Annotated in this window: 50 protein-coding genes and 1 tRNA gene (1 of these 51 only partly in view); 21 read left to right on the forward strand and 30 right to left on the reverse strand. The window is 57.8% G+C overall.

Annotated elements, in window-relative coordinates:
* The 19 genes from VMN77_10840 to VMN77_10930 form a co-directional block, all read right to left on the reverse strand.
* On the reverse strand, window positions 1-17 hold the 5' end (the start) of the coding sequence (locus VMN77_10840; GenBank protein HTN44279.1) for a diguanylate cyclase. 1,309 nt of this gene lie to the left of the window's left edge; 17 of the gene's 1,326 nt are visible here — the first part of the coding sequence; it begins with the start codon at window positions 15-17; the stop codon falls past the left edge of the window.
* Between the two features lie 232 nt (window positions 18-249).
* Window positions 250-498, reverse strand: a complete 249-nt coding sequence (locus VMN77_10845; protein HTN44280.1) for a sulfurtransferase TusA family protein — start codon at window positions 496-498, stop codon at window positions 250-252.
* A 101-nt stretch (window positions 499-599) separates the two neighbouring features.
* A complete protein-coding gene (pyrF, locus tag VMN77_10850) occupies window positions 600-1,361 on the reverse strand; it encodes an orotidine-5'-phosphate decarboxylase (protein HTN44281.1) in 762 nt (253 codons plus the stop codon).
* Window positions 1,362-1,444: 83 nt separating this feature from the next.
* Window positions 1,445-1,530 (reverse strand) — tRNA-Leu (locus VMN77_10855).
* A gap of 10 nt (window positions 1,531-1,540) precedes the next feature.
* On the reverse strand, window positions 1,541-2,065 hold the full coding sequence (locus VMN77_10860; protein HTN44282.1) for a HEAT repeat domain-containing protein: 525 nt from the start codon (window positions 2,063-2,065) through the stop codon (window positions 1,541-1,543).
* A 2-nt stretch (window positions 2,066-2,067) separates the two neighbouring features.
* Window positions 2,068-3,009, reverse strand: a complete 942-nt coding sequence (locus VMN77_10865; GenBank protein ID HTN44283.1) for a M20/M25/M40 family metallo-hydrolase — start codon at window positions 3,007-3,009, stop codon at window positions 2,068-2,070.
* On the reverse strand, window positions 2,969-3,244 hold the full coding sequence (locus tag VMN77_10870) for a DUF5683 domain-containing protein (GenBank protein HTN44284.1): 276 nt from the start codon (window positions 3,242-3,244) through the stop codon (window positions 2,969-2,971). The genes VMN77_10865 and VMN77_10870 overlap by 41 nt, the downstream gene beginning before the upstream one ends.
* Window positions 3,241-3,621, reverse strand: coding sequence for a TIGR02266 family protein (locus VMN77_10875; GenBank protein HTN44285.1), 381 nt, complete (start codon window positions 3,619-3,621; stop codon window positions 3,241-3,243). The genes VMN77_10870 and VMN77_10875 overlap by 4 nt, the downstream gene beginning before the upstream one ends.
* 6 nt (window positions 3,622-3,627) lie before the next feature.
* Entirely contained in the window at window positions 3,628-4,080 is a 453-nt protein-coding gene (locus tag VMN77_10880; GenBank protein HTN44286.1) for a hypothetical protein, read from the reverse strand.
* Between the two features lie 30 nt (window positions 4,081-4,110).
* Entirely contained in the window at window positions 4,111-4,992 is an 882-nt protein-coding gene (gene argB / locus VMN77_10885) for an acetylglutamate kinase (protein ID HTN44287.1), read from the reverse strand.
* A complete protein-coding gene (locus VMN77_10890) occupies window positions 4,989-5,831 on the reverse strand; it encodes an alpha/beta hydrolase (GenBank protein ID HTN44288.1) in 843 nt (280 codons plus the stop codon). The genes argB and VMN77_10890 overlap by 4 nt, the downstream gene beginning before the upstream one ends.
* A gap of 20 nt (window positions 5,832-5,851) precedes the next feature.
* Window positions 5,852-7,219 (reverse strand): ATP-dependent protease ATPase subunit HslU, encoded by a 1,368-nt coding sequence (gene hslU / locus VMN77_10895; GenBank protein ID HTN44289.1) that lies wholly within the window; start codon window positions 7,217-7,219, stop codon window positions 5,852-5,854.
* A gap of 22 nt (window positions 7,220-7,241) precedes the next feature.
* Entirely contained in the window at window positions 7,242-7,784 is a 543-nt protein-coding gene (hslV, locus tag VMN77_10900) for an ATP-dependent protease subunit HslV (protein HTN44290.1), read from the reverse strand.
* A 15-nt stretch (window positions 7,785-7,799) separates the two neighbouring features.
* Complete coding sequence (xerC, locus tag VMN77_10905) at window positions 7,800-8,768, reverse strand: tyrosine recombinase XerC (protein HTN44291.1); 969 nt, start codon at window positions 8,766-8,768, stop codon at window positions 7,800-7,802.
* Window positions 8,741-10,105: a methylenetetrahydrofolate--tRNA-(uracil(54)-C(5))-methyltransferase (FADH(2)-oxidizing) TrmFO gene (gene trmFO / locus VMN77_10910; protein ID HTN44292.1), complete on the reverse strand. Its 1,365-nt coding sequence runs from the start codon at window positions 10,103-10,105 to the stop codon at window positions 8,741-8,743. Before trmFO ends, xerC begins: the two co-directional genes overlap by 28 nt.
* Window positions 10,106-10,161: 56 nt before the next feature.
* On the reverse strand, window positions 10,162-12,660 hold the full coding sequence (gene topA, locus VMN77_10915; protein ID HTN44293.1) for a type I DNA topoisomerase: 2,499 nt from the start codon (window positions 12,658-12,660) through the stop codon (window positions 10,162-10,164).
* A gap of 3 nt (window positions 12,661-12,663) precedes the next feature.
* Window positions 12,664-13,785 carry a DNA-processing protein DprA gene (dprA, locus tag VMN77_10920; protein HTN44294.1) on the reverse strand — a complete coding sequence of 374 codons (1,122 nt, stop codon included), beginning with the start codon at window positions 13,783-13,785 and terminating at the stop codon, window positions 12,664-12,666.
* Window positions 13,786-14,020: 235 nt separating this feature from the next.
* Window positions 14,021-14,296 (reverse strand): DUF507 family protein, encoded by a 276-nt coding sequence (locus VMN77_10925; protein HTN44295.1) that lies wholly within the window; start codon window positions 14,294-14,296, stop codon window positions 14,021-14,023.
* A gap of 17 nt (window positions 14,297-14,313) precedes the next feature.
* Window positions 14,314-14,595, reverse strand: a complete 282-nt coding sequence (locus VMN77_10930; protein ID HTN44296.1) for a DUF507 family protein — start codon at window positions 14,593-14,595, stop codon at window positions 14,314-14,316.
* 166 nt (window positions 14,596-14,761) lie between these two features.
* Between VMN77_10930 and VMN77_10935 the strand changes: the two genes are divergently transcribed.
* From VMN77_10935 to VMN77_11020, 18 genes are all read left to right on the forward strand, one after another.
* Window positions 14,762-15,085 (forward strand): cytochrome c, encoded by a 324-nt coding sequence (locus VMN77_10935; GenBank protein ID HTN44297.1) that lies wholly within the window; start codon window positions 14,762-14,764, stop codon window positions 15,083-15,085.
* Between the two features lie 33 nt (window positions 15,086-15,118).
* On the forward strand, window positions 15,119-16,861 hold the full coding sequence (locus tag VMN77_10940) for an adenosylcobalamin-dependent ribonucleoside-diphosphate reductase (GenBank protein ID HTN44298.1): 1,743 nt from the start codon (window positions 15,119-15,121) through the stop codon (window positions 16,859-16,861).
* A gap of 76 nt (window positions 16,862-16,937) precedes the next feature.
* Entirely contained in the window at window positions 16,938-17,741 is an 804-nt protein-coding gene (gene amrB, locus VMN77_10945; protein ID HTN44299.1) for an AmmeMemoRadiSam system protein B, read from the forward strand.
* Window positions 17,734-18,966, forward strand: a complete 1,233-nt coding sequence (locus VMN77_10950; GenBank protein ID HTN44300.1) for a sensor domain-containing diguanylate cyclase — start codon at window positions 17,734-17,736, stop codon at window positions 18,964-18,966. The genes amrB and VMN77_10950 overlap by 8 nt, the downstream gene beginning before the upstream one ends.
* A 64-nt stretch (window positions 18,967-19,030) precedes the next feature.
* Complete coding sequence (locus tag VMN77_10955) at window positions 19,031-20,128, forward strand: response regulator (protein HTN44301.1); 1,098 nt, start codon at window positions 19,031-19,033, stop codon at window positions 20,126-20,128.
* A 252-nt stretch (window positions 20,129-20,380) separates the two neighbouring features.
* Window positions 20,381-23,179 carry a valine--tRNA ligase gene (locus tag VMN77_10960; GenBank protein ID HTN44302.1) on the forward strand — a complete coding sequence of 933 codons (2,799 nt, stop codon included), beginning with the start codon at window positions 20,381-20,383 and terminating at the stop codon, window positions 23,177-23,179.
* Window positions 23,176-24,042 (forward strand): carboxylating nicotinate-nucleotide diphosphorylase, encoded by an 867-nt coding sequence (gene nadC / locus VMN77_10965; GenBank protein HTN44303.1) that lies wholly within the window; start codon window positions 23,176-23,178, stop codon window positions 24,040-24,042. The genes VMN77_10960 and nadC overlap by 4 nt, the downstream gene beginning before the upstream one ends.
* Complete coding sequence (locus VMN77_10970) at window positions 24,039-24,884, forward strand: biotin--[acetyl-CoA-carboxylase] ligase (GenBank protein ID HTN44304.1); 846 nt, start codon at window positions 24,039-24,041, stop codon at window positions 24,882-24,884. Before nadC ends, VMN77_10970 begins: the two co-directional genes overlap by 4 nt.
* Window positions 24,868-25,671 carry a type III pantothenate kinase gene (locus tag VMN77_10975; protein HTN44305.1) on the forward strand — a complete coding sequence of 268 codons (804 nt, stop codon included), beginning with the start codon at window positions 24,868-24,870 and terminating at the stop codon, window positions 25,669-25,671. The genes VMN77_10970 and VMN77_10975 overlap by 17 nt, the downstream gene beginning before the upstream one ends.
* A 47-nt stretch (window positions 25,672-25,718) precedes the next feature.
* Window positions 25,719-26,753, forward strand: a complete 1,035-nt coding sequence (gene hrcA / locus VMN77_10980) for a heat-inducible transcriptional repressor HrcA (GenBank protein HTN44306.1) — start codon at window positions 25,719-25,721, stop codon at window positions 26,751-26,753.
* A gap of 19 nt (window positions 26,754-26,772) precedes the next feature.
* The gene (gene grpE, locus VMN77_10985; GenBank protein HTN44307.1) at window positions 26,773-27,408 is read left to right on the forward strand and encodes a nucleotide exchange factor GrpE; all 636 of its coding nucleotides are present in this window, start codon (window positions 26,773-26,775) and stop codon (window positions 27,406-27,408) included.
* Window positions 27,409-27,473: 65 nt separating this feature from the next.
* Complete coding sequence (gene dnaK / locus VMN77_10990; protein ID HTN44308.1) at window positions 27,474-29,429, forward strand: molecular chaperone DnaK; 1,956 nt, start codon at window positions 27,474-27,476, stop codon at window positions 29,427-29,429.
* Between the two features lie 64 nt (window positions 29,430-29,493).
* Complete coding sequence (gene dnaJ, locus VMN77_10995) at window positions 29,494-30,600, forward strand: molecular chaperone DnaJ (GenBank protein ID HTN44309.1); 1,107 nt, start codon at window positions 29,494-29,496, stop codon at window positions 30,598-30,600.
* Between the two features lie 65 nt (window positions 30,601-30,665).
* Window positions 30,666-31,406, forward strand: a complete 741-nt coding sequence (locus VMN77_11000) for a 16S rRNA (uracil(1498)-N(3))-methyltransferase (protein HTN44310.1) — start codon at window positions 30,666-30,668, stop codon at window positions 31,404-31,406.
* A gap of 3 nt (window positions 31,407-31,409) precedes the next feature.
* The gene (locus tag VMN77_11005) at window positions 31,410-31,988 is read left to right on the forward strand and encodes an RDD family protein (protein HTN44311.1); all 579 of its coding nucleotides are present in this window, start codon (window positions 31,410-31,412) and stop codon (window positions 31,986-31,988) included.
* A 77-nt stretch (window positions 31,989-32,065) separates the two neighbouring features.
* Window positions 32,066-32,836: an enoyl-ACP reductase gene (locus VMN77_11010; protein ID HTN44312.1), complete on the forward strand. Its 771-nt coding sequence runs from the start codon at window positions 32,066-32,068 to the stop codon at window positions 32,834-32,836.
* A 32-nt stretch (window positions 32,837-32,868) separates the two neighbouring features.
* Window positions 32,869-33,531, forward strand: a complete 663-nt coding sequence (locus tag VMN77_11015) for a DNA-binding protein (GenBank protein HTN44313.1) — start codon at window positions 32,869-32,871, stop codon at window positions 33,529-33,531.
* Window positions 33,532-34,038, forward strand: a complete 507-nt coding sequence (locus VMN77_11020) for an EVE domain-containing protein (GenBank protein HTN44314.1) — start codon at window positions 33,532-33,534, stop codon at window positions 34,036-34,038.
* On the opposite strand, the gene VMN77_11025 is transcribed toward VMN77_11020, so the two are convergent.
* Both VMN77_11025 and VMN77_11030 read right to left on the reverse strand, forming a co-directional pair.
* Window positions 33,974-34,870: a DMT family transporter gene (locus tag VMN77_11025; GenBank protein ID HTN44315.1), complete on the reverse strand. Its 897-nt coding sequence runs from the start codon at window positions 34,868-34,870 to the stop codon at window positions 33,974-33,976. The two genes, VMN77_11020 and VMN77_11025, sit on opposite strands and share 65 nt — an antisense overlap.
* A 2-nt stretch (window positions 34,871-34,872) precedes the next feature.
* A complete protein-coding gene (locus tag VMN77_11030) occupies window positions 34,873-35,109 on the reverse strand; it encodes a hypothetical protein (GenBank protein ID HTN44316.1) in 237 nt (78 codons plus the stop codon).
* 226 nt (window positions 35,110-35,335) lie between these two features.
* On the opposite strand from VMN77_11030, the gene VMN77_11035 reads away from it, so the two are divergent.
* Complete coding sequence (locus tag VMN77_11035) at window positions 35,336-35,866, forward strand: SurA N-terminal domain-containing protein (GenBank protein ID HTN44317.1); 531 nt, start codon at window positions 35,336-35,338, stop codon at window positions 35,864-35,866.
* Between the two features lie 20 nt (window positions 35,867-35,886).
* Here VMN77_11035 and VMN77_11040 read toward each other — a convergent pair whose 3' ends face one another.
* From VMN77_11040 to amrS, 9 genes are read right to left on the reverse strand one after another with little or no spacing between them, the layout of a single operon-like run.
* On the reverse strand, window positions 35,887-36,369 hold the full coding sequence (locus VMN77_11040) for a RidA family protein (protein HTN44318.1): 483 nt from the start codon (window positions 36,367-36,369) through the stop codon (window positions 35,887-35,889).
* On the reverse strand, window positions 36,366-36,713 hold the full coding sequence (locus VMN77_11045) for a hypothetical protein (GenBank protein HTN44319.1): 348 nt from the start codon (window positions 36,711-36,713) through the stop codon (window positions 36,366-36,368). The genes VMN77_11040 and VMN77_11045 overlap by 4 nt, the downstream gene beginning before the upstream one ends.
* Entirely contained in the window at window positions 36,710-37,390 is a 681-nt protein-coding gene (gene deoC, locus VMN77_11050; protein HTN44320.1) for a deoxyribose-phosphate aldolase, read from the reverse strand. The genes VMN77_11045 and deoC overlap by 4 nt, the downstream gene beginning before the upstream one ends.
* 8 nt (window positions 37,391-37,398) lie before the next feature.
* Entirely contained in the window at window positions 37,399-38,430 is a 1,032-nt protein-coding gene (mltG, locus tag VMN77_11055; protein HTN44321.1) for an endolytic transglycosylase MltG, read from the reverse strand.
* Window positions 38,430-38,888, reverse strand: a complete 459-nt coding sequence (ruvX, locus tag VMN77_11060) for a Holliday junction resolvase RuvX (protein ID HTN44322.1) — start codon at window positions 38,886-38,888, stop codon at window positions 38,430-38,432. Before ruvX ends, mltG begins: the two co-directional genes overlap by 1 nt.
* 1 nt (window position 38,889) lies before the next feature.
* Complete coding sequence (locus tag VMN77_11065; GenBank protein ID HTN44323.1) at window positions 38,890-39,177, reverse strand: phasin family protein; 288 nt, start codon at window positions 39,175-39,177, stop codon at window positions 38,890-38,892.
* Window positions 39,178-39,216: 39 nt separating this feature from the next.
* Complete coding sequence (gene alaS / locus VMN77_11070; protein ID HTN44324.1) at window positions 39,217-41,859, reverse strand: alanine--tRNA ligase; 2,643 nt, start codon at window positions 41,857-41,859, stop codon at window positions 39,217-39,219.
* A 47-nt stretch (window positions 41,860-41,906) separates the two neighbouring features.
* A complete protein-coding gene (locus VMN77_11075) occupies window positions 41,907-43,118 on the reverse strand; it encodes a methionine adenosyltransferase (protein HTN44325.1) in 1,212 nt (403 codons plus the stop codon).
* A 38-nt stretch (window positions 43,119-43,156) separates the two neighbouring features.
* Window positions 43,157-44,257, reverse strand: coding sequence for an AmmeMemoRadiSam system radical SAM enzyme (gene amrS, locus VMN77_11080; protein ID HTN44326.1), 1,101 nt, complete (start codon window positions 44,255-44,257; stop codon window positions 43,157-43,159).
* A 169-nt stretch (window positions 44,258-44,426) separates the two neighbouring features.
* Between amrS and VMN77_11085 the strand changes: the two genes are divergently transcribed.
* Window positions 44,427-45,038 (forward strand): DUF502 domain-containing protein, encoded by a 612-nt coding sequence (locus VMN77_11085; protein ID HTN44327.1) that lies wholly within the window; start codon window positions 44,427-44,429, stop codon window positions 45,036-45,038.
* Window positions 45,039-45,085: 47 nt separating this feature from the next.
* Window positions 45,086-46,067 (forward strand): HAD-IC family P-type ATPase (locus VMN77_11090; GenBank protein ID HTN44328.1); only part of this gene is annotated, 982 nt, incomplete at its 3' end.

The following is a 46,067-nucleotide window of genomic DNA, read 5'->3' on the forward strand; positions in this document are numbered from 1 at the left end:
ATGAGCGTCAATCGCATAGGGAGGATTTCTCTACCCAAGCCCGCAGGCCGCCTCGGATGGCGGTGTTCGGAATCTTCGAAAGAACTCGTCGATCAAAAACCGCCTGATGAGAACAGGGTGACATCACCTTAATTATAGATGATAAATAAAAGACGGGAGGACGACATAAGAATTCTTTGAGGGGTGGGACAGGCCAGTCGTTAGACCCTGTATAACGTATAATACTTTGATATTAACGGCGGTTTGTGATCAGCCTTGTTTTCGAATCAACACTCGAAAGGAGTTACCAACCTTTTCTTTTTTGAGAATCGTGTGCCCGTCTTCAGCGATGCTACGGGGGACGTTACGAATCGGCTCGCCATCATCCACAATCACCGACAGAATCTGCCCAACCTCCATCGATTCCAATTTTAATTTTGTTTTCACATAGTTATATGGACACATTACCCCCCGAAGATCTAACTCTGCAGGGGTTGTGGTCTCGGTGATTTCAGTCATCGCGTCGCTCACTTTATTTTATATTATCATATTGTTTCCCACGAGAAGTCAAGTCATCGCGTGTGGGATCCCACACAATAAGAAGGTTCCCAAACGGGCAATCAGGACTGGATGGAAAGATGACCGAGAGCCGTTTTGATCTCATCAACGATCCGGTCTGCCGCTTGTACGGGGTCCTTTGCCTTTCGGATCGGACGGCCCACGACAACGTAGTCCGCGCCGTCCAGTATGGCCTGGCGCGGGATCGTGACCCGAACTTGATCATCGTTAGGCACCGCGGTCCATTCCGGACGAACCCCCGGGACAACAACGATCAAGTCCTGACCGATTCTCTCTTTGACCTGCCGGACCTCCGATCCGGAGCAGACCACGCCGGCGCAACCCGCCTCATGCGCCCATTGGGCCCTCCGGAGAACCAGTTCGGGGATGTCGAGGCGGGTATTCAATCCTGAATCCCGCATATCTTCCGGCCCAAAACTGGTCAAGACCGTAACGGCAAGCACCTTGGTGTCGCTGTGTATTTGATCGACAACCGTTTTGAGCAGCCTCTTCCCTTCCGAGGCATGTACCGTTACAAATCGGACCTTATAGGCCGCGGCGGCCCTCGCGGCGGCCTGAACCGTTTCCGGGATATCGTGAAATTTCAGGTCAAGGAAAACGCCGCAATCACTGTGTTCCGAAATAACCTTGAAGATGGCGGGCCCCGAACCTACGAAAAGCTCCAGCCCCACCTTGAACAAACCGACGTGCCCATTTAAAGAGACCACGGCCTTTTTTGCTTCGTCCAGGTTCGAATAATCGAGGGCAAAAATCAGTCGGTCTCTTGCGGTGAGGGAAGGATCGCTTTGGAGAATCGTGCTCAATGAAGATTTACCGACTTAACCCGTTTCTATGGCTCCAGGGATCCAAGGCTCGAAGGTAAAGAATTTATGTTCCGCAAAGAATCTGGTGCCGGAGGAGAGGGTTGAACTCTCATGAGGTTGCCCTCGGCGGATTTTGAGTCCGCTGCGTCTGCCATTCCGCCACTCCGGCGAACCGTGGGTCAAGGCTTTTGGGCGCGCTGAAGCTTTTCCAATCCATACTTCGCGATCTGTTGGATCGATGGATCCGGATGCTTCTGCTCAATCTCTTTGAGCGGTTCGATCGCCTTGGGATCTCCCACTTCTTCCAAGACCCGGATGGCATTCCATAAAAAAATGGGGTCGTTGTCGTGTTTCACGGCCTCGATGAGAGGATCGACCACCGGCTTGCCGATCTCGATCAAGGCGCCGGAGACATCCAGCCGGACCATGGGCTCCTCATCTTTGAGCGCTGCAATCAACGGCGAAACGGCACGCGGATCTTTGAGCCTGCCCAACTCGTGTGCGGCTTCCCGGCGGTCCATTGGGGTTTTGGACTGGAGCATTTTCAAAAGATCCTCGACCTGATCCGCCAGAGCCACTCCGGTCGCGCAGAAAAAGAGGATGCCGGCGACCCAAATCAGAAATCCCGTTTGCGCTCTCGAACCGCTTCCTCTCCCAACCCGAAGATAATGTGAAAAGCCAGGGGCGTTAAACCGTATCCGCATGATCACTCCTCCGTCAATGCCGCTTCGACCAGAAAAGCCACGATGGCTCTTGTCACCTTGGCCATGTAGGGAAGATCCAAGGTCTCCAACCGATCCCCGGGTTGATGATACCAAGGGTTTCGAAAGTTCGCGGTGTCGGTCAGCATCAGGGCCGGATAGCCGACATCCCAGAACGGAGCATGGTCGCTCCGGCGGGTGTCCGGAAAATCTCGCCCCGCGTTCGGGACGACAAGACCCACGACGGGCAGATCCGGCACAAAACGACCGGCCGCACTCTCAAATCGCTGCTTCAACGCCGCCGCCTCCGGATTCCCCACCACACCCAAAAAATTTCCCACATCCGGAACGGGGATCGGAAGCTCTGTCAGGCGCTGCTGTGAACCGGTTTCATGGCTGGCGTAGCCGACGCATTCCAGGGCGATCATCCCCCGAATGTTGAGACCCGACCGTCGGGCTTTGAGGGCGTAATGCGTGCTTCCCAGGCATTGCTGTTCTTCTTGGGCGAACCCGATAAAAAGGACCCGACCCGGCCGATCCAAATCGGCCAACGTTCGGGCCGTCTCGAGCATAACGGCCACGCCGCTGGCGTTATCATCCGCGCCCGGGCTTTGAGCCACCGTATCATAATGAGCCGCCAGAATCAAGAGGGGCCGGCCCGTAACATTTCCGGCTCGATCACGAATTGATCCGACGACATTCCGGTTTTGATGGCCAAAGGCTTCGAACCCGTGGTGACGAACCGAGAGGCCAGCGGCTCGGAATTGATCCGTGATATAATCGCCCGCCGCCTCCAGCGCCGCGGGGGCCGACCGATGATGCCGGATGCCAACGATCCGTTTGAGATGTTCCTTCAATCGGGCCTCGGTGATTTGAGCGACCCGATTTTGAATGATCCCTTCCAGGCTATTTCCTGGGCGGAACCATCCTGGCCGAACGATAGGCATCCACCATGCTCCAGACCAGAAGGGCCAGCAAGACCAACAAAAGACCCAGGGCCTTTCCCGCGTGCGACGTGTCTCCGGCCATCAGCTCCTCAGCCGGAAATCGTTCAGTCACCATCCCGCTCAACACTCCGGATGCGATAAAAAAACCGATGCCCTTGAACCATTGCCGGTTATAAAACTGTCCGAGACCCGGAAAGATTGCGGAGAGTACGGCGGCTGCGCGGGGGTTTTTCATGGATGGCTTTCCGATTGACCCAGAAGGACGCGCATGACAAACTGTTTGATTTTTTCGCGGTCGGTTTCGTTGATCTTCCGAAATTGAATAGCCATCCCGGGGGAAAACCCTTTCGGATCAAAGTCGGAACGGACCCAGGCCACTTGGCCGTCCACTCTGACCGAACCCACTTGGCCCGGAAGACCAAACTCCAGGCTGACGGGCGTTCCGATCGGTAGAGGGGAAACGGTATCGATGAACAGCCCCCCGCCGCCCATGATGGCCGTAAACCCTTCCTTGATTCCCTTCTGGGGTTGTTGATACTGAATCCGAATCGAGATCGGGGCGCGCGGATATTTCCTCTTTTCGGGAGAAGGGGGTTTTGGGCTCTTCGCCATGATCGGTCACCTTTTAAATTGTGCCCGTCGAGCGATGATATAAATCAAGAACGGCGTCAAGAAAACCAAAAAAATGGTGCGGATGCGTCCGAACCCTTCCTGAACGAATCCCAGTACGGTACTGGTCAAGACATCGCCGGCGTAGAATATGGCCAAGTAGAAGGCCCACCGACGCAGCGTAAGAAATCCGTATCCGATGGCGAGGTGGAGAACCGGTTGGGCCGCCAGGATGCCGACGGCCACGGCCCCGGTCGTCGTCATTCCGAAAAACTTCGGGTGATACCGCCAGTTTGTCGACATAATATTGGCCAGCTCGCCGAAGGCGCTTAAAATGAAGGCGACCCCGAAAAAGGTCAAATCGAAGGTCCGCAGCGTCCGCCTGAACCCGTAGAAATGCAACGGAACCGCGATGAGACCCACGACCGCTAAATACGCCGCAGTGATTATGGCATATTTCATGGCCGGATTGCTCCCCATCCCCTGCCGTGGCTACGCCGTGATTTCGGTGCCGATCCCTTTGTCCGTGAAGATCTCCAGCAGCAGGGCGTGGGGCACACGGCCGTCGATGATATGGGCCTTGGTCACTCCTCCTTCGACGGCCGAGAGGGCCGCCTTTACTTTCGGAAGCATCCCCTCTTTGATGATGTCCTGCTTGATCAGACGGGCCGCGTCCTTTTTCGAAATCGTCGGAAGCAGTTTTCCCTGTTCATCCAGAATGCCTTTGACATCGGTCAGGAGCAGGAGTTTTTCGGCTTTGAGCGACGACGCCACGGCCCCCGCGACCCAGTCGGCGTTGATGTTATAGGTCCGTCCTTCCGCATCCGCCCCGATCGGCGCGATGACCGGAATGAATCGATCCTGATCGAGATTCCGAATCACCTGCGGATCGACCTTTTCCACTTCCCCGACCAGGCCCATATCAATCGGCTCGTCGCTCCCGGAGGAGCCGTTCCCGCCCCTCATTTTTTTGGCCCGAATCAGCCGGCCGTCCTTGCCGGTCAGGCCGACCGCACGTCCCCCATGCTTGTTGATCAAGGACACGATCTCTTTGTTGATCATTCCCCCCAAGACCATCTCGACGATTTCCATCGTCTGGGAATCCGTCACGCGGACCCCTCTGACGAACTTCGGTTCCAGCCCCAGCCGTTTCATCATGAGATTGATCTGCGGCCCGCCGCCGTGAACCACCACCGGATTGAGACCGATGTATTTCATCAGGACCACATCTTGGGCGAAGGCATTTTTCAGTGCTTCCTCGGTCATCGCCTTGCCGCCGTACTTGATGACAACCGTCTTTCCGGAAAAAGCCCGGATATACGGCAGCGCCTCGATAAGTATCTTCGCTTTCTCGATCAACTTTTCCACGGTCATCCCTGGGTGAAACCCTCGACAAACAACTGGATCTGGTGAACCACATCTTTACGATTGTCGGTCAGCACAAAATGGCTCGCCTCGATCCCGACCGTCTGAACCTCCGTCCGGTCGAAGGGCCCCGCCCCGGGGTCCGGCGACATGACCCCACCCTGCCGTGCGATCAAGGCCAGCGTGGGAATATCGATGGTCCCCCAAGGGGGCCGATAACGGAACAAAACGCGAAATGACGCGATATAACTGGCTATCGGCATGCATTGAAGATCCAGCCAGGGGCCCATAAAGCGGACGACGTTGAAGAAGCTTGTCAGCCGGGGCCTCACCCAATCGTCGTACGTGGAATAATCGATGAACCGGTATCGCGCTCGTTTCAGACCGAGGCCATTGAGCCTCCTGGCCATCCACCCAACCAGGCCGAGGATCGGGCTTAAGACCGCATGAAGAATCTTCCAGGCGGGCTGCAGATCTTCGGTGACGAACGGCTCAATAAGGACCAGTGCCCGCAGGCTCCGGGGACTGCGTTCCCAAACCCGTACCGCGATGTTCGCGCCCAGGCAGTGCCCGATCACCACCGGCTGTTCGACGCCTTCTTTTTTTAAAATCACTTCGAGATCCGCTGCAAATCCGTCCGCATCGATTCCCCGCCTTGCGATCGAGCCGCCGTGACCCCGGAGATCCGGAATGATCAGGCGGTGCGATTTGAAAAACGGCTCCTCCGCAAGGCGTTTCCACCGCGTCCAGTTGCTTCCCAAACCATGGATAAAAAGAAACGTCGGGGCTCGCTGTTCGGTCGGCTCACTCAGAAGGTAATGGATCCGGATCCCGTCCGTCGTTTCCACATTCCTGTCAAGGCCAGGGCTCACAAAATATACCGACTCAGGTCCTCGCTTTTAATAATGTCGTTCAGCCGTTCTCGGACATATTTCGCGTCGATCGTCATCTTCTTCTCGGTTCGATCCGGCGCGTCGAAGGCCACGTCGTCCAGCAGCCTCTCTAGAATGGTGAACAGCCGTCGCGCGCCGATATTCTCCGTCCGCTCGTTTACCAACACCGCGATCGAGGCGATTTCCTCGATGGCGTCCGCCTTAAATTCGAGCGTGATGCCTTCCGTTTCCATCAAGGCGATGTATTGTTTGATCAGCGCGTTCCTCGGCTCGGTCAGGATGCGGACGAAATCCTCTTTGGTTAATGGGCCCAGCTCGACGCGGATGGGAAAGCGACCCTGGAGTTCGGGGATAAGATCCGACGGCTTCGCGACATGAAACGCGCCGGCCGCAATGAAAAGGATATGGTCGGTTCGAACCATGCCGTGCTTGGTATTGACCGTGGAACCTTCCACGATCGGGAGAAGGTCCCGTTGAACACCTTCGCGGGATACATCCGGACCGAACCCCTTTTCCCGGCCGGCAATCTTGTCCAGCTCATCGACGAAAACGATCCCGGACTGCTCCACCTTCATGATCGCCTCGCGCAGGACTTCGTCCATATCGATCAGCTTTTGGCCCTCTTCCTGGGTCAACAGCTTAAGCGCCTCCGGAACCTTCACCCGCCGTTTCTTCTTTTTCCCTGGAAACAGCCCTCCGAACATTTCCCGAAGATTGATCTCCAGATCTTCCATCCCGACATTGGAAATAACCCCGACCGGCAGGGCCTTCTCTTTGACGTCGATCTCAACCGGACGGTGGTCCAGTTTGCCTTCATGGAGCTGCTGTCGCAGCTTCTCGCGGGTCTGCTCGTAGGATTCCGGGAGCTCCGTCCGGGTCGGTTCAAGGCGTCCCTCGTCAAAAATTCCCGGCGGGGGTTTGGGGGCGGGCGGCGGCAAGAGAAGGTCCAACAACCGCTCCTCGGCCTGCTTCGCCGCGCGATCCTGGACCTTCTCGGCATGCTGCATCTTGACCATGTTGACCGCCAGTTCGGTCAGATCCCGGATCATGGATTCAACATCGCGACCCACATAGCCCACCTCCGTAAACTTGGACGCCTCCACCTTGATGAAGGGCGCATTCACCAGTTTGGCCAGCCGGCGGGAGATCTCGGTCTTCCCCACCCCCGTCGGCCCGATCATGATGATATTCTTGGGCAACACTTCTTCCCGCAACTCCGGTGAAAGCTGCTGCCGCCGCCACCGGTTTCGCAGGGCGATCGCCACCATCCGCTTGGCCTGGCCCTGGCCGATGATATACCGGTCCAACTCCTTCACGATCTCCCGGGGTGTAAGGGCGTTCATTCGATCATCCGGTCCGGTCATCTCAATCCTTCAACTCCTCCACAACAATTTCCTGATTGGTATAGATATCGATACCGCCGGCAATTTTCATCGCCCGCTCCACGATCTCCTTCGCCGTTAAATCCGGCCGATCGATCATCGCGCGGGCCGCTGCCAGGGCGTACGGCCCTCCGGAGCCGATGGCCAATATTCCGTCTTCCGGCTCGATCACGTCCCCCGTCCCGGAAATCAACAGCGACTGTTCGGCGTCGGCCACGATCATGAGGGCCTCCAGCCGTCTTAAGACACGGTCCGTTCGCCAGTCCTTGGCCAGCTCCACCGCGGAGCGTGTGAGATTGCCCCGGTATTCGGCGAGCTTGGACTCGAACTTCTCGAACAGCGTCAGGGCATCGGCCGTCGCCCCGGCGAATCCGGACAGGATCTGGTCGTTATACATCCTCCGGATCTTTCGGGCGTTGTGCTTCATCACCGTCGTGCCCATCGTCACTTGGCCGTCGGCCGCGATGGCCACCCGGCCCCGGTGGCGGACGCATAGAATCGTCGTGCTATGAATCGTGAGCGCCATGGATTCCGTCGTTGGTTACCCTCTATCTTTTTTGGCCCGAGGGTGTGCCCGGTCGTAGACCTCGATCAATTTATCCGTCGTGACATGGGTATACCGTTGCGTTGTCGAGAGCCGCGCATGCCCCAGTAATTCCTGGATCGCCCGAAGGTCCGCGCCGCCGTCCAAAAGATGCGTTGCAAAGCTATGACGAAGGGCATGCGGCGTGACCCGCGGGGCCTTGGGAAGCCGTGAACCCGCGCGACCCACGATCCGGGCCACGGTCCGGGTCGTCAGGCGTTTTCCGAATCGGTTCAGGAAAAGCGGACGGCGTTCTTCATGATATTGCCGAAAAGGAACCACCGCCAGATACGACTCGACCGCGACCAAGGCCTTGGAGCCGATCGGCACGATCCGCTCTTTGCGGCCCTTGCCCTGGACTCGAATCAGCCCTTCGAGCGGATACAGGTCATTGACGTTCAGGGCGACCAGTTCGCTCAACCGGATACCGGTCGAATAAAAGGTTTCCAGAATGGCCCGATTCCTCGCGCCGGTCTTTTCATCGACGGAAAAAGCCTCCATCAAGGCCGAGGCATCGTCCACGGCAAGAAAGGCCGGAAGCCGATGCTCCTGTTTCGGTGTCGCCACCAAGCGGGCGGGATTATTCTTTAATTGACCTTCCCGCTGAAGAAACTTGAAAAAGGTCCGGATCACGGCCAGTTTGCGGGCCATGGAGGATTTTTGAACCCCCGTCTGCCTCAAATGGGCCAGGTAGGTCCGTATTTTCAACGGTCCAACCTCGGCCCAATCGGGTTCCTTCCCCGATGTTTGGGTCGGCCTGCTGGAAGCGCTTTTTTCCGATCGATGGAGCGATGCGGCAGGATCGGGCGCGGAGAATAAAAACCGCTCGAACTGCTCCAGGTCGGACCGATAGTTTCGGAGGGTATGCGCCGAACTCCCGCGCTCGACCTGAAGGTATTCTATAAAGGATTGTTTTGCCGACACCATTGTTTCAGATCCTCAACCGCCCGATGCCCGACCGTCTTCCGCCGTAACTGCTTGTCTCGGATCGTTTCCGGGATGTGCGGGAAAAGTCCGAAGTTGATGTTCATTGGCTGGAAGTGTCGCGGGCTGCTCCGCGTGAGGTACGCCAGCAAGCTCCCGTGAGCCGTCGTCGGAGGCGGGGAAACCGGCTCCAGACCCTTTAATAATCTGGCTCCGTTGATCCCCGCGATCAAGCCCATCGCGGCCGATTCGACATATCCCTCGACCCCCACCAGTTGCCCCGCCAACAAGAGGGTCGGCTTTCTTCGAACCTGCAACGACTCTTTCAACACAAAGGGCGCGTTGATAAAGGTATTCCGGTGGAGGCTTCCGAGGCGAAGAAACTCGGCCTGGGCCAAACCCGGGATCAGCCGAAATACCCGACGTTGTTCGGGCCAGGTAAGTTTGGTCTGAAAGCCCACGATATTGTAACAGGAACCGAACACGTCCTCCTGCCGAAGCTGCACAACGGCATACGGTCTTTTCCCGGTGCGCGGATTGACGAGACCCACGGGTTTCATCGGCCCGAACACCAAGGTCTCGCGGCCACGCTCGGCCATGACCTCGATCGGAACGCATCCTTCAAAATAGGGGATCTTCTCGAAGGGTTTGGAGGGGACCTTCTCGGCGGCAAGAAGCGCCTGGTAGAACTGATCATATTCCTCCCGGGTCATGGGACAGTTTATATAATCCGCACCCCCCTTATCGTATCGCGAGGCCCGAAATACCTTGTCCATTTCGATGCTCTCGCCATCGACGATCGGTGCAATGGAGTCATAGAAATAAAGGTGATCGGCGCGGGTGAGATACCGGAGCGATTCGGCCAATTTGTCGGAGGTCAAGGGCCCGGTGCTGATCAGGGCGACCCGGTCCGACGGCACCTCGGTTATCTCCTCCCGGACGACCCGAATGTTGGGATGGTTCTCGATCTCTTTGGTGATCCGCCGGGAGAACTCCTGGCGCTCCACGGCCAAGGCCGAGCCGGCCGGGACGGTCGTTCCATCCGCCGTGCGAATGACGAGCGAGTCCAACAGCCGCATTTCTTCCTTTAATATTCCGGAGGCGTTCAGGGGATCATTGGAACCGAGCGAATTGCTGCAGACCAGTTCGGCCAGTCCTTCCGTCTTGTGCGCGGGCGTGTGGACCTGCGGCCGCATCTCGAAAAGCCGGACCTTGACGCCGCGTCGGGCCGCCTGCCAGGCCGCCTCGCAGCCGGCCAAGCCCCCCCCGATGATCATCAATTCCTGTGGGTCCATGATCACCTCCAACCGTTTCCATTGTAAAAGATTCGAGGGCGAAATACAAGGGAACCCCGGAAGGGTTGGTGACGGATAAATTTTATAAACGGGTTTGGAGCTCAGTTTCGTGTGGTGTGACCGACGGCGGGTTCCATCGGGGGTTTTTCCCCCTCCTCGTAGCCGCAGTCTTTATTGAGGCAGACGACTTTGGGGCCGGAGCGCTTGTCGAATTTTTCGACCAGGAAGGGTGCCTTACATTCAGGGCAGGCCCTCGGTATGGGTCGATTCCACAAGGCGTACGTGCATTTGGGATAGTGATTGCAGGCAAAAAAAGTTTTGCCGCGCCGGGTTCTCTTTTCGACCAGATCCCCGCCGCAATCGGGCTGAGGACATTTCACGCCGGTCCCGATCGCTTTGGTAAAATTGCAGTTGGGGTAGGTCGAACAGGCCAGGAAACGCCCGAACCGGCCGCGTTTGACGACCAGGGGATTTCCACACTTCGGGCAGGATTCTTTGGTCTCCTCGACTTTTTCGACCACGCGGATCCCGCCGTTTTCTTCGACGAACTCTTTGGTGTTTTTGCAATCGGGATATCCGGGACAGGCCAAGAACCGTCCGTGCCGTCCCCACTTGATGACCATATGGCGACCGCACTTCTCGCACACGATCTCGGTCGGAATCTCTTCGCGTTTCACGTCACGCATCTGTTTTTGTGCCGTCGTCAGATGCTTGGCGAACGGTTCGTAGAACTCCCGTACCGTTTCAACCCAGGGTTTCTCACCGGCTTCGATTTCGTCGAGCTCCGTCTCCATCCGGGCCGTGAACTGAACATTCAAGATGTCCGGAAAATGCTCGACCAACAACTCGTTCACCACCCGGCCCAGATCGGTCGGCTTCAGCCGGCCCTCCTCTTTTTCGACATACTTTCGATCCACGATCGTGGACAGGATGGTGTGATACGTACTGGGCCGGCCGATCCCTTTTTCCTCAAGATCCTTGATCAGGAGTGCTTCCGTGTAGCGGGGGGGCGGCTGGGTAAAATGCTGCTTGGGGTCAAGCCCCAAAAGCTTCAACCGCTCGCCGACCTCCAGAGACGGAAGCGTCCGCTCCTCGTCCGCTTCCGCTTCGTCCGCCTTGGCCAAACCGCCCGAGACCTTCTTCTCAAGAGGTTTCTCCTCCTGCGATTCGGTGTACAGAACCGTGAAACCGGGAAACTTCACCACCTGGCCGTTGGCTCGGAAAAGCGCGTCCCCGTTGGTGATGTCCACACGGGTCATCTCCAATCGCGCCGGGTTCATCTGGCTGGCCACGAACCGGTCCCAGATCAGCTTGTAGAGTTGGTAATGGTCTTTGGTGAGATGGGCCTTCATCGATTCCGGCGTTCGGTGGACGGAGGTCGGTCGGATCGCCTCGTGCGCGTCCTGCGCGTCCTTCTTCGTCTTGTAGACATTCGGATGCGCCGGCAGATAATCCGAACCATACCCATTCTGGATGAAACCGCGCGCTTCCTCCAGGGCCTCCTGTGCCACCCGGGTGGAGTCGGTTCTCATATAGGTAATGAGCCCCACCGGACCCTCCGCCCCGATCTCGGTCCCTTCATAGAGTTGCTGCGCCAGCATCATCGTCCGCTTGGGCGAGAATCGGAGCTTGCGTGCGGCATCCTGTTGAAGCCGGCTGGTAATAAACGGCGGAAGCGGGTTGCGGAGCCGGTCTTTTTTCTCGATCTGCTTGACGATAAACGGCCGGGCCTTGATTTGCTCCGCCAGGGAATGCGCCTGTTCCCCGGTCGAAAGTGTGGCCTCCTGTCCTTCGATTTGAACCAAGCGGGCCTCAAAGGGTGGCGGATTCCGGCCTTCCAGTTTTGCCGTAATCGACCAGTACTCCTCCGAGACAAACACCTCCCGTTCCTTTTCGCGCTCGCACACCAAACGGACCGCAACCGACTGGACACGGCCGGCCGATAGCCCCCGCCGGACCTTTTCCCACAGCAAGGGACTGATCTTGTACCCAACAATCCGGTCCAATATCCGGCGGGCCTGCTGGGCGTTGACCTTGTTCCGGTCTACTTTTCCAGGGTGCTCCAAGGCCCGCTTAATCGCCTGCTCCGTGATTTCGTTGAACAACACCCGATAGGTTTTGTTCGACTTCCCATTGAGTTCTTCCGCAATGTGCCAAGCGATCGCCTCCCCTTCGCGGTCCGGGTCCGGGGCCAGATAAATCCGCTCGGCTTTTCGGGCGGCCTCCTTGATTTCATCCAAAATCGTCTTCTTGCCCTTGATCACGGTATACTGGGGCCGGAATCCCTTTTCCACATCAATCCCAAATTTACTCTTGGGGAGATCCTTCACATGGCCGACCGAGGCCACCACCGAATAGCCTCGACCCAGGTACTTGGTAATGGTCTTGGCCTTGGAAGGGGACTCGACCACAATCAAGGATCGTCCTTTGGACGCCGCCGGGCGCGTTTGATCCGCTTCGCCCGCCGAATCTCGTTGATCCGTGCGGCGGGCGGTCTGGGCTGGGCGAGCCGTGCCTCGGCGAGCGCCGAGTCCCTGCATCTTGGCCTCCGTTTCTATGACCGGATGCCCTTTGGATTTTTTCTTCGCCTTTTTGGCCATATCTTAATCGATCCGTATAAACAAGTTGCCCGCAAGTTGACGGATGGCTCCTTTTAACTCCAGTTGAAGCAGCACCCCGGCCGTTTTCGCTGGAGGCAAGCGCAGCGCGGCCGTCAGCTCGTCGATATGCCGCGGCTCGGCCGACAGACATTCATAGACGGTGCGCTCCTCCGGCAACAGGGCCGGCGGGCGCGCTTGCCCCGAAAAGCCCCCCGGGAGTGCGCCGTCGGCGGGGCTCTCCAGCTGCGGCCGAATTTCATCGAGGATATCCTCGACCCCGTCCACCAGCTTGGCCCCTTGTTTGATCAAGGCGTGAGTACCAACGCTGGTCTTCGTCCCGATCGGACCCGGAACGGCGAACACTTCCCGTCCCTGATCCAGCGCCAGCCGCGCCGTGATCAGCGATCCACTCTGCTCGGCCGCTTCGACCACAACCACCCCCAAACTCAGACCGCTGATCACCCGATTGCGCTTGGGAAAATTCACGGGGTCGGGCTGCGTTCCCAGCGGGAACTCGGAGACAACGGCGCCATGACGGCCGATCAAGTCCCGGAGGTCATGATGCTCGGGCGGATAAAGGATATCCAGCCCGCACCCGAGGACCGCGATGGTACGGGCCGGAACTTCCAGGGCCGCCTGATGCGCCCATGCGTCGATTCCACGGGCCATCCCGCTTACAATCGTGAATCCTCTCGTGGCCAGATCCCGGCTCAATTGCTCGGTGACGGCGCGGCCGTATCCGCTGGCGCGGCGTGCGCCGACAATCGCAACGGCGCGGTGGTCCTCCGGTCGCAAGCCCCCCTTGAGATAAAGGATGGGCGGGGGATCCGGAATCATTCTCAGTCGGACAGGGTAGCGCGGATCGGTCAGTCCGATCAGGTCAACCTCCATTTCGTCGATACGATCCAGCTCCCGTGAGATGGCCGCGTCGTCCGGGCGATAGGATCGAAGCCATTGAGCCGCCTTGGACCCAATCCCCTCAATCGTCGTCCATTCGTTGGGATCGGCCCTCAACGCGGCGACCGGCGAGCCGAACCGCTCGATCACCCGTTTGCACAGAACGTCTCCGATTCCCGGGACGGCTTTCAAGGCCAGCCATGCATATCGTTCATCACGATCCAGCATCGCCTGCCTCCCCATCCCCAGCCTTCGGTTGATATCTATTATACACGATCGTATCCGTGAGGGTTGGTAACACTATACGATCGGCCGGGCGGCTGTCAAGCCCCGCCTTCCGACAAGCGACCGTGCGGCCGAAGGGTGGCCGCCCCGTTTCCATCAATGTCTGTGGTCTGGATTCGAGCCGATGCGCGCTGGTGTTCCGATAAGAATCGTGGCGGAGGACGGTTTGCCCGAGCGTTTATCGCTTCCGTTTTTGGCGCTCTTCCGCGAAGAATTTGTGGTAGAGGGTTTCCCATTCCGGGCTGCCTTCCGAGATAGGCCGCGAATAGGAGGCCAGCTTGGCCCGAACCGCCTGATCGATCTCTTCTTCCGTCCGAAGTTCGTGGACAATGACCCGCTTGATCTCGCGAAGGACCTTCGCCTCCTCCACAAGAAGGATCGCCCGGCGTCCCCGGGCCAATTCGTTCAGGATCAGATGAGAAAGGTGACTGATTTTGTCTTCGCTGAGCACCATCAATCTTTTCGATATCCTTATAAAATGATCCCGCGTTCTTTGGCGAGTTGCTTCTTGATCATCAGAAACATTTTTCGCTCGTCCGCCTGACCCTTCTCGATCTGAACCCGGTAGGTTTCGAGGATCTGCCGGACCTCGGCATCCAAGCGGTCTTCGATCAACAGCTCTCCGGTGATGATCTGCTCCAGGGAGGAGATCAATTCGGCCTTCGATGCCTCCAGCCGGATCGCCTGTTTTTCGGTCAATTGATGGACGAGGGTCTGAGCCAGCGCGGCGATCCGTTCTTTTTTGAGTCGCATCAGGATCGCACTCTATCAAAATCACCCCTCGCTGTCAACGCAACGCGGCGAGCGGCGTTGGCTTGACAGTCCGTTTCGGGGAGACTATACTCAGTGCGTGTGCTCACGTCCCCCTGAAAAATTTTCCCAGCGCACAACATGGAATTTCAGGCACGGGCCTGTCGGTTTGTTGGCGGGATCGGCCCTCGCTCTCCTGCTTCTGGCCCAGACCGGCCGTTCGGAACTCCGCGGGGATGCCAACCTTGGCAAAATGATCTATGTCAAAAACTGCGTCTCTTGTCACGGTCAAAAGGGCGACGGGCTTAGCTTCCGTCCCCATTTTCCCAACTTCGGCGATGCCAAAATCATGGCGGCCAAGACCGATCAGGAGCTTTTTGACAAGATCTCCAACGGAGGGAAAGGGACGGGGATGCCGGCTTGGAATAAGATTCTCACGGAACAAGACCGGTGGAATGTTTTGGCGTACATCCGGACCCTTTCCAACCCTTAATCGCCCACGTTTCCTCTCCCCCGGTCTTAAACCATGAAACGCACCGGATCGGTCTCCATTTCGCCCAACGCCCTCGCGGTTCTCAGACGGCGCTATCTGCGACGGGATCCCTCGGGGCGTGTGGGCGAAACCCCGGGCCAAATGTTCCGGCGCGTCGCGGTCAATCTCGCCGAGGCCGAGAAAACATACAACCCCAAAGCCGACATCAAAAAAACGGCCGATGATTTCTACCGGTTGATGGCCGATCTGGAATTTCTGCCGAATTCTCCGACCTTGATGAACGCCGGCCGAGAACTGCAACAGCTCTCGGCCTGTTTTGTCTTGCCGGTCGAAGACTCGCTTCGGTCGATCTTTGAGGCCGTGAAGAACACCGCCCTCATTCATCAAAGCGGCGGCGGTACCGGGTTTTCGTTCAGCCATCTGCGGCCCAAAGATGATCCGGTCCAGTCGACCAGCGGGATCGCGAGCGGCCCGGTCTCGTTTATGAAAGTGTTCAACACGGCCACGGAGGTGATCAAACAAGGCGGGACGCGTCGCGGGGCGAATATGGGCATCCTCCGGGTCGACCATCCCGACATTCTCGATTTTATCACCGTCAAGGAAAACCCTCGGGAGCTGACCAATTTTAATCTTTCAGTCAGCGTCACCGATCAATTCATGGAAGCCGCGCTTACGGGCAGGACTTATGATCTGATTCATCCCAATACCCGCCGTCGGGTCGGGCGTCTCTCAGCGGGGGGGATCCTGGATAGAATCGTCCGGGCCGCATGGGCGACGGGCGAACCCGGGATCCTGTTTTTGGATCGAATCAATCGGGATAATCCGACTCCCCTGTTGGGACGGATCGAGGCCACGAATCCCTGCGGTGAACAACCCTTGTTGCCGTTTGAATCCTGCAATCTGGGTTCCATCAACTTGACGAAAATGGTCCGACAGGGCTCCGCGGGGCCGGAACTGGACAAGGAAAAACTCCGCCGGACCATCCGCCTGGCCGTTCGTCTTCTCGACAATGTGATCGATCAGAATCGTTATCCTTTACCCGAGATCAAGGCGATCACCCAGCAGGGAAATCGAAAGATCGGATTGGGCGTCATGGGTCTTGCGGATCTTCTGATTCTTCAGGGGATTCCCTATAACTCCGAACAGGCCGTCGCCTTTTCGGAGAGCCTCATGGCCTTCATCCGCCATGAAGCCCGCCAGTCCTCGATTCTCTTGGCCAAGGAACGGGGGGTCTTTCCGAACTTCTCGAAAAGCATCTACGCCCCGCACGGACCGCGGCTCCGCAACGCGACCACCACCACGATCGCGCCCACCGGCACCCTCGCCCTGATCGCCGGATGCTCGAGCGGAATCGAACCCCTCTACGGGATCGCCACGTCACGCATCGCGATGGAGGACTTAAAACTGGTGGAGGTTCATCCCCTTTTCCTTCGGGCCGCTCGGGAGGCCGGCATTTACAGCAAAGCGCTTCTGAACCGCATCCTTCGGCAGGGCTCGATCCAAAAGGATAAGACCATCCCCAAAGAGATTCGAAGGCACTTTGTCACGGCCCATGACATTTCGCCCGAATACCACGTTCGGATGCAGGCCGCGTTTCAAAAATACACCGACAATGCTGTTTCTAAAACCGTAAACTTTCCCAGGCAGGCCACGCCGGACCAAGTCCGTCAAGCGTTTCTCCTGGCCTACCGGTCCGGCTGCAAGGGCGTTACGATCTACCGAAGCGGAAGCCGGGACCAACAGGTCTTGACCTGTACACATGTCCAGTACTGTTGAACTTTCAGGCTCGGCCCCTTGCATTTTGTCCCGGCTTTTTTGTATCCTCAGAGACTGTCACCGCCATGAGGTTTCTATGGTCCGTAGTCCTGCCGTCGCCGGACAATTCTATGCTGCGATGCCTGAACGGCTCCGAAGCCAGGTGGACCAATACCTTGAGAAAGATCAAGTTCGGGAATCCGCACGGGCCATCGTCTGTCCCCATGCCGGCCTGATGTATTCCGGTCCGGTTGCGGGTGCCGTTTACTCCCGCGTCCAGATTCCTGACACCCTCCTCCTGGTGGGCCCGAATCATACCGGTCTTGGACCGCCCCTCTCGATCTATGCGGAGGGCAGTTGGAACATGCCGAACGGAAGGGTCGCGATCGACCGCCGCCTGGCCGCCGACCTGCTGGCGCGATGCCCTCAGGCCGAGTCGGATACAGAAGCGCACCAATCCGAACACTGCCTCGAGGTTCAGCTCCCTTTTCTTCAACAACTTCGACCGGCGGTCGCCATTGTTCCGGTAATTATGATGAGCACGGAACTGGCCGTTTGTCGGGCTTTGGGAGAGGCCATGGCCGCCGCTGTGCTGGAAGCCCCCCGGCCGATCTTGATTATCGCCAGCACGGACATGAGTCATTATGAACCCGACGCCGTCGCGCGAAGGAAAGATCAATGGGCCATCGATGAAATTCTGGCCCTGAATCCGGCTGGACTTCACCGCGTCACGCGGGAAAAACGGATTTCGATGTGCGGTTTTGCCCCAACGGTTGCGACGCTATTCGCCGCACTCCGCTTGGGGGCCAGGCGGGCCAAACTCGTGAAGTATATGACCTCGGGAGAGACCAGCGGTGATTATGACCGGGTCGTGGGATACGCGGGACTCCTGATTGTTTAACTTAGGACGAATCGTCACGGAAAATATCCTTCTCCTATCGATCGTTGCCGTTGTCGTAGGGCTCCTGGCCATCGCCGGACTTGTTCCGTTGCGGCGTCTGGCCAACACAACGAAGGATTTGGAAACCGAATTGCACCATCTCCGGTCCCAGATGGATTTCAAAGAACTGACCCTGACCCAACAGCGGCAATCCCTCCTTCAAATTAAGCAAGAGACCGCCAATCTTTCGAGGATTCTTCTCCTGCTCCCCGACCTAGCCAAACAGTTGTCCGCCGCCCACACAACCCGGGAGTTGGAAGAGAACATCGTCCAACTTACCCAGAAGCTCCTGGATGCGAGAGAAGTTTCTCTTTTCGCCGTGGAGAAGGATGAGCTGGTCCTGAAGACCCAGTCGGGCTTTTCACCCGACAGGGCAGATGCGATTAAACGAATCAAGATCGGCGAGGGGCGTATCGGCTGGACGGCCAAGAAGCGGGTGATCATGACCGCCGACGATTTTGAAAAAGAGAGCAACCTCGTGAAAACCTCCTTCCTTCAGGATCGGTTCAAGAACATTCAAACCGATCTCTGTGCCCCCCTGATTCATTGGGATCGTTTCTACGGCGTGATCAACGTGGGGGGGCTCGGTGCCATCCCGGAGAACGGCCGAAGGTTGATCCACATGATCTCCCACCTAGGCGTGATCGCACTGGAAAATGTTCTTTTGCTCAACGAAAATCAGAAGCAAGCCGACCTGGACAGTCTGACCACGCTCTATAATGTAACCTACTTCTATAAGTACCTCGACCGCGAACTTCAGAAGGCCCACCGGTACGGTCGGCCGTTGACCGTGGTGATCTTCGACCTGGATCAATTTGAATCGTACAATCAAATGTTCGGCCGACTGGAAGGGGATCAGGCACTTCGGGTTGTGGCGAACATCATCAGGGACCGCCTCCGAACGGTGGATATTCCATGCCGTTACGGGGGGGAAGAAATGGCCGTGGTGCTTCCGGAGACCGATCAGGAAAAAGGGCGATTCGTGGCGGAACGGATTCGGCAATCCACCGAGGCCCACCCCTTCTCGCTCAAGCGTGTGACCCTCAGCGGGGGGCTCGCGGTATACCCGGTCGACGGAAAGGATTCGAAAGACCTAATCAAAAAGGCCGAGGCGGCTTTGGGGGCGGCTAAAAAATCGGGGCGGAATCGCGTTGTGAGCTATTCATCCATTTCCCCGGCGCCTTGACAGTCTTTTTTTCTTATGCTACCGTGAAATTATTCACCTCACATGCTCCGAAAGGCATCTGCGCATGGCGAAAAAGCTCCTCGTCGTTGATAGCAACCTTGCCATCCAGAAATTGGTTGAATACAATCTTTCCCGTGAAAAATTCGAAGTCACCTGCCTGAACGACGGCCTGTCCGCATTGGACTTGCTGACCCAGATCGATCCCGATTTAATCTTGGCCGATTTCCATCTTGAAGGAATAAGTTTTGTCCGTTTTTGCGAAAAGGTCAAACAGAAACAGACCTCCAAGGAACGGGCGATCCTCGTCCTGGTAAGCGGCACCGACAGCTACGACCCCAGCACCCTTGTTACGCTCGGCGTCGTCGATTTCGTCAAGAAGCCTCTGGAGCCGAAGGAGCTGATCGAAAAACTCAAGGACCTTTCCCAAGATAGCGCCACCATCATCGACCGAGCGCCCCGGCCCGTTGTCCCGGCCACCGTCGATCCTCCGCCTCCACCCCCTCCATCCCCGACGCCTACCACGGCACCTTTGCCGCCATCGAAGGATCAGGCTGAGGTCATGAAGATCGAGGAATTGCTGGGCTGGTCGCTGCCGGGAGAAAAATCCACGGAGGAGACGCAAAAAACTGATACGGGTACTCCCGAACCGGATTATGAAACTACGGTGATTCAGAGCCGGGCCGACGCTACGGTCACCCCACCGGTTCCACCGGAGCCGCTGAAAGAGCCGTCCGAGCCCTCCATGGCCGAACTCATGCCCGCTCTGGAGGATTCACAAACCGTGATCGGACTGCGAACGCGGCCTTCGCCTTTCGTGCCGCCGGCCCCATCCGGTCCGGCAGATCCCGTCCCACCGGCCCCCTTGGTCGAACCACACGCGGCGTCTTTGCCGGCCTTGGTCCCTCCCATTCCAGAGACGGCTCCCCCTCAGCCGCCCGGAAGCCCGGAGACCTCCGCCGAGCCTTCGCCCGCCATTCCACCGACCGGTAACCAAGCTCAAGCACCACCCAACGACGCCGTCCCTCAGGAGATGATCGAGAGGCTTGTCTCCAAAATGGCCAAAGAGATCCTCGAAAAGGTCGCGTGGGACGTTGTTCCGTCCTTAGCCGAGACGCTCATCAAAGAGGAACTCGAGAAACTCAAGACGGAAAAACCGGCCTGATTTTCTACTTTTTCCCTTTTCCCCTTGCCGCTTTCATCTGGGCCTGTCGTTTGGCTTTCTGCTTCCGTTCTTTTTTTCGGTACTTCCTTCTCAGTTCACGATCAACTTCGCGCCCTCGTGGCATGGACTGTTCTCCTATCCGGTTGATTCATTTCGACCGCCTATTTAACCGTTGCTCTTCAAAATTGTCAAGAGATCTTGGCAGGGGGCCGCTTGCCCTCTCTCCAATCTTCGTGTTAAGATTTACGCCCCATGACTGAAACCACCGCACAAACCGATCCAACCCGCTTCGACAAGCCCTACAATCCCCGAGAGGTTGAGGACCGCTGGTATCGGCACTGGATCGATCGTGGCTATTTTTCCGCGGACGAGCATTCGACGCAGCCCCAGCGGTTTTCGATCGTGATCCCGCCGCCCAATATCACCGGTTCGCTGCACTTAGGCCACGCCCTGAACAACACGCTGCAGGATGTCCTCGTCCGCTGGAAGCGTATGCTGGGATCGAATACCCTATGGCTGCCCGGAACGGACCACGCCGGGATTGCAACCCAAAATGTCGTCGAGCGCCAGCTCATGGCCGAAGGCACCTCGCGGGAAAAGTTGGGGCGCACGGAATTCATCAAACGAGTCTGGCAGTGGCGGGAGCAGTCGGGGCGGACCATCATCGCTCAATTGAAACGGCTCGGCGCTTCCTGCGACTGGAAACGGGAGCGGTTTACCCTGGATGAAGGCCTCTCGGCCGCGGTTCGAGACGTCTTTGTCCGCTTGCACCAGGAAGGGCTGATCTACCGAGGAGAGCGATTGATCAATTGGTGCCCGAGGTGCGGGACGGCCCTGTCGGACATCGAGGTGGAGCACGAGGAAGTCAAGGGCAAGTTGTACTATATCAAATACCCTCTGGCTGACGATCCTGAGGCGTTTCTCACGGTCGCCACGACCCGCCCCGAGACGATGCTGGGCGATACCGCCGTCGCGGTGCATCCAGACGACCCCCGATACAACGGGTTGATCGGCAAAGCCGTGCTCCTTCCTCTGACAAGCCGTCGTATCCCGATTGTCGGGGACTCGATCTTGGTCGATCGGGAATTTGGAACCGGCGCCGTCAAGATCACGCCGGGCCATGACTTTAATGATGAAAAGGCCGGCCAGCGCCACCGCCTTCCCCGAATCTCATTGCTGACCGGCCTAGGCGACATGGACCCTGTCGTTCTCGAGGAAGAGGCCAAAACGGACAAGGATCTTTTGCACGAAATCGCGGGCGCCAAAGTCCCAAAGGCTCGGGACCGGGTCGTGAGCCGCCTTGAAGCCGATGGCTTCTTGATCAAAGTTGAAGACCATGGTCACGCCATCGGCAAATGCTATCGCTGCAAAACCGTGATCGAGCCTCGTCTCTCGCCGCAATGGTTTGTCCGCGTGAACAACCCGGAGAACTCTCTTGCAGCGCCGGCGATCGACGCGGTGCGAAGCGGCCGGATCCGTATAATTCCCGAAAGTTGGAAGAACAACTACTTTGGCTGGATGGAGAACATCCAGGATTGGTGTATCTCGCGACAGATCTGGTGGGGGCATCAGATCCCTGCGTGGTACTGCCGCGGAACGGACGTCGGCCAATGCCGGCCCGAATGCAAGGAACCGATCGTCGCCGCGACGGCGCCGGAGCGCTGCCCGCATTGCGGTTCGGCCGATTTCGTCCAGGACCCGGATGTTCTGGACACGTGGTTCTCCTCGGCCCTCTGGCCGTTCTCCACCCTGGGCTGGCCGCAAAAAACGAAGGCGCTTGAACTCTTTTACCCTACGTCGGCCCTGGTCACGAGCTTCGACATTCTCTTCTTCTGGGTGGCCCGGATGATCATGATGGGGCTGCATTTCATGAAGGATGTCCCCTTCCGGGAAGTTTACATCCATGCGCTGGTCCGCGACGCCGAGGGACAGAAGATGAGCAAGTCCAAGGGAAACGTCATCGACCCACTCGAGATCATGGAGAAGTACGGAACGGACGCCCTGCGTTTCACCCTGGCCTCCATGGCCTCACCGGGACGGGATATCAAACTTTCCGAGGAGCGAATCGGAGGCTACCGGAATTTTGCGAACAAAATCTGGAATGCCGCGCGGTTCATCCTGATGAACTGTCCGAAGGGGCCGAGAGCTTATCTTGATTCCCCCCTCGCGGATCCGATGACGCTTTCCCTCGCCGACCGCTGGATATTAAGCCGGCTCCAACGCGTGATCCAATCCGTTAATCGTCAGCTTGGAGATTACCGCTTCGATGAAGCTTCCCGAGACCTGTATCAGTTTCTCTGGCACGAATTCTGCGACTGGTACCTTGAACTGATTAAGCCAACTTTGTACGGAACGGACACCGTAGCCGCGGATCGAACCCGGACCGTCGCCATCCAGGCTTTTGAAGCGGTGCTCCGACTCCTCCACCCGTTCATGCCCTTTATTACCGAAGAGATCCGACAGACCTTTACGCAAACGGACGGCAGCATTGCGATCGCGGCATTTCCGATCGCGAACGCCACCCTGATTAATGAATCGACCGAACAGGAATGCGAGAGCTTTCAGAAAGTCATCGAGGGAATTCGGGAAATGCGCGGGCTGCATGGCATCCCATTTTCAAAGAAATTGCAAGCGGCGATCCGCTTGTCGAACCAAGACATCGAGCGTTACATTCAAAACAACCACTCGACGATCAGCGCGCTCGCTGGCCTCAGCGGTCTAACAATCGGACGGAACGTCCAGCAACCCGCGAATGCTCTCATGGGTCCCCTCATCTTCCCGGGCGGCCAGGCCGGCGAGATATTCATTCCCCTGACGCCGGATACAATAGACATCGCCAAAGAGATTACGAAAAAGGAAAAGCGGTTGAAGGACCTGGCCGCCCAGATGGACCAAGAGAAAAAGAAGCTGTCTAACCCTGATTTTGCTTCGAAGGCTCCTCCGGAGGTCACAGAAAAAACGAAGTCGCGTTATCAAGAGCTCCGTCTTGAGCATGAGAAATTGTCCGAGGCCCTCAAGGACTTGCGCGAAACGACGGGAGGAAAGGCATGAATCCGCCCCCTCTCTTGTCCGCCGTTCGCATCCTGGACCTTGTTACCCGCGCCCTTGCCGAAGACCTCGGCTCCGGCGATTTGACCACCCGTCTGCTTTTTGCGCAAGTCGTAAAGGCCGAGGCCGTGATTCGGGCCAAGGAGGAAGCGACCCTGGCCGGCCTGCCCCTGGCCGAGGCCGTTTTTAAAAAGGTGGATCCGAAACTCAAGTTCAAATCCCTTGCGCAGGACGGGGACCGAGTCCAACCCGGAACGCAGATCGCACGCATTGTGGGTGACGGGCGTTCTCTATTAAAAGGAGAGCGGGTGGCACTCAATTTTCTCCAGCGCCTCTCGGGCATCGCCACGCTCACGGCGCGGTTTGTCGAGACGATCCGGGGCACAAAAGCCGCGATCCTGGACACCCGAAAAACCACGCCCGGACTACGAGGGCTGGAAAAATACGCCGTTCGGATGGGCGGGGGCCGAAACCACCGGATGAATTTAAGCGACGGCATCCTGATCAAGGACAACCATATCGCACTGGCCGGAAGTCTAAAGCGCGCGGTCGAAGAGGCCCGCCGGAAGGCGCCTCGCGGTCTTAAGGTTGAAGTGGAAGCGAGGAACCTAAACGAGGTCGAAGACGCACTATCGGCCAAGGCCGACAGGATCCTCCTTGACAATATGACAATTCCTCACCTGAAAGAGGCCCTCTTGTTAATAAATGGGCGCGCCTTAACCGAGGCATCCGGCGGTATTCACTTGAACAACGTGCGCGAGTTCGCCGGGGCCGGCGTTGATTTTATCTCCATCGGGGCCCTGACCCATTCGGCTCCGGCCGTGGACCTGAGCATGGACATCACTCCTTCAAAGGATGCCCCATGACTTCTCAGCCCTCCTCAAGGGCTTTCAGGTCGCAGCCGCTGACTCAGGATGCCATTCGATCCGGGCTGAAGACGGCGCGGTTTGGACAAACCCTGCATATCTTTGACAGGATCGAGTCGACGAATACCGCCGCTCACCCTTTGGCGAAAAGGGGTGCTCCTGAAGGGACCGTCGTTTTGGCCGATGCTCAAACTCGGGGAAGGGGCCGAATGGGCCGTCGCTGGATCTCCCCCCCGGACGTCAACTTGTACTTCTCGATCATCCTCCGACCCGGCGGCGATCCCCGGCGCGCGGGCTTATGGACACTGGCCGCTGCCAATGCCGTTGCCCAGGCCATTGAACAAACCGTGGGTCTTTCGACTCGCCTGAAGTGGCCGAATGATCTTCTAATTCATCATAAAAAGGTTGCCGGTCTTCTTTTGGAAAGCGTCGTTCAAAAAGGGCGTATCCGGTACCTGGTTTTGGGAATCGGGGTCAATGTCAACCTTCTTTGCGACGCCCTTCCTATAACACTTCGCGACTCCGTCAGTTCGCTGCGGCAAGAATCGGGTCGCGTGATAGATCGGGTCCGGCTGCTGCAACGGATTTTGGAAACCATCGAAATACAATATCGGTCTTTTCAGACCGAGCCGCCCGAAATGATTCTGAACGCTTTCACCACCCGCTCCGACACCATGGGACGGTCCGTGCGGGTCCGGGATCAAGTCCACGAATGGACCGGGATCGCCAAGGGGCTGACACCCGAGGGCGCGTTGATCCTGTCGAGGAACGATCGGGAGGAAGTCATCCTCCGGTCCGAGGACATCGTTCACGTGAGGCCATCCGATGCTGCTTGCGATTGACATTGGAAACTCCAACATCGTTCTGGGCGTCTTCCAGGAAAGACGCCTCAAGGGAAATTGGAGAATCGCCACTCGGCTGGCGAAAACCTCCGACGAGTACGGAATCTTGACCTTGGATCTTTTTCGGGCCAACGGGATTCGGTCCGATCGGATCCGCGGGGTGATTTTGTCCAGTGTGGTCCCGCCCCTGACCCCGATCATCACCGAGATGAGCCTTCGATATTTTCATTCCGAGCCCTTGATCGTGGATGGAGCCATGGACACCGGCTTGATCAATCGATACGAGCCGCCCCGGGATGTGGGGGCCGACCGGATCGTCAACGCCGTCGCGGCGTACCGACGATACGGCGGACCGGTTATTATTGTGGACTTCGGAACCGCCACCACTTTTTGCGCCGTCAGTAAAAGAGGCGAATATCTGGGCGGTGCGATCACACCCGGAATCACCATCTCGGCCGAGGCCCTTTTCCAGGGAGCCTCCAAACTCCCCAAGGTTGAATTGGCCAGACCCAGATCGGTCATCGGTCAGGACACCATCAGCAGCATACAGTCCGGCATGCTCTATGGTTACGCGGGACTTGTGGATTCGATGGTCACGAGGATGAAAAAGGAGCTGGGGTCCCGCGCGAAAGTCATCGCGACCGGCGGGCAGGCCCGGCTGATCCTTTCTGAGACAAATACGATTAATGAGGTTCGACCCTTCTTAACGCTGGAAGGACTTCGAATCCTGTATGAAAGAAACAAGAAAAAGACCCGAAGGGCCATTGACAACACGGTTAAAACTTGATAAGCTGTTAGCACTCTAATTGACTGAGTGCTAAACAGGGTGCAGGCATGGAGCTTAACGAAAGAAGTCGCAAGGTTTTAAATGCCATTATTTTATCTTATATTGAGCGGGCCTCACCGGTCGGATCGCATACCGTGACTAAGAATTTTTCTTTTGGGTTGAGTCCGGCTACGATCCGAAATATTATGGCTGAGCTGGAGGAGATGGGCTATCTGCTGCAACCTCATACATCGGCCGGACGTATCCCCACCTCCAAAGGCTACCGTCTGTACGTAGACGCACTCTTAGTGGAAGATCAGCCCTCCATTTTTAATGAAGAATTTCTTGAAGAAACCTATCTGGGCATGAAACGAGAAGATCCTCACGCGCTTCTTCAGGAGACGACCCGGATGCTTTCGCTTCTGTCTCACTACGCAGGTATCGTTCTGGCCCCGAAAGTTTCCAAGGCGCGGTTGGATCGCCTGGAATTTATTCTGGTACGGAAGGGGCACGCGTTGATTGTCCAATTATCCAAAGACGGCCTGGTTCAGCACCGGATGATCGATGTCGATCCGGAATTGACCCAGAAGGATCTTACGCGAATCAGTGCCTTCCTCAACGAAAAGTTCAGCGGCCTGAGTCTGGATGAAATCCGACGGCGGCTCCTCAAGGAAATGGAGGCCGAGAAGGAACTGTACAGCCGCTTGCTTCAGAAGGCCTCCGAACTCGGCCAGAAGGCCCTGGCGGAACAACCGGAAGAAGAACTCTATGTGGTGGGAACGTCAAACATTCTGAGTCTTCCCGAGTTTACCGAGAACTTGGAGAAGATGAAGTCGCTTTTTAAGACCTTCGAGGAAAAGGCCGTTATCCTGAAACTCTTAAACGATTGTCTGGAAACGGACGGGGTTCAGATCTTCATCGGTTCAGAGAGCAGCCTGCCCGGAATCGAAGATTTCAGCCTGGTCGTTTCAAGCTATCGGGGCGGCGACGATGTTGGGGGAACGCTGGGCGTGATCGGGCCCACGCGGATGGAATACGCCCGTGTTATTCCCTTGGTCGACCATACCGCCAAATTGCTCGGTCGCCTCTTAGATCAGGATTGAGTGGATCGTGGAGCCTCGCATGGAAGATCAGACCCCGAATCGCAAATCCGATACGGAATCCTCCGAACCGACCGAGGTCTCGTCGGGATCGAAAGCGGCGGAGCCGGCATCGCTCGAACAGGAAATTCAATCTTTAAAAACCGAACTGGACTTTAAGAGCAAGGAGCTCGCGGCGGCCCAGGAGAAACAACTCCGCGTCTTGGCCGAGATGGAAAACTACAAGAAACGGACGGCGCGAGACCAAATGGAGCAGCTCCGATACGCGAATGAAAAGCTCCTCAAGGAGCTCTTGCCGGTCTTGGACAATCTGGAACGCGCCTTAAGCCATGTCAAAGACGCCTCGGAACGTTCGCCTTGGATTGAAGGGGTGGAGTTAACCTATCGGCAATTTCTGGACGTCTTGAAGAAATTCGGGGTGACGCCGATCACAAGCGTCGGGGAGATTTTCGACCCGGGCCGCCATCAGGCCGTAACCTATCTCGACACGACCGAGCAACCCGAGAATCATGTCGCGGAGGAACTTCAAAAAGGCTATTTATATCATGAGCGCGTCCTTAGGCCGTCCATGGTGGCCGTGGCCCGGAGACCGTCGCATTCACCGGTCACGGAAGCGCCGGAAAAAAAGGCCCCCGAAGAAGACAGCCAGAACCCGTAATCTTTTGATTTAGGGATGTCGTGAAGGCTTTGATACGCACTGATTATTAGCGAGGAGGTTTTCAAATGAGCAAGGTGATTGGTATCGATCTGGGAACGACGTTTTCCTGCGTGGCCGTCATGTCCGGCGGAGACCCCGTGGTCATTCCCAATTCGGAAGGAAGCCGGATCACGCCGTCCGTCGTGGCTTTCACGGACAAGGGCGAGCAGTTGGTCGGCCAGATCGCGCGTCGGCAGGCCATTACGAATCCGGAGAACACCATCTTCTCGATCAAACGCTTGATCGGGCGCAAGCACCGTTCTCCCGAAGTCCAGGCTGCGATGAAACGCCTCCCCTACAAAATTGTGGAGGCCGCCAACGGAGACGCCCATGTGGAGGTTCGCGGAAAGAAATACAGCCCGGCCGAGATCTCCGCGATGATCCTCCAGAAGATGAAGCAAACGGCCGAGGATTATCTGGGTGAAAAAGTCACCGATGCGGTCGTCACGGTCCCGGCCTATTTCGACGACAGTCAGCGGCAGGCGACGAAGGACGCCGGCGCTATTGCGGGTCTGAACGTCCTTCGAATTATCAACGAACCGACGGCGGCGTCGCTGGCCTACGGCCTTGACAAGAAAAAGGACGAGCGGATCGCGGTGTATGATCTGGGTGGCGGGACCTTCGATATATCGATCCTGGAGATCGGCGAAGGGGTGTTCGAGGTCAAGGCCACCAACGGGGACACCTATCTGGGGGGCGACGATTTCGATCTTCGTATCATGGACTGGCTGATCGAAGAATTTAAAAAAGATCAGGGAATCGACCTTCGAAAAGACAAGATGGCTCTCCAGCGATTGAAAGAGGCCTCCGAGAAGGCCAAGATCGAACTGTCCTCATCCCAGGAGACCGAGATCAACCTCCCGTTCATCACCGCGGACGCCAGCGGTCCCAAGCACCTGGTCACCAAGCTGACCCGCTCGAAACTGGAACAACTGGTGGATGCGCTGATCCAAAAGACGATCGAACCCTGCCGAAAGGCGATGACCGATGCCGGCCTGACGGCCCAGGACATCCAAGAAGTGGTCCTGGTCGGCGGTATGACGCGGGTGCCCAAGGTCCAGCAGGTCGTCCAATCGTTCTATGGAAAAGAACCCCACAAGGGCGTGAATCCGGATGAAGTCGTGGCCATCGGGGCCGCAATTCAAGGCGCGGTGCTCAAGGGCGAGGTGAAGGACGTCCTGCTGTTGGACGTCACGCCGCTCTCCTTGGGAATCGAAACGCTGGGAAGCGTTTTTACCAAGCTGATCGAGCGGAACACGACCATTCCGACCCGCAAGAGCCAGATTTTCTCAACGGCATCGGACAGCCAGACCGCGGTCAGCATTCACGTGTTGCAAGGCGAGCGGGAAATGGCGGGGGATAATAAGACGCTCGGACGCTTCGATCTGGTCGGAATTCCGCCGGCGCCCCGCGGCGTCCCGCAAATCGAGGTGACCTTCGACATCGATGCCAACGGCATCGTCCACGTGTCGGCCAAGGATATGGCGACGGGAAAAGAGCAGTCCATTCGCATCACGGCCTCCAGCGGGTTGTCCAAAGAAGAGATCGACCGGATGGTGAAGGAAGCCCACGCCCGAAGCGAAGAGGACAAGAAGAAGCGGGAATTGGCCGAGGTGAAGAACGAAGCGGACAGCATGATCTATACCGTTGAGAAAACGCTCACCGAGCTGGGTGACAAGGTCGCCATGGCCGAACGGAACGACATCCGCGAAAAGATCGCGGCGACAAAGAAGGCGATCGAAGCCAACGATACCACCACCATCCGGAATGCCTTGCAGGAACTCACCAAGGCTTCTCACAAGGTGGCGGAGGAGATGTACAAACATTCCTCCGCACAGGCGGGAGGAGCGCAGGCCGGCCCGGGTTCGCAAGGAGAAGGACCTTCGGGCGCGACCGGAGGGCCGTCGTCCAAGGCGGGGGAAGAGGGATCGGTGGACGCCGAATTTGAAGAGACAAAAAAAGACAACAAAGAGGGAACGTAACCCTATTAAAGAAATACCGCGCCCCTCATTCCTTTGGACCCGGGTCATTTAGGAGAACCGATCGTTGGCCAAACGCGACTATTATGAAATCCTCGGCATCAAACGCGACGCCTCGGATCAGGAACTGAAGAAGGCCTACCGCCAGATGGCGCTGAAGTTCCATCCGGACCGGAATCCGGGCAACAAATCGGCCGAAGAGAAGTTCAAGGAGGTCAACGAGGCCTATGAAGTCTTGAGCGATTCTCAGAAGCGACACCGGTACGATGCCTTCGGCCATGCGGGGGTCGGAACCGAAGGAAGGGGCGGGTTTGACTTCAACCGAGGCGGCTTCGGCGACATCTTTGGCGACATCTTCGAGGACTTTTTCGGCGGCGCGACCGGTCGAACGCGAGCTCGGGCGGAACGCGGCGCCGATCTTCGGTACAATCTTCAGATCGAATTCGAGGAGGCCGTCTTTGGAAAAGAGGCCAAGATCCGGATCCCAAAATGGGAAACCTGTACCGAGTGCCGCGGGACCGGCGCGAAATCGTCCGGCGGGATCCGGACCTGCCCGACCTGCAACGGCGCCGGCTCGATCCGCTTTCAACAAGGATTCTTCACCATCAGCCGCTCCTGCGGCCATTGCAACGGGGAAGGCCGGATCATCTCGGACCCTTGCCCGATATGCCACGGGAAGAAACAGGTGCATCATGACAAGACGCTTACGGTCAAAATCCCGGCCGGGGTTGAGACCGGAACCCGTCTGCGCTTGAGCGGCGAGGGCGAGCCGGGTTCCCATGGCGGGCCGCCGGGGGACTTGTATGTCGTCCTGACCGTGCAAGATCATCCCCTGTTTGCCCGGGAAGAGGACGACCTGCTCTGCGAGGTTTCGATAAGCATCGGCCAGGCCGCGCTGGGCGCCAAGATCGAAGTTCCCACGCTCAAGGGCAAGACCCAACTTAAAATCCCGGCCGGCACACAGAGCGGCCGCGTCTTCCGTCTTAAAGGCCTCGGCGTCGCGAACGTTAAGGGTCATGGAATAGGCGATGAGCTGGTGACGATCCGTGTCACGATCCCTTCAAAGCTCACCGCCCGGCAGCGCGAGCTCCTCGAAGAGTTCTCCAAGCTGAGCGGAGATCCCGTTGCAGCCGAAGAAGGACTCCTCGAGAAGGTCAAGAACATATTTGAATGAACCCCTCGTCCATAATTCCGTAGGGGCGGTTCGCGAACCGCCCCTCCTTTTTAATGGACCCTTTAATGCCCGTCTACTTCATCCAGTCGGAATCGATACAAAACGACGCGATTGTATTGAAAGGCGATCCGGCCCATCATTTAAGAGATGTCCTCCGCTGCCGTCCCGGCGAGATCGTGAATCTTGTGGATGAAAAAAAGGTCCGATACCGCGCCGCGATCGGTCGCGTCACGAAATCGGAGGTTATCGCGAAAATCCTTCAAAAAAACGGTCCCCCGACCCGACCCGCGGCTTCCCTCACGCTGGCCCAGGCCGTCCTGAAAAGCGATAAGATGGACTGGGTCGTTCAAAAGGCGACCGAACTGGGAGTGAACACCCTCCTCCCGGTCGTGACGGACCGGACGATTGCCCGGCCTCGCCCCGAACGGCAGGCTCATCAAACAGACCGCTGGCAGAAGATCGCGAAAGAGGCTTCACAGCAGTGCGGCCGATCGGACATTCCGATGGTCCGCACCGTGGTTTCGCTGGACGCGTTGCTGAGACATCCACCGGAGGCCTCGTTGAAACTGGTGCCCTGGGAGCAGGCGCGAGAGCCGTCGCTCCGGACCGTGCTACACGATCTGAGCGAGGAGGATTCCGTCGTGATTCTAATCGGGCCCGAAGGGGGCCTGGCCGCAACGGAGGTCGAAGAGGCCCGCGAAGCGGGATGGGTCACCGTCTCGTTGGGGCCGCGGATTCTTCGAGCCGAAACGGCCGGCCTGGCCGTTCTGGCGATTATCCAATACGAATTGGAAACCCGGAGGTGATGGATGGAACCTGGCCCGCCGCAGCCGTCCGCGCAAGGCACGGAAAACCCCTGGCCGCTGTTTCCGGAACGGCCGATCCAGGAACCGACCGCCGCCGAGTTGGAGGCGATTCCGGTAAAGTATACAGCCGGATTCTGGCGACGGACCGCCGCCTTCCTCATCGATCTTATCCTGCTGCAATGGATCACGCTCATCTTCCTCTGGCTCGGCGCCACGGCCGAAGATCTGGCCATGGCCCAGTCCCTGAACCTGCCAGACGGTCTCTCAGAATCGCTGATGGACTGGGCCGAGTTGCACACCCGGATTTGGTCCATGCTCTTCTTGGTTTACTTTTCATTTTTCACGTGGTACGGAGGCCAAACGCCCGGCAAGATGGCGCTCGGCATCCGCGTCGTGACGGCCGCCGGCCAGTCCCTCTCGTGGCTTCGTGCCATTGGGCGGACCCTCTGTTATAACTTGGACATTTTCACCCTGGGCATCGGCTTTCTCCTCGCCGCCGTCCCGCCCGCAAAACGCGCGCTGCATGATATGATCGCGGGAACGGTGGTGGTGAGGACCGATGCGCGGAGCCGAATCGGTTGAAAAGCGATTGGTTTTAGAGTATGATACCTTTTTTAATTTCCTGATTGGTCTTGTCGAATATCGCATAAGGAGCTGGCATGGGATTGCTGAATGGCCGGAAAGGTATTATTTTCGGCGTCGCGAATGAGAAGAGCATCGCCTGGTCGATTGCCCGGAGGATGAACCAGGAAGGGGCCGAGCTGGCCTTCACCTACGCGGGCGAGGCGCTTGAAAAACGGGTCCGCCCGCTGGCGGAGAGCGTCGGGGCCAAGTTGATTCTTCCCTGCGACGTCACGAAGGACGATCAGATCCAGGCCGTCTTCGAACAGGTCCGGTCCACCTTCGGCCATCTGGACATACTCGTGCATGCGATCGCGTACGCCAACAAAGAAGACCTCAAGGCCGACTTCCTGAGCACCACCCGAGACGGTTTTCGGCTCGCCCAGGATGTCAGCGCCTATTCGCTCACCGTCCTGGCCCGCCATGCCGCGCCTTTGATGGAAGGCCGGCCGGGCAGCATCCTCACGCTCAGCTATTACGGCGCCGAAAAAGTCGTCCCACGTTACAACGTGATGGGCGTCGCCAAAGCCGCCCTGGAGGCCAGCGTCCGCTATCTCGCGGCCGATCTGGGTCCAAAGGGAATTCGCGTGAACGCGATCTCGGCCGGCCCGATCCGTACCCTCGCCTCCGCCGGCATTTCCGGGTTTCTGGACATGCTCCATCACGTGGAGGCCAAGGCGCCATTGCGGCGAAACATTTCGGCTGAAGAAGTGGCCGGCACGGCCCTCTACCTCGCCAGCGATCTGGCCAGCGGCGTCACAGGCGAGGTAATCTATGTCGACGCCGGCTATCATATCATGGGGATGTAAGTCGCCCCCCAATCATCCCGACGGAGGACTCCATGAAATCGATCTTGATCTCCTTGGCGGCCCTATGCGCGGTCCTGGTGCTCGGGCCGGGAGCGGGGTTCGCCATCGAAAGAACCGGCGTCGTGGTCACCACCATGAACGCGGGGTCATATACCTATCTTGAAGTCGAGACAAAAAGCGGCCGGTACTGGGCGGCCGCCCCGCAATTGGAACTGGCGGTCGGCGATCAGGTGGATGTCGCGCCCGGCTCGGAGATGAAAGATTTCTTCAGTCCGACGCTCAAACGCACTTTCGACTCGATCCTTTTTACTTCATCGGTCAAGGTGGTTGGAAAAAGCGCTTCCGCAGATAAAGCCGAATCACCAAAACCTCCGGTCCATCAAACACAAGCCGGTTCGAACGGGACTAAGACCGTGGAACAGATATATACCGAACGCCAAAGCTTGAAGGGAAAACAGGTCCAGGTCCGCGGCAAGGTGGTCAAGTTCACCCCCGGCATTATGGGGAAGAACTTCCTCCATATCCAGGACGGGAGCGGGAAGGAAGGCACGAACGATCTGGCCGTTACCTCCCAGCAGACTGTGAGCGTCGGCGACCACATTCTCGTTTCCGGAACCTTGGATACCGACAAGGATTTCGGCGCCGGCTACGTCTACAAGGCGATCCTCGAAAACGCCAAAATCACGCCGGAGTAAATGGCCGGGAATCCCTCCTACTGGTTGCTGAAGTCCGAACCGGAGGTCTTCTCGATCCAGGACCTCAAAGACTGTCGTGTGACCGGCTGGGACGGCGTAAGGAATTTCCAGGCACGAAATTACCTTAGAGACAGCATAAAAGTGGGAGACGGCGTTCTTTTTTACCACAGCAACACGAGCCCAAGTGGGATTTCAGGGCTTGCAGAGGTGGTGAAGGAAGGCTACCCGGATGACACGGCCTTTGACCCCAACGATGCCCATTACGATCCCAGAAGCCGCCCGGATCATCCGACATGGTACCGTGTGGACGTGAAGTTCGTGAAGGCCTTTCCCTCCGTCATCCCGCTTCAGACGCTTCGAAAAACGCCGGGGCTTAAAAACATGCTCCTATTCCGGAACGGCCGCCTTTCCGTTCAACCGGTCGCAAAGAAGGAATGGGAAATTATTTTGAGGCTGGCGGAGAAGACGCGGAATCCGAAAGCTCCGAAACCAAAATTCCCGCGATGATCATGGCCCCGCCCGCCACCCCTCCGTATCCGATCACCTCTTGAAGCATCCAATAACCCAGGATCGAGGCCCATAACGGCTCGATAGTAAAGATGATCACCGCCCGTGTCGGCGTCGTATCCCGTTGATAAAGGGTCTGGACATAGTTGCTCAGGACGTTTCCCAGCAGCGAGCAAAAGAGAAGGACGGCGATCGCGTTCGGGGTGGGATTCCAGACCGGCGTCTCGATCAAGGGAAGGATGATCCACCCCAGCACCGCCGGAGTGAGCATCTGGAGGAACGTCAGCGGCAGGGCCTCCGCATCCTTTGAAAACAGGTCGAGCATGACAATGTACAAACCGAAGACCGCGGCGCACAGCAACGTGAGTCCGTCCCCCCGAGTAAAGCCGGTGCCGGAAGGCCCCCCCTCGGACGGCGAGGTCAGGAACCAAAGACCGGCCGTCACGATCGCGACACCGGCGAAATTCGCGAACTTCGGGGCCCGTTTCTCGATCGCGATTTGAAAGAAGGGCGTGAAGATCACCATCAAGCCGGTGATAAAGGCCGACTTTGAAGCCGTGGTATCCGTCAACCCAACGGTTTGAAGAACGAACCCGAGAAACAGGAGAGCTCCGAGGAAACTTCCCTTCCAGAGCAGGGCCCGGTCGATCGCTAGGAGGCGGTTGAAGCTCAGGGAGAGGAGGACCAGCGCGGCCAGCGAGAAACGAAGCGTCACAAAGAGTACCGGCGACAGATCTCCCAGCCCCAGCTTGACCGCGACAAAGGTACCGCCCCAGATGAAGGTGGTCGCAAATAGATAAAGCTCCGCCCTTTCCCTCCGGGTCTTGAACACGGCTACAGCTTGCCGATCGCAGTCTTCAGCAGGGGCAGGAGTCCCTCGGCTTCTTCGCGGGTCAAACGGCCGAGGTTTTGAAAACCGCGGCTCCCGTCCTCTCTTTCCGAAAAACGGGTGACCGCAATTTTCGGCGATGCGCCGTCGTACGAAAAAATCGAAACCTCGATGTTCGACCGCGGACCTTCCACGGTACCGACCACTTCGATCAGCTTGTCTTTCTCTTTGGAATAGGCCATGGCTGTTCCTTCCATTGTTGAAGATCCGGTTGAGCAGGGCGTATTATCGTTGGTCGGGACCCTTTTGTCAATTGCGACAACCCGCCGACCCTTCCGATTTGATCGCGCGCCAATTTTATGCTACCGTCTACAAAGTATGCGCCTCGACACTCGGATTCTGGCCGGAATTTTTTGTATCGTCCTGGCTTGCCCTTCATCGGTTCCAGCCCTCCTGGCCGATCGGATCATGGCGGTATTGAACAACGAGGTGATCGCGCTCAGCGACGTTCAAAAGTACCGGGAGGTGTTCGTGGAAAGGCAAGGCGTGGACGACTCCGCCGTATTAAATGACCTCATCGATCAGAAACTGCTCTTGGCCGAGGCCAAAAAACTCGAGATCCCACCGCCCTCGGACGAGGAGGTCGCCCGCGCCTACAAGAAGCTTCAGCTCCGGTTCGGAAGCCCGGAAACATTCAATCTGGTCAAGGCCCGTTTGTCCATGACCGACGCCGAGATCGAACAGCAACTCAAACAAAAGCTGACCGTCGATAAACTGATCGAACAACGGATCCAGTCATTCGTGTTCATCAATCCCGAGGAGATCGACGACTATCTCCAGGAACACAGGGAAGAGTACAAAAACGAGAAGCCGGAGGACGCCCGGAAGGCGATTCAGGATCTTTTGATCGCAGAAAAGACGGATTCGAAATTAAAGGACCATCTCAACCGGCTTCGCGCGGCAGCGAACATCCGCATCAACACTCCTCCGGAGCCTTAAGGCAGAATGATGAACCGCCACTACGGACGAACCTGCACAATGAGCTCAAGCTCAATCGGGCTGTTCAACGGCAGCTCGGCGGCGCCCAGCGCCGCCCTTGTGTGACGGCCGGCCTCGCCGAAGATTGCGACGAGTAAATCCGAAGCGCCGTTCAGTACCGTGGATTGCAGCACGAACCCCGGCGCCGAGGCCACGTGTCCGGTAAGCCGGACGATCCGGACGACGCGCTCAAGGCTTCCCGCTTCCTGTTTCACGACGGCCAGGGCATTGAGCAAGGCCAACCGGGCCGCTTCCTGCCCCTGTTCCGGCGTCAGATCTTTTCCCAGTTTTCCTTCGTAGGCCAGCCGGCCCTCTTTCATCGGCAATACGCCGCTCGTAAAAAGCAACTCCCCCACCCGGGCGGCCGGAACATAATTCGCAACCGGTTTGGGTGCCGTCGGAAGAACGATCCCGCTTTCCTTCAGCTTGGTCTCGATGCTCACGGAGGCCTTCCCCGAATTCACAACGTTATCCCGTCCTGAAGAATCGCCGCGAAGAACGCGGTCCCACGCTGCTGTTGGAGATAGGCCGCGTCAACCGGAATGGCCGTGACCAGGATGTCATGATCCACCGTGATCGGCCCGGTGATCCGATGGATACGGCTCATCTCGACAAAGCGGTCCGTGATCCCCTCGATCACGACCAAGATGTCCAGATCCGAGCCGCGCTCCCCATGGCTCTTATGTCCGTAGAGGATCACTTGCTTAAGCCGTTCGGCGTACAGCCCCCGCAGCTGGACCATCAGAGAGTCCAGCACCTGTCGGTCCGAGGCCGACAAGGCTTCCTTGGATACTTTTTGGGGTGTCATGATCGACTCGACCCGCGCAAGTACTCTTTCAGAATCTCCACGCCGCGACTGGTCCCGATTCGCGAGGCCCCAGCCCGAACCATGTCCTCCAGCGACTTGAGGTCCCGGATGCCCCCGGCGGCTTTTACAAATCCGTCCTCCCCGATCGCCTTCTTGAGGCGTCGGACATCCGCGGTCGTGGCTCCCTTGGGGCCGAACCCGGTCGAGGTCTTGACCCAAACTGCACCGGCCTCCCGGCTCCAGAGGCAGGCCGAGATCATTTCTTTGCGGCTGAGATACCCGGTTTCGAGAATCACCTTGAGCCGTGCCCCGGAGGCCGCATCCCGGATGCGGCCCACCTCGGTCCGGACGCCGCGGGCATCTCCTATTTTAACGGCCCCCAGATGAATAACCAGATCCAGTTCAATCGCCCCTTGCTTGACGGCCTCCATCGTCTCAAAAATCTTCACCGATAATGATTGATACCCCAGCGGAAAGCCGATGACCGTGCCAACGGCCACCTTCGATCCGTCGAGTTCGCGAACGGCCTCCTCGACATAACAGGGCGGAATGCAAACCGACGCAAAACCGTATCGCCGCGCCTCCCGGCATGCCCTGCGGATGTCCTCGGGCATCGTGTCCGGAGCCAGACGCGTGTGATCGATCAATCCGGCCAGCTCACCCGCGTGAGAAAACATCCGAACCCTTAGGTGGTTTTTGCCAGCCGACGTTTTTGGTACCTTTGCACGGCCCGGTTGTGCTCGGCCAGCGTCTTTGAGAAGTAATGGGTGCCGTCGTTCTTGGAGACAAAATAGAGGTATTCCACCGCCGCCGGATACAGCGCCGCCCAAAGCGCCTCCTTGCCGGGATTGGCGATCGGTCCCGGGGGAAGACCCCTGATCCAATAGGTATTGTAGGGGGAGTGAATTCTCAAATTCTTCCGGGTCAGGTTCCCTGTGAAATGCGGGAGGCTGTAAATTACGGTGGGATCGCTCTGCAGGGGAATGTTTTTTCGGATCCGATTGTGAAAAACGGCCGAGACCATCGGCCGTTCAATTTCCACCGAGGTTTCTTTCTCGATGATCGAGGCCAAGGTCACGACCTCCTGTCTCGTCATTCCGATTTCCTGGGCCCGTCTCTCCATCTCAGGCGTGTAGGCCGTCTCGAATTGCCTGACCATGGTCCGCAGGATTCCTTCGGCCCCGACGCGCTTGGAGAAATAGTAACTTTCCGGAAAGAGATAGCCTTCCAGAGAATCGACGGTGAAGCCCAGGGATTGAATAAAGGCCGGATCATTCGCCCGCTGGATGAAATCTTCATACCGGGCCAGATGTTTTTCTTCGACCAGCCGTCCGATTTGGGCCAGGGTTGAACCCTCCGGGATCGTGACTTCGTACTGGACCACCCGGCCGCTCTTGATCAGCCCGATGATTTCCAGCGGGAGCATCTGTGTGTGAAAAGCGTATTCGCCCGGGATGATATGCCGCTCGACCGCCAAGAACTTGCCCACCACCACAAACGAACCAATGCTGGTGATCAGCCCGTTCTGATAGAGCAGCCGGGCGGTGTCCCGGAGCGTCGACCCCTCCGGAATCTCCAGCACTTTTTGGACCCGCTCCCCATCGGGTGGAATGTAGAGAAAGGTCGCCTCCTGCACGATCACAAACAGGAGGATCGTCCCGACGAGTAGAAACGGGATGGCCATGCGGCCGATCCGTTTTTGTAACGCCGCTGCCATCACCCCTCGGGTAGGCTGGCCGTTTGAAGCGGAGCGCGACGGCTGTCCAGATAACCTTGCAGGATCAGCACGGCTGCAACTCGATCCACCGTCTTCCGGCGTTTAGAGCGACTCATATCTGCCTCGATGAGGACCCGCTCGGCTGCCTGTGTGGTGAGCCGTTCATCCCAAGGGATGACTTTCAGCCCCAGCTTATTTTTGAGCTGTTCGATAAATTCCAGGACAAGGTTCGCTTGGGGCCCAAGACTGCCGTTCATGTTTCGGGGAAGGCCCACCACCAGTTTCCGGACCTGATACTGGGCCACAATGTCTCGAAGCCTTGCGATGTCTTTCTTGGGGCCCACCCGCTCCATCGTGGGAAGACCGTGGGCGGTCCAGCCCAACTCGTCACTGATGGCCAAGCCGATCCGGCTTTTGCCCAGATCAAGGGCCAAGATGCGTTCCCCGGAGGCCGGCATCTTACACGTTTTTTAATTTGGCCGACAGTTCCTGGATCTTCTTTTCCAGACGATCCATGTCCGCCTTGGTGGCGATGGGGAGCTTGGCCATTACCCGATCGACCAGGTCGCGTTCCTTTTTTTCCAAATCTTTTAAGTCCTTTTCCAAATCCGCGACTCGTCCCTTCACTTTTTTGGCATAGTTATTTTGATTTTCTTCTCCACGCCGAAGCAACTCCTCCCAAGTCTCTCGGGCCTTCGCCTCGACCCCCAAGCCCGCCAGGACCATTTTTTTCATTAGTTTGACCATGTTCATTTCCTCCCGTCACCCGTGGTTATATTATACCGCCTACGGCCGCGTTTTTTCCACGATCCCGTAGACGCGGGCCAGCGCCTCCGGAAGTTTCGAGACGTTTTTCCCGCCGGCCTGGGCCATGTCGGGACGTCCGCCACCCGATCCTCCCACGATCCCGGCGATTTCTTTCGCGATTTCGCCCGCGTTAAACCGGCCCGTCAGGTCCGGGGAAACGGCCGCGATCAGAAAGGCATTGCTTCGATCGACTGATGCCGAAGCCACCACGGCGATATAATTCGTTTTCAAGCGGTTCCGAAGCGAATCCATGAAAGCGCGAAGATCCTTCGGCTCCAGTCCGTCCTGAAGGCGCTTGGCGAGCACCGCGACCCCGCCTACCGTCCGGGTCTCGGATGCAACATCCTCCGCCTGAGTCCCGGCCGCCCGACCTTTAAGGCGATCCATCTCCTTTTCGCGCTCGCGCAACTGGGCCAATAGCCGCCTGGTTTTTTCGACTACCTCGGCCGGTTGGACCTTCAACAGCGCGGCCACTTCCCGGATGTCTTCCTCCTGCTTGCGCACATACAGATACGCCATCTCTCCCGTCAAGGCCTCGATCCGTCGAACGCCGGCCGCGATGCTGCCTTCCTGCACGAGCTTGAACAACCCGACCTGGCCGGTTTCATGGCAATGCGTTCCGCCGCAGAGTTCTTTGCTGAAGTCGGAGATACGCACCACGCGGACGCGGTCTCCGTATTTGTCATCGAAGAAGGCCAGGGCGCCGGCCCGAACCGCTTCTTGAAAATCCATCACCTGCGTTTCGACCGGATCGTCCTCGCGAACGCGTTCGTTCACGACGGCTTCGATCCGTGCGATTTCCAGCGCGGTCAACGGCTTGAAATGCCCGAAATCAAATCGAAGACGATCGGGGGTCACCAACGAACCGGCCTGCTTGACATGCTCGCCCAGAATTTCCCGCAGCGTCGAATGAAGGATGTGCGTTGCGGTGTGGTTTCTCGCCGCTCCCCACCGCGCCGCCGGGTTCACGACCGCCCGGTAGGTCTCCCCCTCCACGATTTCCCCCTGAGTAACCTTCCCTTGATGGACAAAAAATCCCGGAACCGGTTTGATCGTGGCATGAATCTCGGCCAGCGCGCTGGGATGCTCCAGCAGCCCCTGATCGCCGGCCTGGCCGCCCGATTCGCCGTAAAACGGGGTCCGGTCGAATACCAACTCGACCGTTTCACCGGCGGTGGCTTTATTCAGCGGACGTCCGCCCTTTAAAATTCCGATCAGCCGTATCTCAACTTCCAGGCTGTCATAGCCCACAAATTCGGTGAGCCCCAGCTTGGAGGAAGCCTCGCTATAATAAGGGGCCACCTCCTTCACCACCCAGGATTTCCTTGCCCGGTCCCGTTGATCTTCCATCGCCGCATGATAGCCGGCCTCATCAATCCGAAGACCGACGTCACGCGCCATATCCATCGCAATGTCCAGGGGGAAGCCATAGGTGTCGTAGAGTCGAAAGGCCTCACTGCCCGGGATGAGCACCTGGCCCGCCGCCTTCACCTTGGCCATCACCTCTTTGAGGAGGCCCATGCCTTGATTCAAGGTCTGGACGAAACGCTCTTCCTCTCCCTGCGTCACTTGGGCCACGACCGTCCGAATGCGGGCCAGTTCGGGGTAGGTCGCGACCATCGTATCCACCACCGTCCCGGAAAGTTTGTAGAGAAACGGTTCGTTCAGTCCGAGCTCTTTCCCGTATCGCGCCGCGCGCCGGATCACCCGCCTCAGAAGGTATCCGCGGCCTTCATTGGATGGAAGCACCCCGTCACTGATCAGAAACGTGATGGCGCGGATATGGTCCGCGACCACCCGTCCGGGCATTCCCTTGCGCACCGCCGCCAGATCCTGCCCGGTCATCTCGGTAACGGTTTTCAGTATGGAATGGAAAAGGTCCGTATCGTAATTCGAGAGCACTCCCTGGGTCACGGCCGCGATCCGCTCAAGGCCCATCCCGGTGTCGATGCTGGGCTTGGGAAGGGGAGTGAGCCGACCCTCGACGTCCCGTATGAATTGCATGAAGACGAGATTCCAGATCTCAAGATAGCGGTCGCATTCGCAGCCAACGCCCTGGCAGTCGTGCGGAGCGCCCGCGGCCGCCTCCCCCTGATCGATCAGAATCTCGGAACACGGACCGCAGGGGCCGGTGTCACCCATCGCCCAAAAGTTGTCCTTCTCGCCCATGCGCTTGATCCGGTCGGCCGGCACCCCGATCTGCTTCCAGAGTCCCTCGGCCTCGTCGTCTTCCCGGAAGACCGTGATCCAGAGCCGGTCCTTCGGAAGACCCCAGTGTCTTGTCAAAAGCTCCCAGGCAAACGCAATCGCATCGGACTTAAAGTAATCGCCGAAAGAAAAATTGCCGAGCATTTCAAAAAAGGTGTGGTGCCGTCCGGTCATCCCCACGTTATCGAGATCGTTATGCTTCCCGCCGGCACGCATGCATTTCTGAACCGAAACGGCCCGTTTGTAGCCCCGACTTTCCTTTCCGAGAAAAACCTCTTTGAATTGGACCATGCCGGCGTTCGTAAAAAGCAAGGTCGGGTCCTTTTGCGGAATTAAGGGAGAACTCGGAACAAGGGTATGCCCCCGTCCGCCAAAATATTCCAAAAACCCTTTGCGCAGGTCATCAGATTTCATCGTGACAGAATTATCTCATAAATTTAAGGCTGTTACAAGCGACCAAGTCAGCAAACCGGATAGCGCCCCTCCGCCAATTCCTCGCAGAAATCCGTAATCCGCGTCAATTCTTTCTCAACCATGGCCCGGATGGGATCGGCCAGATCCGCCCCCCGGACCCCGGGTTTCACATGGATTTGGACCGAGACGATCTGGGGCCGGTCTACCGGTTCGCCGATGCGGCTGCATAGCCAGACCTCCACGCTTCGTAAACCGGAAATCTGCCCGTATATCCTTTTGGCCAACACATGGGCCAGCACATTATAAATTTTTCCCACATGGCTGACGGGGTTTTTCCCCGCGGCCGCCTCCGAACCCCGCGGTCGATTAAGGGCGATGAGGCCGTTGACCTGATTTCCTCGCCCCACCTCACCCGAGTCCGCATCCTCGGCCGAAGTGCCGATGACCGAAAGATAGATCCCGTCCATTCCCTTCCCGCGGCGATCAAGGCTATTCAGGCGGAGCGAGATCTCCTCAAGGTTTTCCGTTTGTTTCTGAAGGTGGCCCAGTAAATCTTCATGCACGGCCTGCTTTCGCCGGAAATAGCCCACTTCGCTCTCGACGTGTTGGTCGATCAGGGGCATCGCCACCGTCAACGAGAGACGCCGACCGGTGCGGACGCCCATTACTTTAACATCCTGGCCGGTTTCCGGAAATCGGGCTTTAAAACCCGGGGTGTTGAGGTAGCGCTCGGCCTCAAGGACCGTCCGTTCGGTTTCGGTCAACGGAGCATATCCGACGGCGGCCGAGGTGTCATTGGCGCCCCGCACTTTCTTTTTTTCCGAAAAAAGGGAGGCGAGCTCTTCCGAGCCCGGCCGGAGCTCAACCTGATACCGCAGGTGTGTTTTTGGATTTACTCGGGGAAGGTTTTTCCGAAACCAGGCCTTCGCGGTTTCGATGGAGACCCCGGCCACGTCCAGCCGTTTTCTTCCCAAAGCGACGCTCGCCCGGTCCCCGATGATCAGACGCATCGGCTCCAGAACCATTCCGCCGCCGAACCGCCGCTTGACTCGGCCGGCGACCAGAAGCCCCTTGTCGCAATTGAAATGCAGAATGGCGCCGAACTTATCCCGATACGCCCGCGCCAAGGCCACGGCCACTTGCTCCATCACGGCATCGCAGATCGTGTCCGGATGCCCGAGGCCCTTTCGCTCGACGATCTCGACCTCCGTCTCCGGCACCGTCGGACCGCTCATCACCTGAATGTGAATCTCGCCCATTCTGTTCATCTTTCAGAAACCGGAGGCGGGAGAATCCTTCAATCAAAATCCTTCAATCGCACCGGAAGGTAGCGTCGGCCCCAGTGGCCCGGGGGACCTTCAAATCGCCCGGCACAGGCCGTGCCGCAGGAACGGCAATGGCCGTCGTCGGCCAAATTCCAGTCGGACAGGAGGTACCAGTCGCGGCCGATCAGTTTCTTGCCGCAGCCGTGGCAGTAGGTGCTGTCGCCCCCGGGATCATGAACGTTGCCGATATAGGCGTAGCGGATCCCGCTATCCATGGCGATCCTCCGCGCCCGCGTCAGGGTCCCGGGCGGGGTGGGCGGCCGGTCCAGCATCTTATAGTCCGGGTGAAACGCGCTAAAATGAATCGGCACATCCGGCCCCAAGTTTTCCACCACCCACTTGGCAAGGGCTTCGATCTCCTGGTCCGAATCGTTTTCGCCCGGGATGAGGAGCGTGGTGATCTCCAACCAGACGTTCGTCCGGTGCTTGAGATAGATCAGGGTGTCCAGGACGGGCTGAAGATGCCCGGCCGTTATCTGCTGATAGAACCGTTCCGTGAAGGCCTTGAGGTCGACATTGGCCGCGTCCATATATCGGTAAAATTCCTCGCGCGGCTTCTCACAAACATAGCCTGCCGTTACGGCCACCGTCTTGATCCCCAGCCCGTGACAGGCCTGGGCCACGTCGATCGCATATTCATGGAAGATGACGGGATCATTATAGGTAAAGGCGACGCTGCGGCAGCCCAGCTCCCGGGCGACACGAGCGATCTTTTCGGGAGAGGCCGCATCGGCCAGGGTATCGACCTCACGGGACTTGCTGATGTCCCAGTTCTGGCAAAACCGGCAGGACAGGTTGCATCCGGCCGTCCCGAAGGAAAGCACGGGCGTTCCGGGAAGAAAATGGTTCAACGGTTTTTTTTCGATTGGATCGACACAGAACCCACTCGATCGCCCGTAGGTCGTCAATACGATCTGGTCGTTCTGCCGGGCCCGTACAAAGCAGAGTCCCTGCTGGCCTTCGTGGAGCCTGCAAAAGCGGGGACACAGATCGCACTGGACGCGTCCATCTTCGAGCTTGTGCCAGTACCGGGTCGGCACAACCGTGTTTAGTCTCTCACCGGCAATTCCCATAACGACCCCCGCATTCCCATCTTACCACAACGCCGCCCCTGAAGGCGATGGGAGCCTCTTGGCCGAGAGTGGGACGATATTTAAGCGACACCCAACCAGGGGGTATTCGACAAGACCCTGCCTCGGGAAGTATAATGGTACGCGGCTTATAAAATAAAGGAGATTTGCCATGATGAAACGCCTTCGAAATATACTCCTTACCGGTCTCGTCGCGCTTCTTCCCCTTTATTTGACGGTTACGTTGTTGGTCTGGCTCTTCAAGACGATGGACTCTTTATTCCAACCCTTAATCGCCACATTTTTCCATGGCGAGATCCGCGGCCTGGGGGTGCTCATAACGCTGGTGATCATCTTTTCCGCCGGCGTCATTCTATCAAACGTTTATGGCGCCCTGTTTCTAGGCTGGATTGAGGGGCTTCTTGAGCGGCTGCCGATATTCAAGGGCATCTATCGGAACATTAAGCGGATTGTCGAGAGCCTGAACCCGAGCAATCCGACCGGTTTCAAGGAATTCGTCCTGGTCGAACATTCCTCCGGTGAAGGGTACAACGGCGGCTTTCTGACGGGGGAGTTTACACTGGTCAAGGGGGACGGTACGCGCCACGACCTGGCATCCGTGTTCATTCCGAGCAATCATCTCTATCTGGGCGCCATTCATGTGGTCAGCCGGTCCCGGATCGTCAAGTTGGGGCTGACGCCGCAGGACGGCGTGGCATTCGCGTTATCGGCTGGCGCATCCGTCAAAGGGGACGTCGCACAGGTCCGTTCTCCAAACCGATAGTCGACGACTCTCTTTTCCCCGTGCGGAGGAGGGAACACCCTTTCCTGATGAAGAAATTTACACCCAACGCCCCAGGCAAGCAAGAGGGAGAGGCCCCGAAACCTTTGCCTTTGGAGGGGGCGGCGCCGGCCTCCATCACCGAACGGCCCGGCCCGATCAAGACATTTTGGAGTATACCGCCCGAGGAACTTTTTGAACAGCTGCGAGCTTCCCCGCAGGGGTTGACCACCGGAGAGGCACGGGCCCGGATCGAGCGCTTCGGCCCCAACCTTCTGAAATCCAAAAAACGCTCGGACGCGTTCACCCTTCTGCTCGCGCAATTCAAAACGCCGATCATCCTGATCCTTCTCCTGGCCGCGGGCCTGTCCTTCTTTCTCCGCAATCCCGTGGATGCCCTCATCATCCTGACGATTGTCGCCGTCAGCGGCCTGCTCGGTTTCTGGCAGGAACGAGGTGCGGCCGGCGCCGTCGAGAAGCTGCTGGCGATCATCCAGATCAAGGCCGAAGTCCTTAGGGAAGGAAGTATGATCGAAATTCCGGTTGAAGAGATCGTGCCGGGAGAGATTGTCCTGCTGAATGCCGGAGACAGCGTGCCCGGCGACTGCCGGATTTTGATCTCCAAGGATCTTTTCATCGATGAAGCGGCCTTGACCGGCGAAACCTATCCCGTCGAAAAAACGGCCGGGGTCTTGCCGTCGGAAACGCCGCTGGCCTGGCGAACCAACACGCTTTGGATGGGCACTCATGTGATCAGCGGCACCGCAAAGGCCGTGGTGGTCCGCACGGGCGCAAAAACCGAATTCGGCCGGGTAGCCGAACGGCTGAAACTCCGACCACCGGAGACTGAATTCGAACGGGGCGTCCGACGGTTCGGCTACCTCTTGATGGAAGTGACCCTGGTGCTGGTGATCGCAATCCTCGCAATCAACGTCTATCTGGACCGGCCGGTATTGGACTCTTTCCTCTTTTCGTTAGCCCTCGCGGTGGGCTTGACCCCTCAGCTCCTGCCGGCGATCATCAGCATCAACC

It is taken from the genome of Nitrospiria bacterium (assembly GCA_035498035.1).
Lineage (GTDB): Bacteria > Nitrospirota > Nitrospiria > JACQBZ01 > JACQBZ01 > JACQBZ01.

What these genes read in the sequence shown, in the direction of transcription:
- VMN77_10845 (HTN44280.1), bottom strand. Translation starts at nt 498, where the DNA reads ATGACTGAAATCACCGAGACCACAACCCCTGCAGAGTTAGATCTTCGG.
- VMN77_10860 (HTN44282.1), bottom strand. Translation starts at nt 2,065, where the DNA reads ATGCGGATACGGTTTAACGCCCCTGGCTTTTCACATTATCTTCGGGTT.
- VMN77_10865 (HTN44283.1), bottom strand. Translation starts at nt 3,009, where the DNA reads ATGCCTATCGTTCGGCCAGGATGGTTCCGCCCAGGAAATAGCCTGGAA.
- VMN77_10870 (HTN44284.1), bottom strand. Translation starts at nt 3,244, where the DNA reads ATGAAAAACCCCCGCGCAGCCGCCGTACTCTCCGCAATCTTTCCGGGT.
- VMN77_10875 (HTN44285.1), bottom strand. Translation starts at nt 3,621, where the DNA reads ATGGCGAAGAGCCCAAAACCCCCTTCTCCCGAAAAGAGGAAATATCCG.
- VMN77_10880 (HTN44286.1), bottom strand. Translation starts at nt 4,080, where the DNA reads ATGAAATATGCCATAATCACTGCGGCGTATTTAGCGGTCGTGGGTCTC.
- argB (HTN44287.1), bottom strand. Translation starts at nt 4,992, where the DNA reads ATGACCGTGGAAAAGTTGATCGAGAAAGCGAAGATACTTATCGAGGCG.
- hslU (HTN44289.1), bottom strand. Translation starts at nt 7,219, where the DNA reads ATGAACGCCCTTACACCCCGGGAGATCGTGAAGGAGTTGGACCGGTAT.
- hslV (HTN44290.1), bottom strand. Translation starts at nt 7,784, where the DNA reads ATGGCGCTCACGATTCATAGCACGACGATTCTATGCGTCCGCCACCGG.
- xerC (HTN44291.1), bottom strand. Translation starts at nt 8,768, where the DNA reads ATGGTGTCGGCAAAACAATCCTTTATAGAATACCTTCAGGTCGAGCGC.
- topA (HTN44293.1), bottom strand. Translation starts at nt 12,660, where the DNA reads ATGGCCAAAAAGGCGAAGAAAAAATCCAAAGGGCATCCGGTCATAGAA.
- dprA (HTN44294.1), bottom strand. Translation starts at nt 13,785, where the DNA reads ATGCTGGATCGTGATGAACGATATGCATGGCTGGCCTTGAAAGCCGTC.
- VMN77_10925 (HTN44295.1), bottom strand. Translation starts at nt 14,296, where the DNA reads ATGGTGCTCAGCGAAGACAAAATCAGTCACCTTTCTCATCTGATCCTG.
- VMN77_10930 (HTN44296.1), bottom strand. Translation starts at nt 14,595, where the DNA reads ATGCGACTCAAAAAAGAACGGATCGCCGCGCTGGCTCAGACCCTCGTC.
- VMN77_10940 (HTN44298.1), top strand. Translation starts at nt 15,119, where the DNA reads ATGAAACGCACCGGATCGGTCTCCATTTCGCCCAACGCCCTCGCGGTT.
- amrB (HTN44299.1), top strand. Translation starts at nt 16,938, where the DNA reads ATGGTCCGTAGTCCTGCCGTCGCCGGACAATTCTATGCTGCGATGCCT.
- VMN77_10955 (HTN44301.1), top strand. Translation starts at nt 19,031, where the DNA reads ATGGCGAAAAAGCTCCTCGTCGTTGATAGCAACCTTGCCATCCAGAAA.
- VMN77_10960 (HTN44302.1), top strand. Translation starts at nt 20,381, where the DNA reads ATGACTGAAACCACCGCACAAACCGATCCAACCCGCTTCGACAAGCCC.
- nadC (HTN44303.1), top strand. Translation starts at nt 23,176, where the DNA reads ATGAATCCGCCCCCTCTCTTGTCCGCCGTTCGCATCCTGGACCTTGTT.
- VMN77_10970 (HTN44304.1), top strand. Translation starts at nt 24,039, where the DNA reads ATGACTTCTCAGCCCTCCTCAAGGGCTTTCAGGTCGCAGCCGCTGACT.
- VMN77_10975 (HTN44305.1), top strand. Translation starts at nt 24,868, where the DNA reads ATGCTGCTTGCGATTGACATTGGAAACTCCAACATCGTTCTGGGCGTC.
- hrcA (HTN44306.1), top strand. Translation starts at nt 25,719, where the DNA reads ATGGAGCTTAACGAAAGAAGTCGCAAGGTTTTAAATGCCATTATTTTA.
- grpE (HTN44307.1), top strand. Translation starts at nt 26,773, where the DNA reads ATGGAAGATCAGACCCCGAATCGCAAATCCGATACGGAATCCTCCGAA.
- dnaK (HTN44308.1), top strand. Translation starts at nt 27,474, where the DNA reads ATGAGCAAGGTGATTGGTATCGATCTGGGAACGACGTTTTCCTGCGTG.
- VMN77_11000 (HTN44310.1), top strand. Translation starts at nt 30,666, where the DNA reads ATGCCCGTCTACTTCATCCAGTCGGAATCGATACAAAACGACGCGATT.
- VMN77_11005 (HTN44311.1), top strand. Translation starts at nt 31,410, where the DNA reads ATGGAACCTGGCCCGCCGCAGCCGTCCGCGCAAGGCACGGAAAACCCC.
- VMN77_11010 (HTN44312.1), top strand. Translation starts at nt 32,066, where the DNA reads ATGGGATTGCTGAATGGCCGGAAAGGTATTATTTTCGGCGTCGCGAAT.
- VMN77_11015 (HTN44313.1), top strand. Translation starts at nt 32,869, where the DNA reads ATGAAATCGATCTTGATCTCCTTGGCGGCCCTATGCGCGGTCCTGGTG.
- VMN77_11020 (HTN44314.1), top strand. Translation starts at nt 33,532, where the DNA reads ATGGCCGGGAATCCCTCCTACTGGTTGCTGAAGTCCGAACCGGAGGTC.
- VMN77_11030 (HTN44316.1), bottom strand. Translation starts at nt 35,109, where the DNA reads ATGGCCTATTCCAAAGAGAAAGACAAGCTGATCGAAGTGGTCGGTACC.
- VMN77_11035 (HTN44317.1), top strand. Translation starts at nt 35,336, where the DNA reads ATGGCGGTATTGAACAACGAGGTGATCGCGCTCAGCGACGTTCAAAAG.
- VMN77_11045 (HTN44319.1), bottom strand. Translation starts at nt 36,713, where the DNA reads ATGACACCCCAAAAAGTATCCAAGGAAGCCTTGTCGGCCTCGGACCGA.
- deoC (HTN44320.1), bottom strand. Translation starts at nt 37,390, where the DNA reads ATGTTTTCTCACGCGGGTGAGCTGGCCGGATTGATCGATCACACGCGT.
- mltG (HTN44321.1), bottom strand. Translation starts at nt 38,430, where the DNA reads ATGGCAGCGGCGTTACAAAAACGGATCGGCCGCATGGCCATCCCGTTT.
- ruvX (HTN44322.1), bottom strand. Translation starts at nt 38,888, where the DNA reads ATGCCGGCCTCCGGGGAACGCATCTTGGCCCTTGATCTGGGCAAAAGC.
- VMN77_11065 (HTN44323.1), bottom strand. Translation starts at nt 39,177, where the DNA reads ATGGTCAAACTAATGAAAAAAATGGTCCTGGCGGGCTTGGGGGTCGAG.
- alaS (HTN44324.1), bottom strand. Translation starts at nt 41,859, where the DNA reads ATGAAATCTGATGACCTGCGCAAAGGGTTTTTGGAATATTTTGGCGGA.
- VMN77_11075 (HTN44325.1), bottom strand. Translation starts at nt 43,118, where the DNA reads ATGGGCGAGATTCACATTCAGGTGATGAGCGGTCCGACGGTGCCGGAG.
- amrS (HTN44326.1), bottom strand. Translation starts at nt 44,257, where the DNA reads ATGGGAATTGCCGGTGAGAGACTAAACACGGTTGTGCCGACCCGGTAC.
- VMN77_11085 (HTN44327.1), top strand. Translation starts at nt 44,427, where the DNA reads ATGATGAAACGCCTTCGAAATATACTCCTTACCGGTCTCGTCGCGCTT.